The organism is Deinococcus sonorensis KR-87, assembly GCF_040256395.1.
In the GTDB taxonomy this organism is placed as follows: Bacteria; Deinococcota; Deinococci; order Deinococcales; family Deinococcaceae; genus Deinococcus; species Deinococcus sonorensis.
In genome coordinates this window covers 252,501-306,129 of record NZ_CP158299.1, presented here as the reverse complement: position 1 = coordinate 306,129, position 53,629 = coordinate 252,501, and the positions used below count along the sequence as shown (strand labels likewise).

Below are 53,629 nucleotides of genomic sequence, written 5' to 3'. Positions count from 1 at the left end.
TCAAAGCCTGTTAGGCTGCAGCCATCCCAAATTAGCGGCGCGGCTCAACGCTGCGCTCAGGAGGACGTATGCAGAAGCATTTCTGGCTCGCGGCACTGCTCATGACCGGCGGTCTGGGGCTGTCCGGTTGTGGTTCCCGCGCCACGCCGGTGGTGGATAAGCCCGCCGGGACCGTCTGGAACGACGAATTCAGCGGCACGGCGCTCGACACCAGCAAGTGGGGCTTTCAGTTCGGCAACGGTGACGTGGTGAACCTGCCCGGCTGGGGCAACAACGAGCTGGAGTATTACACCGACCGCCCTGAAAACGTTTCAGTCAAGGATGGCCAGCTGATCATCACGGCCCGCCGCGAGAGCTTCAAGGGCGACAAGGCCACCGGCGGCAGCGACCAGACCTACAGCTGGACCTCCGGCCGCATTCGCACCGCCGGCAAGTTCAGCCGGACCTTCGGGCGCGTCGAGATCCGCGCCAAGCTGCCGGCCGGCAAGGGCCTGTGGCCCGCCATCTGGATGCTGCCGGAGGATGTGCCGGACAACACCTACGGCACCTGGGCGGCGAACGGCGAGATCGACATCACCGAGGCCAAGGGCGGCCAGACCAACAAGCTGTGGCAGACCCTGCACTACGGCGGCCAGTGGCCGAACAACACGAGCAGCGGCAACGAGTTCACCTTCCCGGACGCCGGCACCATCGACCAGTGGCACACCTACACCCTGGAGTGGAAGAACGGCGAGATCAAATGGCTGGTGGACGGTCAGGTCACGTCCACCAAGACCGCGTGGTGGAGCAGCAAGGCCGCGCCGCCGAAAGGGGAGGGCGATCTGGCCGCCTGGCCGGCCCCCTTCGACAAGCCGTTCTACCTGCTGCTGAACCTCGCGGTGGGCGGCAACTTCGGCGGCAACCCCGACGCCAGCACGCCGGACGTCAGTCAGATGCAGGTGGACTACGTGCGCTGGTCGGCGTTGCCGGACGAGAAGCGTGACGTCGGGTCCCCGCCCCACCATGACCTACCCCTGGACCCCCAGCACCGATCCGGCCCGTCCCGCCCAGCCGGACGGCAACCTGATCTACAACCCCTCCTTCGAGTGGGACGCCAGCAACGAGTACGTCAAGGCCAACCCTACGGCCACCACGCTGGCAGGTGTCAGCAACTCCAGCTTCTGGACGGTCTATCAGGCCAATCAGGGGGAGCAGTTCACCCTCAGCAACGACGCGGCGGCCGGCCACAGCCTGAAGGTGGACATCACCCAGCCGGGCAGCGTGAACTACGCGGTGCAGGTGCGGCAGGACGGACTCAACGTGGTGCAGCAGAAGCGCTACCAGGTGGATTTCGATGCCTGGGCGTCGGCTCCGCGCCACATGATGGTGAAGGTGGGCGGCGGCGATACGCGCGGATTCGCCGCGTACTCCGGCGAGCAGGACGTGGCCCTCACCACCACCGCCAGCCAGCATCACAGTTTCACCTTCGACATGGCCGCCACCACCGACACCGCCGCCCGCCTGGAATTCAACCTGGGCGCCGCCGGAGCGGGCCAGGTCTGGATTGACAACGTGTCGCTCAAGCAGATCGGAGACGCGCCCGTGGTGCAGGTGCGCCCGCCGCTGCCGGACGGCAACCTGATCTACAACCCGTCGTTCACCCAGAACGATCCGGCGGTCCCGGGCATCGCCGGGGTGGCCGGCACCTCGTACTGGAGCACCTGGGAGGACGGCAGCAGCGGCCTGACCAGCACGGTCAAGAACGGTGAACTGCAGCTGGCGGTGGCGCACGTCAACCCGGCCAACAACTGGCACGTTCAGCTCAACCAGACGGGCGTGCCGCTGGAGCAGGGCAAGAGCTACACCCTGACCTTCAAGGGCCACAGCACCTCGCCGCGCACCGTGGCGGTGGTGATCGGGGAGAACGGGGGCAGCTACGCCCGCTACCTGGACAAGACCGCCGCCCTGACGACCACCGGCCAGACCTACACCTACACCTTCACCTCGCCGGTCACCAACCCCGCGGCCCAGCTGCAGATCCTGGGGGCTGTGGGCCAGCAGGGCGACGCCTACACCCTGGCCTTTACAGACTTCAAGCTGGTCAAGACGGCTCCGTAACACTGGAACTGCAGAACATGGAGCGACCTGGGGCCGATGGTCCCGGGTCGCTCTGCTTTGGCAGGTGAAGCGCTCAACCGGGCTGAAACGTAAGAGGCCCGGTCCGAAATCCTGCTGCTCGTTTCAGGGCCAGATGGAGGCGGGGCACAACCGAGCCGTGGGGCCTGCTACGGCCGGCTCTCGGGGGTCCAGCCGAACACCGAGACGTTCCGGTAGCCCAGCCGGTGCAGATAGTCCAGCTGCTGATGCAGGGCCGGCCGTCCGGCCCCCACCTCGATGCCGGGCCAGACCTGCTCGGACGGCGGGAAGCGGAAGCGGGCCAGCTGGTACAGCCCCAGGACCGGGTAGTACAGCATCGGCATGGCCGCGTCCAGCCCGTGCCAGCCGCGCCAGTTCTGCAGCGGATCGCTGGCCCCGAACACCGCCGCGCTGACCATGCCGTCGCCGCCGGCATCGTGGTACGCCCCGATCAGCCGGTCCGCCAGCCGGGTGATCTGCTGCTGGCGGTAGCTGGTCCAGCGCTGCCACTGGGTGCTCGGCTGCCCGTCGGCCTCGGTGCGGCGCAGGCTCAGGGCGTCCAGGCCAGTGTCACGCTGGAAACCGTCCACCGCTGCCGGCAGGTAGCCAAAGTCAGCCTCGCGCGGGTAGCGCAGATAATCCAGGTGCAGGCCCACATCCGGGTACTGCTGTCCCAGCTCGCGCACCAGCCCTTCCAGCAGCGCGCCCACCTCCGGGCTGGCCGGATCGACAAAGCCCAGCCGGCTGAGCTCCAGGCTCGCCTGGCCTGCCGCAGTGCGGGTGGCGTAGCGATCCTGCCACAGCGGCGTGACCGGAATCCCGAACTGCTCGGCGGGCCTCCAGTACAGCGTCTCGAACCAGACGTTCAGGTGCAGCCCTTCGCGGCGCGCCACTTCGGCGGCGGTGGCCACCGCGTCGTAGGACAGCTTCATCGGCGCCACCTGCGAGGTCCAGGCGGCCCGGCCGTGGTAAAAGCCTTCCAGCAGCACGTCGCTGAAGCCGGCACGTTTGGCCTCCACCAGCGTCCGGGTCAGCGCCTCGGCGGTGGCCGGCGGACGCAACCACAGGGCGGTGTGGCTGCTGCCCGGTTCGCCCGGCATACGGGCGTCGGTGAGGGTTGTGGAGGCGAGCAGGGTCAGGGTCAGCAGCGTACGGAGCACCCCCTCACGGTATGAAAGTCTCCACAACAGTTTTCTGACGTTCTCGGCGCTGTTCTGCTATACTGAAAAGGCCTGGGGGTGACCCGGTTTCGACAGGTTCATCTGAAGGTGATACGGCGTGTCGAGGTGCCGCTGGCCTCGTTAAAAAGCGGCAAACCCTTTAACTGGCAACCGCAACATTGCGTTCCAGAGCAACACCCTCGCCTTCGCTGCTTAAGTGAAGCCAGACCCAGGAAGCCCCGCCTTTGGCGTCCTGGACTCTGCATAAAAGAAGGCTAGCCCCACCGATGTCCGGTAGGTGACGGCGAAAATAAATCGGAATAAGGAACCGGAAGCGTGTCTGCTCGCCCGCCGGTTCCCGACAACCAGAAGGTAGACTACACACGTAGATGTACGCCGGAGGGGAATCTGGACGAGAGTTCGACTCTCTCCACCTCCACCAGCAGAACGGCCCCCGCCCCAAGCGGGGGTCTGTTCATGGCGTCCCCCGCACAGCCCGCTATACTGCTCTCGGCGGGCCGGGATGGCGGAATCGGTAGACGCAACCGACTTAAAATCGGTCGGGGCAACCCGTACGGGTTCAAGTCCCGTTCTCGGCACCAGCCACACGCAAGCGGGGCCACGGAGATGATCCGTGGCCCCGCTTGCATACTGACTTCAGGCAGGAATGGCGTGACGTTCGGCGGTGGCCAGCACCGGCCAGGTGCGCTGCACCACCGGCTCCGGGGCCAGCTCGGCCTGGATCACATAGGTAGGCCGGCCCGCCATCAGCGAGGAGGCGATCACCTGCCGGTTGTTGCTGGCGAACGCCAGTCCCAGCGTGTCGATCAGGCGGACCAGTTCAGCGGTCTTGCACCCTTGAGGCGTGCCGGCCTGGTGATACTGGAAGTAGGCTGTCAGCTCTTCGATTGTAAGCACACCTTAGTATTGTCTTTAGCGTTCATTTTTGTCGTGTGGTTTATCACACTCGGTCTTCATGATGTCCTGTACCGGTAGTCTGCTTTACTTTTTAAAGCGTGCCTGGCTAACGGTGTGATCTGGTGCGCTTTGCTACCCTGGGCACATGACCAGCGTACCCAAGCAGCATGACGTCGTGATTATCGGTGGCGGGCCTGCAGGCCTCACCGCCGCGATCTACACCGGCCGTGCCAACCTGCGCACCCTCATTCTGGAGAAGGGGCTGCCGGGCGGCCAGATCGCCCAGACCGAGGAGGTCGAGAACTACCCCGGCTTCCCCGAGCCTATTGCGGGTGCCGAACTGGCGGCCCGCATGGCCCAGCAGGCCGAGAAATTCGGCGCCAGCATCGAGATGGACGAAGTGCAGCGCATCGAGCACCACGGCGACAGCTTCACGGTGCACGGCTACGGGGGCAGCTATGCGGCGCGTGCCGTCATTCTGGCGACCGGCGCCAACCCCAAGCGGCTGAATATTCCGGGCGAGGAACTGTACTGGGGCAAGGGCGTCAGCACCTGCGCCACCTGTGACGGCTTCTTCTACCGCGGCAAGCACGTGGTGGTGGTGGGCGGCGGCGACGCGGCGGTGGAGGAAGGGCTGTTTCTGACCAAGTTCGCCGAGACGGTCACGCTGATTCACCGCCGTGACTCGCTGCGCGCCAACAAGGTGGCGCAGGCCCGCGCCCTGGCCAACCCTAAGATGCGCTTCATCTGGGACACGGCCGTGGAGGAGATCCTGGGCGAGGACACCGTGCAGGCGGTGCGGCTGCGCCACCTCAAGACCGGCGCCGAGGAGATCAAGCCCACCGACGGCGTGTTCATCTTCATCGGGCACGTGCCGAACACCAGCTTCGTGGAAGGCACCGTGCGCCTGCGCGACGACGGCTACGTGGACGTGACCGACGAGATCTACACCAGCGTGCCGGGCCTGTTCGCGGCCGGCGACGTGTCGGACCACGTCTACCGGCAGCTGGCCACCAGCGTGGGTGCCGGCACGCGCGCGGCCATGAGCGCCGAGCGGATGCTGGCGGCCCTCGAACTGTCCACCCCGCAGGTCTGATTGACCCCAATCCGGGTGCCGTATCATCGCTCTCGATGACGCTGCGCCACAAAGTCCTGGGCCTGCCGGCCAAACTGCGTCGGCTGGCCCGTTCGCTGCACCCCGCCCAGGCACGTCCGGATGATCACTGGGCGTTGGAGCGTTTGCAGGCGGGTGAGCGGCAGGTGTATCTGAGCATGGACCCGCGAGACCGCGAACATGCGGTGCGGGTGGCCCGGGCCGTAGCTCAGCAGCCGGGCACGCCGGAGCTGCTGGCGGCCGCGCTGCTGCACGACTGCGGCAAGGCGGTGCGGCCGTACCGGGTCTGGGAGCGGGTGCTTGTCGGGCTGGTGCCGTACCGCTGGGCTGGGCGAGTGCGGTGGGGAGCGCTGACGGTGCGGGCCGACCATCCAGCGCTGGGCGCTCAGGCGTTGGCGCTGGCCGGAGCCCGGCCCCGGGTGGCCCAGTTGGTGGCCCGCCACCACCGCCCCGGCGACGACCCGGAAGCGGGGCTGCTGCACCGCTACGACGATCTGGAATAAATCAGTGAAACCGGCCCTTTCTGGGCCGGTTTCTCTGTGGTCCTGCGTTCTGCTTTAGCTGTTGCGGGTATCGGTGATCAGCTTCTCGCGGCGGCTGGCGGCCTGATGCCCACCCAGCGTGGCGAAGGCGATGATCAGACCGGCGGTCAGCAGGCTGCCCCAGGCGGCGGTGCTGGCGGTCTTGCGGGCGATGCGCTCGGCGGCGGCGGCCGCGTCGCTGGCCTGCTGCTGGAGCTGCTTGGCCTGCTGCACGATGGCGGTCTGGGTGGCCTGGGCCTGCTGCTGGCTCAGCCCCTGGCGCTGCAGACGCGTCACGAACTCGGGGCCGCTCAGCGCCTTCTGGATGTTGTTGACGCGGTTGGTCACGATGTCGCCCAGGTTGCTGACGTTGCCCAAGTTGCTGCCCAGGTCGTTGCTCGCCCGGGTGATGATGCCGCTGACCACCTTGGCGGCGGCGGTGGACTGCGCCTCGCTCAGGTCGGGGCTGGCGTCACCGATGATCTGGCCGATGCTGTCGGCGTTCAGGCCGCTCAGCAGGCTGGACGCGGCGTCCTGGGTGCCGGGGTTGTTGGCGGCGGCACTGGTGGCGCTGCTCGCCACCGACGCGGCGCCACTGGCCACGCTGCCCACCACGTTGCTGGCCGTGCCCAGCAGGCTGCTGATCACGTTGGACAGGAACAGGGTCAGCAGCGCCGTCATCAGCATGCCGGTGATCAGGCCGGTGAACTGCCCCCGGCTGGCCAGCTGCTGGTTGCCGGCCCGCACAGCGGTCAGTCCGGCCAGATACGCGCTGATGATGACCGAGATGGCCGTCCAGATCAGGGCCCCGGTCGCCAGGTTGCCGAGCGAGTTGGCGTTGGAGGCCCCGACCGCCACACCCAGGGCACTCAGCACCGAGAGGGTGGTGATGCCCGCGACCAGTCCGGCGAAGACGCCAGGCCAGCTGACCCGGTGACGACTGTTGACTTCATTGAGGAGGCGGTCGTCAGAGGTGACGAGATTCAGGTTTTCCTGGGTGGGCGGCTTGGTCATACGTGCATCCTGACCAGCCAACCTCCAGCTGTGGTGTCCGGACGTTTGAACAGCAGCCATCAAATATTGTCGGAAACTTCACGCGCCCGCACGGAATGGCCGGTTCAGCGGCGTTGCGGAGCGGCCCAGAAATAGCGCGCCGCCAGCGTCCGGTACGGCGACCAGCGGGCCACCACCTCCTGCGGCGGCTCGTCTGGAAAGTAGCGTTCCAGCCCCCGGACCAGGCCCAGATCTCCGAAGCTGAACACGTCCGGCCGGGCCAGCGCGAACATCAGGTACATCTCGGCGGTCCAGCGCCCGATGCCGGGGAGTGCGCTGAGCGCGGAGATCACCTGCTCGTCGGTCAGGGTCTCCAGGTGCTGGAAATCGATCCGGCCGCTGAGCGCCGCCTCGGCCGCCGCCTGTACGGTGCGGACCTTGGCCCACGACAGGCCCAGCGCGCGCAAGTCCTCGCCCGGCAGGGCCAGCACCCGGGCCGGATCGGGGCCGGTGGCCGCCTCGAAGCGCCCGGCGATGGTGGCTGCGGCCCGGACGCTCAGCTGCTGCCCGATCACGCTGCGCATCAGGGCGCCGAACGGGTCGGTGGTGGGCGTGAGCGGCGTCAGCGGCCCGACCTGCGCGATCAGGTCGCGCATGGCCGGGTCACGGCTCAGGTGCTGCACGGCGGCGTCAGTGGACATGGACGGCCATTGTAACTACAGGTTCCAGCCGCCGGCCACGTCCACCACCTGCCCGGTGACGTAGTCGCTCGCCTGCACGAAATGCAGCACCTCGGCGCTGACCTCCTCAACGGTGGCGAGCCGCCCGGCCGGAATCTCGCGCAGCGGCTGCGAGACGCTCGTCTCCACCACGCCGGGGCTGACCACGTTGGCGCTGATGCCGCGCCCCGCCTCGGTGCGGGCGATGGCCAGCGTCAGGGCGATGACGCCGCTCTTGGCGATCGCATAGGGCACGATGCCGGGCCGGGCCAGCAGGTGCTGCGCGCCCGCGTACCCGATATTCACGATGCGGCCATAGCCGGCCTCCCGCATCAGCGGCACGGCGACCCGGCAGGTGTAGAAGGTGGCGTGCAGGTTGGTGTCGAACATGTCGTGCCACTCGTGCAGGTCCAGGTCCAGCAGCGGCTTGTGGACGTAGTTGCCCACGTTGTTGACCAGCACGCCCAGGCCGCCCAATTGCTCATGCGCCGCCTGAACCAGCTGCTCCGCCTGCTCCGGGCGCGTCACATCCGCCTGCAGCGTGACGGCGCGCCGGCCCAGGGCCCGTACCAGTCGGGCCGTCTCCTCGGCATCGTCCTGGCTGCCCCGGTAGTGCACCGCCACGTCCAGGCCCGCTCCGGCCAGCCGCAACGCCACGCCGCGCCCGATGCCCCGCGCCGCGCCAGTCACCAGCGCGGTGCGGACCGTCATGTGCCGCTCCGGTGGGCCAGTTCGATCAGGGTGCGGGTGTAGTGGTTGAGCGGGTAACTGAGCGCTTCGGCCAGCGTCACCCAGGCCCACTCCTCGATCTCCTCGTTGGGCTGCACGTCGGTCTGGTCGGTGCGGGCGAAGTAGTCGAACAGCAGCATGTGGGTGGGGGCGTGGAACTCCTCCGGCAGGATCGCCTCCTGCACCTGCGCCTGCCGCAGATCGCGCAGCGTCAGCCCCACCTCCTCCTGAAATTCCCGCAGAGTGGCCTGCTCCAGCGTCTCGCCCCATTCCACCTTGCCGCCCGGCACGCCCCACTGCCCGCGCCACTTGGTGGTCCGCACGATCAGGTGACGGCCCAGCGGGTCCTGCACCAGCGCCCCCACACACACCAGCGGGCGCGGCGGCCGGTGATCGCTCGCATCAGTCATGCGGGCAGGCTATCAGGCGGGCGCGGCGGCCAGCTGTACCGCTTCGCCCGCTTGCAGCTGCCCCTCGCGCCACAGCTGCACCGCCGCCAGCAGCAGCGCCTGCAGCGGCACGCTGGCCGCGTACAGCCGGGGCCGTCCGGCCAGGACGCACAGTCCCAGCAGCAGCAGCTGACTCGACAGCCCCAGGTTGGCGGCGATGGCAGTGATGGCCAGCGGGGTGTAGCGCACCCGGTCATGCGGGGTGGGGGCGCGGCCCAGCCGGCGGCGCAGTCGCCACTCGAACAGGCGGTCCAGCACCCGCTCCTGCGGCTGAAAGTACAGCGCGTAGGCCCGCTCCAGCGCGGCCAGCACCAGCGGATGGTCGTCCTGCTGGGCCGGTGGCGACCGGAAGGTCTGGCCGCGCGCGGCCCGGTGGTCGCGCTCCCAAAGGAAATCCACCGTCAGGATCAGGCTCAGCAGCAGCGTGGCCGGCAGCCCGGCCCGGCCCAGGATGGCCCACAGCAGGCCGGCGTTCACCACCACGTCCATCTCGCTGTCCAGGTAGCGGCCGGTCTGGGTGGTCTGCCCGGTGGCGCGGGCCAGCTGGCCGTCCAGGTTGTCCAGCACGGTCTTGAGTTGCAGCAGCAGGGCGGGGGAGAGCTGCCCGGCCAGGAAGCCCCGGCCGTGCCGCAGCTGCCAGGCGGCCAGCAGGCCCAGCCCGGTGTGCAGCAACACCAGCCGGGTGGGCCGCACGCCCAGGCGGGCGGCCGGGTCCACCAGCGATTGGGCCAGCGGGCGGAAGAGCCGTTCGGAGGCCCATTCCTCGGCGGGCCGGGCCTTGCGGGTCTGCTCAAGGGTGGACATGAGGATGAGTATTGATGAGCGGCGGAGCCAGAAACGCAAGTGTGCCTTCAATCTCGCTGGCAGCTCTTCCGGCCTGCTACACTGGCATGCTTTGGGAGCGACCGCTCCCGTGAACCCGGGTGCCCACGGCAGCGTGCACGGTACCCCTGGAGGCCCTGTGACGGCAGCGAGTACTGTGAATCCGCAATCTGAGGTGTACCCGGCCCCGATCAAGACGGTGGAGCCGGGCAGCCCCGCCGACCGGGCCGGGGTGCGGCCCGGCGACCTGCTGCTGCGGGTGAACGGCGAGCCGGTCACCGATGTGCTGGCCTACCGGCACGCGCTGCAGACGGGTCAGGCGACCCTGCAGATCACCCGGCCCGCCGTGAGTGCGCTGCCCGCCGGCTTTGTGCCGCAGGACCACCACACCACCCGGCTGGACGCCAGCAGCGAGGCGCTGACTTTCAGCTTCCAGGTGGAGTGGGAGGACCCGGGCCTGGAGTTCGAGGAGGTGCTGTTCGACGGCATCCGCAAATGCGCCAACAAGTGCGATTTCTGCTACGTGCATCAGATGCCGCGCGGCTTTCGCAAGAGCCTGTACGTGATGGACGACGACTACCGGCTGTCGTTCCTGTACGGCAGCTTCGTGACGCTCACCAACTTGACCGAACACGACGTGCAGCGCATCCTGCAGGAGAACCTCTCGCCGCTGTACGTCTCGGTGCATGCCAGCAACCAGGAGCTGCGCCAGGACCTGATGAAGTGGTGGAAGCTGAAGGTCAAGGACCCGGCTGTCACCCAGATTCAGGACATGATCGAGCGGCTCTCGAGCATTGACCTGTACACCCAGATCGTGCTGCTGCCGGGGCGCAACGACGGCGACCACCTCGACGAGACGCTGGAGTACCTGACCAGCCGCCCGAACGTGATCAGCGCGGCGGTGGTGCCGATCGGCCTGACCGCCCACCGCACCAACCTGCCGGACGTGCGCACCTTCACGCCGGACGAGGCCAGGGACGTGCTGCGCCGGGTCAACGTATGGCGCGAGCGCATGCTGGCCGAGCGCGGCACCCGCTTCATCTTCCCCAGCGACGAGTTCTACCTGCTGGCCGGCGAGCCGCTGCCGCCGGAGCAGGAGTACGAGGGCTTCCCGATGCTGGAGAACGGCGTGGGCATGATCCGCGACTTCCTGACCGATCCGCTGCCGGAGCTGCCGGCCGCATTGCCGGCGCCCCGCAAGGTGATCCTGGGGACCGGGCGGCTGTTTGCCGAGTCGCTGGACCGGGCTGTGGAGCCGCTGCGGGCCATCGAGGGCCTCACGCTGGAGGTGCGCGCCATCGAGAACCGCACCTTCGGGGCCGTAACCACCGTGGCGGGGCTGCTGACCGGGCGCTGCTTCCGCCACGCCATCCAGCCGGGGGAGGCGGACCTGCTGCTGGTGCCGCCCAGCACGCTGCGCTATGGCACCGAGCTGATGCTCGACAACTTGAGCCTGACCGAGCTGGGCCAGGACCTGCAGATGCCGGTGCGGCCCGGCGGCTCGACCCTGGGCGAACTGGCCCGCGTGATTCTGGACGGTGCGGCCAGCAGTGGCCACCAGTGGGGCATGAGCGCCCACGCCGTCAAGGACGGCCCGCAGGCCTAAGTGGTGCGTGCTCGTCATCTTGCCTTCATGGAAGGCGGGCGGGTACGCTACAGCATGATTAAGGGATTCCGTGATTTCGTCCTGCGTGGCAACGTGGTGGACCTCGCCGTCGGCGTCGTGATCGGCGCTGCCTTTGGAGGCGTGGTCACGGCCTTTACCAACAGCTTCATCAATCCGCTGATCAAGGCCATCACCGGCGGCGGCGCCAAGGTGGGCGGCACCTTCACGGTCAACGGGGCCGTCTTCGACTACGGGGCGTTCATCTCGGCCGTTCTGAACTTCCTGATCATCGCTGCCATCATCTATTTTCTGGTGGTGGTGCCGGTCAACCACATCAATGAGCGCCTCAAGCGCACCGAGAAGCCCCCGGTGGCCGAGCCCAGCAACGAGGAGAAGCTGCTGGCCGAGATCCGGGACGCGCTGCGGGCTGGCCGCTAGGCGACCCTTCAGCGGTGGTAGGGCTCGCCCCGGCTGATGGTGGCCGCCCGGTAGAGCGCCTCCACCAGCACCACCATCGCCAGGTCGTGCGGAAGGGTCAGCTGGCCCAGCGACCATAGGGTATGCGCCTGGGCCCTGAGCGCGTCCGTGTGGCCGTCCGGGCCGCCGATGGCGAAGGCCAGTTCGCCCTCGCCGTGCAGGCCCAGGTGCTCGATGAACTGGCTGAGCCCTTCGCTGGTCAGCTGCCGGCCGCGCGGGTCCAACGCGATCAGCGGGGCGCGGCCGGCCGCCTTCAGGATCGCCTGGGATTCCTGCGCCGGCGTGCTGCCCGGCACCCGCGTTACCTGCAGCCGGTGGTAGCGTTTCAGCCGCCCGGCATATTCGTCCCAGCCGGCGCGCGCGTAGGCCAGCCGGGGCTCGCCGACCGTGATCAGGTGCAGCCGCATGAGGCCAGCATAGAGAAAGTCTGCAGCCAGTGGGCGGTGCTGCCGTTCATGAGGTGCAGCCGCTACACTGTAGACATGCGCCGTCGTCTGCCACCAGTACCCAAGCCAGGAGGGCCGTTTTGAATTACGCGGCCAGTCTGGCGGTGGTGGTGATCCTGACGTTCTTCTTCCCGCTGACCGTTCGGATCGGCGTGGCGTATGGCCTGCCGCGCACGCTGGCCACCGTGGCGCTGGCCGCCGTGCTGACCTTCGTGGCCGCCACCCTGCTGATCCGCTGGCAGGTGGCGCGCTACCGGCAGGCGGCCGAATCGGTGGAGGAGGCGCGGCGTCAGGTGAACCTGGACCCGCAGAATCCGCGCGCCTACTTCGTGGGCGGCGAGCATCTGGCGAGCCTGCTGCTGCGGCTCGGCCGGCGCCGCGAGGCCGCCGAGATGATCGACCGCTACGCCCGGCTGGGCGGCGCGCGGGAGTCGGAGATTGTGGCGCTGCAAACGGCGCTGTCGCAGGCCGAACGGCGTCAGCGCCGCGGCACTCACTTGGGGAGGGGGAACTGAATGCGCGCCTACAGAGGCATTGTGGAAAATGGCGTGGTGGTGCTGGTGGACGCGCGGTTGCCGGAAGGCACCATCGTGACCGTGACGGTGGGAGAGGCCGAGCTGCTGCGGGCCAGGATCGCCAGCGCCCTGAAACGGCCCGGCCGGGTCAAGGTGCGGCTCAAGCCGACGCTGGTGGCCTCCCGGCTGCCGGAGCCGGGCCAGCCTGAACCGACCGGATGACCCAGCCGTCGCAGCTGCACCTGTGGCTGGTGCCGACCCCGGTGGGCAACCTCTCGGACATCACGCTGCGGGCCATTGAGGTGCTGCGCGGCGCAGACGCGGTGGCCTGCGAGGACACCCGGCACAGTGGCGTGCTGATGAACCACCTGGGCCTCAGCCGCCCGCTGGTGCGGCTGGACGCCCACACCATGCAGCGGGCCGCCGGCGTGCTGGAACAGTACCCCCGGCTGGCCTACATCTCGGACGCCGGCACCCCTGGCATCAGCGATCCGGGCGCAGAACTGCTGCGGCTGGTGGTGGAGCAGGGTGGTCAGGTGGAGGTGCTGCCCGGCCCGACCGCTTTCGTGCCGGCGCTGGTGCTGTCGGGGCTGGACACCGCCCGCTTCACCTTCGAGGGCTTTCTGCCGCGCAGCGGACGCGAGCGCCGCGAACGGCTGCAGGCGGTGGCGGAGCGGCGCGAGACCACCCTGATCTATGAGAGCCCGCACCGGCTGCACGCCACCCTGCTGGACCTGGCGGCCAGCTGTGGCCCGGAGCGGCCCGCCAGCGTGACGCGCGAGCTGAGCAAGCGCTTTGAGGAGACCCGGCGCGGCCCGCTGCAGGAACTGGCCGCCCACTTCGAGGCGGGCGTACGCGGCGAGATCGTGGTGGTGGTGTCGGGCCGCAGCGAGGCGCCGGCCGCACTTGCCCAGACAGACTTTCTGGCGCTGGCCACGGCCTGGAGCGCGGAAGGCCGCCCGGTGCGTGAAGTGCGGGAGTTGTTGCAGGCCCAGGGTTTGCGTAAGAATGACGCTTATGAGCTGGCATTGCGGGCCGCCCAGCGCGGGCCCGAGTAGAGCGTGCCCGACGGGAGCAGCATGACCACACAGAATCCGACTGGAAGCACTTCCACCTCCACCCCCTCCATGAAGCGCATCGCGGTCCTGACCAGCGGCGGTGACGCGCCGGGCATGAATGCGGCCATCCGCGCCGTGGTGCGGTCTGCCACCTATCACGGCGTGGAGGTGGTGGGCGTGCGGCGCGGCTTCCAGGGCCTGCACGAGGGCGACATGCGGCTGCTGGGCGCCCGCGACGTGGCCAACATCATCCAGCGCGGCGGCACCATCCTGCTGACCGCCCGCAGCCGCACCTGGCGCAGCCCCGAAGGCCGGGCGCTGGGCGCGGACTATCTGCGCCAGTGGGGCGTAGAGGGCTTGGTGGTGATCGGCGGCGACGGCAGTTTCCACGGCGCCCACTACCTGCAGGAGGAGCACGGCATCAAGGTCATCGGGGTGCCCGGCACCATCGACAACGACCTGTACGGCACCGACCACACCATCGGCTACTTCACGGCGGTCGAGACGGCGCTGGACGCGGTGGACAAGCTGCGCGACACCGCCGCCTCGCACGAGCGCATCTTCGTGGTGGAGGTGATGGGCCGGCACGCCGGACACATCGCGCTGGACGTGGCAGTGGCGGGCGGCGCCGAGGAGGTGTTCCTGCCGGAAGACGAGCACCCCGACCAGCACATCGCGGAGGTGGTGCGCAGCAGCGTGTCCAAGGGCAAGGCCAGCAGCATCATCATCGTGGCGGAGGGCTACCCCGGCGGCGGCATGGCCGTGACCAAGGCCATCGAGGAGCAGACCGGCCTGGAGGTGCGCCTGAGCATCCTGGGGCACATCCAGCGCGGCGGCAGCCCGGTCAGCAGCGACCGGGTGCTGGCCTCCCGGCTGGGCGAGGCGGCGGTGGAAGCGCTGCTGGCCGGACGCAGCAACGTGATGGTGGGGCGCGGCTATGGCGGCACCACCTACACGCCGCTGCCGGAGACCTGGGAGAAGCGCAAGGACGTGAGCCGCGACCTGTACCGCTGTGCCAAGGTGCTGAGCATCTGAAAAAGGGCGGCTTCGCGCGGCTTTGAAGAAATGCTGCAGGAGGCTGAACCGGCCTCCTGCCTTCAGGGGTGGCCCTTCCGATGTCCGCAGGGCCCACGGCGCCTGCCCTACACTGCCGGGTATGTTGTATGACCGTGAAGCGCTGGACGCCCGGGAAGCCGCCACGCTGGCGCCCTACGCCACCCTGAGTGGCCACAGCCGGGGCCGGGTGTACCCCGAGCCGGAATCGCAGCGACGCACCACCTTCCAGAAGGACCGTGACCGTATCCTGCACACCACCGCCTTCCGGCGACTGGAGTACAAGACGCAGGTGTTCCTGAACAGTACCGGTGACCATTACCGCACCCGGCTGACGCACACGCTGGAGGTGGCCCAGGTGGCCCGGTCGGTGGCGCTGAGTCTGGGCCTGAACGAGACGCTCTCCGAGAGCATCGCCCTGGCCCATGACCTGGGCCATCCACCGTTCGGCCACGCTGGCGAGCGCATCCTGAACGGGCTGATGGAGCGGCACGGCGGCTTTGACCACAACCGCCAGACGCTGCGCATCGTGACCGAGCTGGAAGACCGCTACCCGGACTTTCCAGGTCTGAACCTGAGCCTGGAGACGCTGGAAGGCATTGCCAAGCACGAACCGCTGGCCTCGCAGACAGGGATGCCCAGCCTGGAAGCTCAGCTGGTCAACATCGCCGACGGGCTGGCCTACAGTGCCCACGACCTGGACGACGGGCTCCGGAGCGGCCTGATCACGCCCGCAGACCTGCGCGGGCTGCCGCTCTGGGAACATCTGCTGGCGCGGCTGAACCTTTCGCCGGAGCATCTGAGCGAGAAGGACCGCCGCGTGCTCCAGCGGGAACTGCTCGGTTGGCTCATCACCGATCTCTCGGAGGCCAGTCACGCCCGGCTGGTGCAGCACCGCATCGAGAGCCCGCAGCAGGTCCAGCAGCACCCGGAGTTGCTGATGGGCTTCAGTGAGACGATGCGGCCGCTGCTGTCCGAGCTGAACCGTTTCCTGCGGGCGCAGCTGTATCACCACTGGCAGGTGGAGCGGCAGGTGGCCCAGGCCGAGCACGCGCTTGGGGGCCTGTTCCGGGCGTACCTGCGCCGCCCGGCCATGCTGCCGCCCGCAGCCCGCGCACGCACGGCGCAGGAGGGGCTGGAACGGGTGGTCTGCGACTACCTGGCCGGCATGACAGACCGGTACGCGGCCGATGAGTACCGGCGGTTGCATGGGGGCGCGGGGCCTGAAGCTTGACACCACCGCACCCCCTTGCTAACATTTCTTCCGCTTGCCAAGCGGCCAGCGGGTGTAGCTCAGTTGGTTAGAGCGCACGCCTGATAAGCGTGAGGTCCCCAGTTCAAGTCTGGGCATCCGCACCACCAAGCGAGAGCCCCGTTTAGAACGGGGCTCTTCTTTTGCTTGTTGTCGGGTGCGCACTGATTGTGGCTCCAAAATTGGCTCTGGAACAGCTTCTGCGTGTCCATGAGCAGGCCTTACAGTCCCCCGGCCCATTGCTGCAGGGCTGCTGGGCCTTTAGGCCAAGTTGCGGTGTTCCTGCTCGCCTTGTTCAGTCTTCCGCCATGGCCTGCATCCGCTCCGCTGCCTGCTGGAGCTTTCGGCGCCAGATGAAGTTGTAGCCGGAGTCGCCCATACCCGGGTCGCGCTCCTGTTCCTGAGGGGTCCGGGTACCGCGTGTGGCGCGGCCCAGCATCTGCAGGTCAGCCTTGGGCGTGCGGTCCTCATACAGCAGGCCATTCTTTTCCTGGTAGGTGTCGGTCAGCTGGGTGTAGCAGAAGCCCACCAGCCCGTCGCAGCGGTGGACGGCGGTCAGCAGCCGGGTATAGCTGTCCTGGAGCTCCTGAGCACTGGTCATGCGGCTGTAGCCCCAGCCCGGGTCCTCTGTGGTGTAGGCCAGACCACCGAACTCCGTGAGCATAGCCGGCTGCGGCCTGGCGGCGCCTTCCAGGGCCAGCAGGCGCTTGTGTGGCCGCACGTGGTTGAGGCTGCGCTCGACGGCCTCACGGGTGCCGTAGCGCTCGATCAGCTGTTCCGGCAGGTGGGTGTAGTCGTGGATGGCCAGGATGTCGGTGACCACCTGTTCCCAACCGTCGTTTCCGATGACCGGGCGGCTCGGGTCGAGGGTCCGGGTCAGGTGATACAGCGTCCGCACCAGTTCGCGCTGTTCCGGTACCAACGGCAAGTCGGGCACGCCCCACGATTCGTTGATCGGCACCCACGCCACGATGCACGGATGCGAACGGTCCCGCTCAATGGCCTCGGTCCACTCCCGCACGAGGCGCTGCGCTGACGTGGTGCTGAAGACGTACGCGCTGGGCAGCTCTTCCCAGACCAGCAGGCCCAGCACGTCACACCAGTACAGGTACAGCGGATCCTCGATCTTCTGGTGCTTGCGCGCGCCATTGAAACCCAGCCGGCGGGTCAGCTCCACGTCCTGCCGCAGTTCCTCGGAACTGGCGGTCATCAGGCCGCGTGGCCAGTACCCCTGATCCAGCACCAACCGCAGGGGATAGGGTCGCCCGTTGAGGATGAAGTGCTGCTGGTCCACCGCCACCGATCGGAGCGCCGTATAGCTCTGGACCCGGTCCAGCACCTGACCGCCTTCCAGCAGTTCCAGCACGGCGTCGATCAGCTGCGGGTGCTCCGGACTCCACATCAGCTCGTGGCGGGCCGCGTCAATGCCCGGGTCCCGGAGCGTGATGGTGCGGGTCACCTCCGGGTGGGTGAGCCGGTACTCGTCCTCGGCCAGCAGCTGCTCGCCGGCCCGCAGCGTCACCCGCAGCCGCAGCCCGTCACTGAGGGGGCCGTCCAGTCGTGTCTGCAGCTGAACAGCCCAGCGCTCCACGTTGGAGGTCCAGGTGAGCGCGGCAAGATGAGTTTCCGGACGCAGTTCCAGCCACACCGTCTGCCAGATGCCGGTGGTGCGCGGATACCAGATCTCGTGCGGTTCAGCCTTCCAGGTCTGCTTGCCACGCGGTTTGGCCAGATCGAAGGGATCGTCCACCGCTCGCACCACGATGTCGAGCGTGTCTCCGGGTGTCCAGAGCCCACTCAGGTCCGCGCTGAAGGGTGTGTGGCCGCCCTCGTGCCGCGCCACCTGCTGACCATTTACCCAGACGGTCGCCTGATAGTCCACCGCTCCGAAATGCAGGTAGAGCCGCTGACGCTCTCCACTCAGCCCTGGGTCAAGCGCCGGAGTGACGTCGGCGCCGGTACCACAGGGTGGAGTGAAACCCGGTGTCGTGAATGCCGCTGGCTGGGCTTTCCGGCGCGTACGGCACCAGAATCTGCCGGTCGAACGTCACCTCCTGCGGGGTCCGCCACTGCTGCTGATCGTCATATGCGAAGTCCCAGTGGCCGTTGAGGTGCTGCCAGTGCATCCGTTCGAGCTGGGGGCGGGGAAAGGGGACGTGGTCCATGCATCTCCTGGATCAGTTCAGGCCTGGGTCCTGAGGGCAGGACGCAGCGGGGAAGGTGGGCCAGACGACACGAGCGGTGGAACAACAGTTCGCAGCTTACCGAATGGAGGCGCCCCGGGTGCTGATTTCCGCAACGTTTGGTGGAGGCATGTGGCTTCGTGCCCAGAGGCGCCTGACATAGCTGGGGAATCTGCCAGTCCCTGACCTGCTGGATGCACTCGCTGTGCCCTGGCAATGACAGTCGAAGGACCCGCTCCTCCTGCACTGTTCGCCAGGCAATCCTGGCCATCAGCAGGACACCCTCAACCTCTTGAGCCGAGCAGCGCGGAACCGGGGCCCCAGCATCCATCCGAGGCTGGATGGAGAGATACGGCCCGTCAGTCACCACGGTCTGGCCCCGGTTGGTAGAGGAGAGGACCGAATTGCCTGGAGTCTCCGCGCGAACAGCGTGGGCGAGGCAAGCCGCTGCCCGAACGTGCCACCAACGGAAGCAGACGGGGCCAGAGAGAGGTCACGATCCCTAGGCCAGGACGGCCTGGGGACCAGCACACGAATACCTAGTCTCAGGGTAGCTGGCTCGCTGCGCCGACGCTGACCATCCGCTCAGTCGGCACGATAGGACTGTGGCGTGGCAGCCGGCCACCGAGCAGCGAAAAACAAGCCAGGAAGAGCCACCTCGCAGACCACCTGACGGTGCTGGCCAAAATGAATAGGACAGCTTCGGTGACCAACAGAGTGGTGATCTGGATGGTCAGCGTCCGGAAGTTCATTTTCAAGCGTTCCTCGTGGAACGCCACCCTTCGGCAGCCGTCAAGCGGCCAGGATGACCTGGACCAGCTGTCAAATAGCTCTAATTCCCTTCAGCCGTCCATAGCTTGACAATCTGGCCCCGGCGACCGAGCAGTTATCGTCTGCCTTTGCATAGAGGACGGCCATAGTAATTCCTGTCCACCTGATTCCGTCCTACACTTCGGTATGGACATCCCGAGCTACTGGCTCAGACGGCCCGCCCTGGCGGCGGAACCTCCACTGACCCGCTGGGAACAGGAACTGAAAGCGGCCCTCCTCTCCGGGACGGCGACCCCCGAGCAGCCGGTCTGGGCGTTTCTGAGCTGGTTATGCGATGAACACGGCTATATCACCCACGGCACCGGCCAGGAGGACCTGACCGCGTTAGTCCCACGGCAGTCGAACGACATTGGCTGGTTCGGAAACCGTCAGGCCGTGTATGGGTCCTCGGACGCCATCTGGGCCATGTTCTTTGCGGTGATGGACCGCCCCCGGGTGCCAATGAGGGTCGTCAACGCTGCGATCACGCTGGAGCGTGCCGGAACACTGGAGCCGCTCTACTTCTTTGGCGCGGGTGGCCAGGCGCTGGCCCAGCGGCCCTTCCGGTCTGGCTGGGTGTACGTCCTGCCTCCGGAAACCTTTGAACGCGATCCAGGTGGCACCTTCAATGGGTGGCCGTATCTCAGTCACCATTGTGCCAGCCTGGAGACGGTTCGGCCGCTCTTCAAGGTGAGGGTCCGGCCCGAGGACTTCCCCTTTCTGGAGGCCATCCACGCCTATGACGATGAATTGCTGGAACAGCAGATCATCCAGCACCCTAATGGGTTTCCCTGGCTGGCAGACCAGGAAGGGTCCAAACAGACATCCGGCTGAGCAACGTATCCAGAGCCATTTTGCCGCTGGCCGTCCCGATGACTGGCCAGCGGTGGAGTGGCGTTTCCGGACCTGGCAACAAAAAGCCCCGCCTGGGGCGGGGTTTTTCTTGGTGGGACGTGTAGGACTCGAACCTACAACCCGCTGATTAAAAGTTACCTATGGACTATACGGTATGATTCTGGCTCAGCCTGAAAAATGCGTTCAGAAGCGGGTTTTAGCAAGTGTATAAACACCTGTATCCGGCCTTATCCGATATTTTCCGGGAACCGTTGTGACGCCGTTGTGACGATTTGAGCTCTCTGCCTTCGGCCTTTGAGGGTCGAGGCCACTAGAAGCCATCCCAAAAAGGGTTAGGATCAGCGGCTCGGCCTGCTCTCATCGCTTGAGCGCAGCATCAGCGCGTGGAATTGACCAACCAGCACTGGGCCATCATTGCGCCTTGCTTCCCCCTCTCCTCTGGGCGTCCGGGTGGGCGAGGGCGTCCTCGCCAAGCGGACCGACCGATTCTCAATGCCGTTCTCTGGATTTTACGGACGGGCGCGCCTTGGCGGGATCTGCCTGACCGCTTCCCACCCCGCTCCACATGCCACCGCCGTTTCCAGGAGTGGGTTCGGACCGGCGTCCTCGATCACATCCTGCAAACCCTGTACGAACACCTCCTTGACGCCGGGCAGATCGACCTCAGCGAATGCTTTATCGACGCCACCTTTGCGAGCGCCAAAAAAGGGGCTTGGACGTCGGCAAGACCAAGCGTGGCAAGGGCACGAAGATCATGGCCATCACGGATGCCAGCGGCCTCCCCATCGCCGCTTATGTCGCCAGCGCCAGCCCGCACGAGGTCACACTCGTGCACGACACGCTGGACGCCACGTTCGGTTTCGACCACCCAAAGCGGCTGATCGGTGACCGAGCCTACGACAGCGATGCCCTTGACGCAGAACTTGCCAGGGTAGGCATCGGCCTGATCGCGCCGAACCGCCGCAACCGTTCGAAGACGCAAGATGGGCGCCCTCTAGGCCGCTACCGACGCCGTTGGCATGTGGAACGTTTATTCGCCTGGCTCCACAATTTTCGCCGCCTTGTGGTGCGTTGGGAGCGGCAGATCGCAAACTTTCTGGGCATGGTGCACCTGGGGATGATCCTGGTACTCCTGCGGAGGGTACGTCGGTAGCATGGATGGATGATGCTCACTGTCCAGGAGGCATATGCAGCGATGTTCCGGCACCTTGAACAGTACTACGGGCGCACCCAGGCAGATGATGTGGGCGCGCTGCTTGGTGATTTGCAACTTGCTGAGAACGGGGAGCCGTTCGATCCCGCAGCCTGGCATGACTGGATGGAGGCCGTCATGTGGGTCAAGCAGCACTCAGAGATGCCGTAACAACCATTTTTGAGATGCTTTCTACCCTGCGTATAACTTTACAATTTGTCTAAAAGTTGATTGCCTACCCTAGCCGACGCGCTTGCGTTTTCTTCCTCTCTCTGTAAGCTGCCTGTTTGCAGCTATTGCTACACAACTGCCTGTCTTTGTGACTCCCGAATCCAGAAACTGCAAACTCCTTATTGCAGTGCACGCACTGTTTAAACATGACTCTTCTTGCAATGGCTTGTGAGAACTGTATCCATATAGCGGCACAGAGATCGAGAGGCTTTATTCTCATACTCAGCTTATTATGTGAGTCGTCGATAATCATCGATAAATGACTATGCCTGACCCTTGTGTTTGTTATTTCCGAAAGCATACACCATAGCTCGCGCTCTTCTACCTCTTGGATGGCAGCTTCAAAGTCTCTGTTCCAACGCGGTCTATCCTCTTCCGAGCGGCAATATTCAATTGGTCTCAGCTCGTGAGTGTAAGTATACCACCATAAATGCTTCCTGTCAGGACGCGGTAAGAACGTTTTTGCTTTATATATATCCCCCTCAATAAGGCAAAAGTATATGTTCTTCGCAATAAATAGAAGGCCGGTCTCTACAATCCAATCGTAATATCTTTCTCCTGATATTTCTTCCCAAAGAGAAAACCTTTCAGATTGGTCAAACCCATTGAATAAAAATCCGTAGCGCCTACAGAGGTCAATTACTGCATCTTTACTTGCGTTATCGATAGCGAACTTTAGCCAAAGATTTTTATCCTGTAGAGGATATATGTCTTCTATGCTGCCTCCAGGCACCAGTACATCAGCGCTCACAATTTTTTCAATTTTATTTACATCTCGAAATTGAGCACTGTAGTCGTGGCGTGTGGATGGCCACATATCAACTCCTATAGGCGAGGGCCATTTTGGAGACGATCCATGCCAATGGACCTCAGTGGCTCGAACCCACCGAAATGAAATCAGATCATCCTGTTCTTGGGTAACGGGTGAGTCTCTCATAGCTTGTTACCGAAATGATACCCATTTCGGTCTTGCCCGTCCATGGCCGTCCCCTTACGCTGGTATCAGAGCGGTGCAGGGTGCATACGCAAAGAAGCGATTTGAGGAGGAATCATGTTGGACGGCAAGCGGGCGCTGGCAGTATTAGAGGCGGTTCAGTATCAGAAGGAGAAGTATGGCTGTGGCGTTCGGGCGTAATGCCCTCTATGCCCTGGCCCGTTCCGGGCGTGTTCCGGTCATTCGCAACGGAACACGAAAGCTCCTTTTCCCAGCATCCACGATTGACCGGCTGATGCAGGGCAGCACCGAAGAGGTGGCATAACAATGCCCCGTCCGAGCGGGAACGGGGCAGGGTCTGACGCCCATAGCTTAGCGCGTTCCAAATTGGCCAGTCTTCGGGCCTTCCTGATCCTCGAAGCGATCAAGGGCCATCCCCACGCCCTGAAGGTTCTGGGAGAACTGCCGCTGGCCTCTGGGAAGGTGAGCGCGTGAGGCTCGCTGAACTCCTGCCCTGTGTCAGCCTGCCCGATCTGGTTGCCCAGGAGTGGGGACCGGAGGCTGTGCGCGGCCTGACCCGTGAGCGGGGCGGCGTCATCTGTGACCGGAGAGCCGGGCAAGTCGAGGCTCACCCCAGCTTCAGCGTGTACCGGCATGGAGATATCTGGCGCTGGAAGCGGCACGGGGGAGACGGGGCGAGCGGGAACGCTTACGGCTTCCTGCTTGAATGTGGCTACTCAGAGGCCCAGGCGCGGGAGGAGCTGCACCGGCTGGCCGGAGTCCCTTCCGAGGGCCGCGGGCAGCCTGACTCACGGCCTCAGAGGGTCTACACCCCCCTTCGGCGCTGGACCTGGTACGCGGGGCGCTGAGCCGCTGTACTCCGCTGGCACCGGACGATCTGGAACGGGTGGCCCGGCTCATGGCACCCCTCATGGAGGGAAGCCGAGCCGCCCTGGACCTGCAGGCGCGGGGCCTGCTGGGCTGGCACGGCCTGCAGGCCGGAACACTCCGTCAGGACTTCAGGAGCCGAGCAGGAAAACTGCTGGCTCATGCAGGGGCGCTGTGTCTCGTGCTGACCGGGCCAGACGGTATCCCCTGGGGCCTCAAGGTCAGGAACCTGGGCACCCCCTCCGACCTGCAGACGGCCGGGCTGGATCGGTACGTGTACCGCTTGGCCGCTCACGGTGCGCCGGCCTGGTGTAGCCCTGAGTACGGGCATGGGAATGCTCTGTTGATCGTCGAGGGCGAGCTGAACGGCGCAGCGGCCTCACGGGCGCTGCTGGCTTCCGGGCTGGCCCTGGATGTGCAAGGGCTGGCCGGAGCGGGCGGCGTGCCGCACCTTAAAGGCATGGCCGGACGGGTGGTCTACCTGTACGCCGATCCGGACCCGGCCGGGCTTAGCTGCATCGAGCGGGTGGGCCAGCTGGCCCAGGCGGCAGGCGCGGCAGAGGTCCGGGTGCTGACCTCCCTAGAAGCAGGAGACTTCTGTGACCTGCTAGGCCGTCGGGGCGCAGCCGCCTCTGGCTACTGTCTGCGGGACCTGCTGAACCGCTCCGAACTGTGGCAGTCCTGCAACACTGGCAAAACAGGACTGCCACAAATAAAAGCCGCGCCCAGCGAAGAAAAAACCGAACTGTGGCAGTGTGGCACTACATCCCAGGGATGGACTGCCACCGATGGCGGCTGGGGGATCAATAGGGGCGGGTGGTAAGGCGTGGCCCTCAAGCACATTGACCTGCACGCGCCCTTGAACCGGATTGAGTTCCTTGTGCCCCAGTTGATCCCCTGCGGTTACATCACCTTTCTGGGGGCGCGGGAAGGCGTGGGCAAAACCACGCTGCTGACTGGGCTCGCGTGGCAGATGACGCGGCCCGCCTGTGGGGAGTTCATCGGGCGGCCTGTGCCGCGTGGCCCGGTCATCTACCTGAACACAGACGCGGCAGACGGGCAGAGCCGCCCCGTGCGCTTCTGGCTGGAACAGCACCGGGCTACCTTCCCAGATGGCGACATGAACGGCGTGACAGTGCTAGAAAACACAGGGGCGGGCCTGACGCCCGTTGAATTCAAAGAGCTGCTGACGTTGGCAGAGGCGAAGCAGGCGCGTTGCATCATCATTGACAGCTTCATGGGCACGTTTCCAGGCATTGATGGAAACAAGCTGGATGCGGTCATGCTGCCCATGCTGGCCCTCCGGGACTTCGCGGCCCGGACCGGCGCGGCCGTCATCGTGACGGATCACCTGCCCAAGAAAGCAGCGGGGGAGAAGGAAGGTGACCGGGGCATCATGGGCAGCACTGGCAAGACGGCCCAGGCGCGGGCGGTGCATCTCCTGACCCGCGTTCCCCCTAAGGAAGTGGACGGCCGGGACGTGCTGCGCTGGGAAGTCCGAAAGGCCAGCTTCTCCAAGAGCGGCTACACCCTGGGCCTGGAGATTGAACGGACCTTCGACGAGCAGGATGCGGCGGTGAGTGTCCAACTGAAGCCCTACGATCTTCCGGAAGAAGAGGGGCAGGATAAGCGGGGCAGCCGGGCGACAGCGGCAGTCCTGGCCCACCTGGAGCGCAGCAGCGGGGCCACAGTGCCGTATGCGGAGCTGGTGGGGCTGGCCATCCAGTGCAGCAACTTGCGAGACCGAGCGGCGCGTGAAGCGGTGAGCCGGGCGTTGGGCCTGATCTGGGACCGCATCGAGGAAGTGAAGCAGCCGGGACGCGGTGCGCCGAAAGCCTACCGGCTCAAGGTGACCCCAGGCGCTGACCTGTTCACAGTTGGCCAGGACCCGGATCAGGACACCCTGTTGCCGAGTCTGCCGGACTTGCCCGGCCTGGAGCTGGTGGGCGCGTCCGAAGAGGTGGAGGTGCTGACGTGGTAGCGCTGGACCTGCTGGCCGAACTGGGCGCGCGGGGCGTGACGCTGGCCGTTCAGGACGGCAAGCTCACGGCCCGCGGCCCAAAGGGAGCGGTGACCCAGGAACTCGCGGCGGCCATCCAGGCAGAGAAAGCTGCCCTGATGCAGCGTCTCCAGGGTCAGCCACAGGCGGCAGCCCTGGCCCCGCTGCCTGAGCCGCTGGTGCGCCTGATCCGAGCAGCGGCGGTGAACAGCCTGGGCGGTCCGGCCAAGCTGCCGACTGGGCATGTGTCGAACCTCGGGGACTACGTGTTGGCGGCAGCGGCGCTCTACGCGGCCGGACTGGAACCGGAGCGGCAACTGTCGGACCTATGGGCCGCCCGTGGAGCGTGGGTCTCGTGAAGCTCGATCCATTGGACGCGGCCCCCCTGACGCCCGCTGAACGCCGGGCCTGCTCCGTGGTGGGGATCAGTGCCGCCCTCTACCGGATGGGTAAGGCCATTCAGGATCGCGCCCCGCTGGGGGTGCGGTCTGCCTGGGTAGCCGGCGACCTCGCTACGGGTGAGGCATACCGCCTGACCCTGCACCACGGGCGCGGTGAGCCGGGCCTCTTCGCTATAGACCCCCCCGGTTCTATAGCTGGCCCCCTGACGGACCAGAGAGACGGTGACGCATGAGCAACCCCAACCCTATGGAAGCCCGGCAGGCCAAGCGCCGGAAGCGACAGGCCCAGCCGGGCACCCTCGAAGATGCCCGCGCCCTGCTCTGGAAGGCCCTGCAGCGGGCCGGAGACATTCTCGACAGTGATGACGACACCCTCAGCCTCAAGGCCATTCACGCGGTCTCGCAAGGGGCAGCGGCCTATGCCCGGATCGTGGAAGTGGGCGAGCTGGAAGCCCGTCTGACGGCCCTGGAAGCGCAGGCAGAGGGCGCGGGCCAGCTGAGCAGCCGGGGCGCGGCATGAGCGGCCAGCGTTCCCGCCTGCGCCGTCTTGAAGCCGAGCGCGGCCCATCCGTGAGTCTGTGGGCCTCCCTGCCGTCTGACCTGCAGGCCCAGGTGACGCCGGAAGCCCTGGACCGGGCCGCACAAGGCGCACCGGAAAGCCTCCACAGCGACCGGCCCGCCCTGGCCCTGTGGGCGTTCCTGGCGAGGCAGTCATGAGCGGGCGGCGTCTCCGGGTGGATCGTCTGGAAGCAGTGCGGGCTGCCTGGGCCGCTGAGCATGTGCCGCTGGCTGATCTGCTGGCCCTATTGCGTGAGGTGCTGGCCGTGGTCGAACAGGAAGCCGGACCGGGCGCAGCCGGACAGGTTGCGGGGCGGATGGTCGCGGCCAAACTGCAGCAGGTGAACCGCCTGAGCGGTGGGCAGCCATGACGGGCGGGCGGTCGGCCCTGCTGCGCCGGGTGTTGCAGCTGGAAGGACGGCAGACCGTCCGGCAGGACAGCGAGGGCCAGCCGGAGCGCCGGGCACTGATGGCTGAGGTTGAGGCGGTCCTGTCTGCTCTGCCGGACGTGTTGCGCCGGGACGTGGAAGCACGCGGGGCGCGGGGGGTGGCGGCATTGATTGAGGCCACATGGGAGGCGGGACACACGGGCGAAGTCTCGCCAGAACTGACCCTGAGCGCCTACCGAGCCGCCTTCGGGACGGTGGCGGAATGACGCTGGAGCAGCGAGTAGAAGCGCTGGAAGGCCGGGTAGCGCGGATGATGGACAGAGGCTCAGCGGCACCCTTGGCTCTGGACCTGCAGCCCGACCTGAGCGCCTTCCGGCACACGCTGGCCGCCCTGACGGACGCGGAAGTGCTCACCATGGCCCAGGAGTGCAGAACACAGGATGGGGCCAGGCCATGAGCGCCGGGCGCGGTACGGTGGCCCGGCTGGCGGCCCTGGAACAGCGGGAGCGGGAACGGGTGGCCCAGGTCGAGACCCGCAAAGAACAACAGTCCACCCAGGCCGTTCAGCGCTTGGCCCCGGCAGACCGTGCGGCCGTTTTTGAGCTGATGGACGCTGACCCGGCGTGGGTGGCCAGGATCAAGCGGGTGTGGGAGGTTGTGCAGGCTGACCCACTGCCGGATGGGGACGCGGTACGCGCCTGGTGGGATGCCGTGGAAGACTCACCGGAAGGGGCGCCCTATCCGGCTGCACCGGCTGGAGCGGTGCAGTATTGCGAAGCGGAGGCTGCCCGCTGTGACGCAGCGAAGCGGGAGGCCCTGGAGCCGGGCGCAATCTTGCCGGATGGGGTGAGCCTCCCGGCCTTCGAAGCCTGCGCCCGCTGGGCTGCTGGCCTATGGCGGTACAGCGGGCCACGGCCCAGGTAATCGGCGAACAGGCATGAGTGGGAGCCGCCGCTGGCATGCCCGGCTGGCGGTCCCGACCGGCCGGCGCTCACACCTGGGCTTCGACACGATCGGCCCCACGCCTTACGCGGCCCGGATCACCCTCAGAGAAGCCTGCGAGACGCGGGGCCTGAGTGTGTATCAGGTCGCCATGAGCGGCACGGCTCAGGGGACGTTGGATGCTGGGACGGTGTATCGGCTGGCCCGTGGCGAGACCTCCCGCATAGACCTGCAGACGCTGGCAGCGGTGGCGGGCATCTTGCACACCCTGACGGGGCAGCCGGTCAGCGTGGCTGAGCTGCTGAGCCTAAAGGCGACTGGGGCGGCCGTCCCTTACGCGTACCGGGGCTGAGACCAACTTTTATTAGGCAGCACAAGTGCCTACCATACGCCTGAAGCAATATCAGGCCGTTGTAGACAACAGCTCCGGTTCGTATGAACAGGCTGATCCTGCGCTGGCCCCAACGTGGTCATTCCGTCCTGATAATGCTCACATCGGGCTCCGCCCGCTCGCTCAATGCCAGTCGGTCAGGCTGGCGACAGGGGCTGCCGCCCAGTCGTCGAATCGCAGACTGGTGTCCCCGGTGGAGCCGCTTGCGCCACTCAGGGTGTAGGTGAGGGCATTCCAGCCACGCTCCAGCTTCACATTGATCCGGGTGTTGTATTGGCCCACGTACAGGTCTGATCCCTCCAGGCAGCGCGTCTCACCTTGGGCGGTGAATGGTTCCGGGCTCCACAGCAGCAGGGTGTCAACGGTGGAGCCGGGGGCATAGCTGGTGGATGCCGGGACCAGCTGGCGGTAGTTGGGAGGCGGGGGTGACGACTGGGGCGTCATTCCTTGTCCGGTGGCCGCCCGAATGTCCGTGTTCATCACCCGGAGCCTGGCCCACAACAAACGCACCTGCACGTTTTTGCTGAGGCGCAGCGTGTTCATGGGGCAGTAGGCCGGAAAGTATCCCAATATTTTTCGGAAGTCGCTGGTCGGCTCAGCTAGGTCAAACAGGCGCCTGGAGAAGCTGATCTGCCCACTGGCGCTGAGTTGCCCATCCGCCGTGCTTGGGGGCGTCTCGCCCGAGAACGGGGCATACAGGTTGATGGTCCGGCTGGCCTGCCAGTTTCGGACGGTCCCACTGTAGGTGAAGTCCTCCCCCAGCGGCGTCGTGCTCTGCGGGATCGCTTCCGGCGGTGTGTTGACGTAGTACGGCTGCAATTCTGCAGGACTATACATGTGGCGGTATCCGCTGCCGCAACTACTCAGGGCTAAGAGCGGCGTGAGCAGCGCCAGCACCCACCGTCGGGCGATAGGGCGTCTGAAGTCTGCATTTGGGCTGATTGTCGTCATGACCCAGTTAAACATGCACTGTAGAGCTTGGCGCCGCACATGTGGTGGAGTAGATCATAGACAAAGTGGTGAAGCAGAGGACGGTGTGGGTGCTGATAAAACTCACCTGCTCGGGAGAGGCGGAGCGCTACTTCCGACCGGAGATGTCGCATTGCGGTCAGAACGGTGAAACGTATATGGCGCCAATGCACTCTGAGCCGGTTCAAATCACACTGTCCGCGCTGCCGTGATCCATACCAATATGGAGGAATGACGTTGACACTCGACGTGTACGCAAAGGCTCTCGAAGTCCTGATCGAGAAGAAACGAACTGACCTGCTGCTCCTGCGACGCAATGATCCACCCCGCCAGGACGCCATTTTGATGACACTAGGCGAATTGCAGGGACTAGAGACGGCAGCTGCGACACTGGCCCAGGTGAAGCGTTTAGGAGAAGGGGCCTATTAATACCGGCACTGTTATGTATTGACATGCCCCCTGTGAATAATTAGACCTTCATGCTTGGCTGTTTCAGAGTGGGTCGAAGGTTCACTGAATCACCACCGGGGCTCATCACGCCAACGCCACACATTTTGGTGAGGTGAACCCTGACGCGGGCTAGAGTGCCCCTGATGAAAAAACGTCTTTATGTCCTGAGCGCCGTCGCGCTGCCGCTCGTGTTGACCGCCTGCCCCGGCCCCGCCGTCCCCACCGTCACGCCTATCACGGAGATGAACGGACGGATTCAGGGCCAGGATGCTTTGACTTCGGGGGGCACCGCCAGCGTTCAGCTCGTGAGCTCAATCTATGACCTGGTGTTCGGCGTACCGCCGATGAAGACAGCACCTGTGGCCGCAGATGGCTCGTTCACGCTGACGCTCCCCACAGCCGCTGAAGTGGCACCCCGTCTGCAGCAGGTCCCCAGTCAGGAAGTTGACAGCGCCTGTAGCGGAAGGGCCGTCGTGACCCCGGCGACCGCCAACTTTTTTGAATTTGGATCGCTGTTCTTATTTCATGATGGCCAACCTCAGGCCGAGCTGACGTCCCAGGACAGCAAGACGACCCAGAACAGTGACGGTTCCACCACGAAGGCCACCACACTTCATAGCTGGCTTTATGTTGACGTGCCAACGCACATGTCCGTCGACCTGACGTGCCCGCAAAATCAGGGTTCAACGACAGCAGTCACTGTCACCACCCAGATTGAATTGACCCTGCAGTCGGGCTGGAATGCCCTGACGGTCGCAGATACCAATGTCACCTTCCCGGATGGGCATCAGACGATGACAGAGAAGGTTAGCAAGGCCGCAAATGCGCCGACTGTCTGGACCGCTGAAGGGATCAACGCTATGGCCTTGGCCCAGAGTGGGGGTGCCGCAACGAGCGGCGTTTCCAAGGGGATGCAGTCACACAGCACGTTCTTTCACCGCGAGTGAATGAGGGCTGAAAATGGAACTTACCGTTTTGGTGCAGAAAGCCCCTTAATGCACACATTCTGCTTAGGTCAGTCATAACGCGGGCTGGAGTGATCCGATGAAAAAACATCTTTATGTCCTGAGCGCCGTTGCGCTGCCGATCGTGCTGATCGCCTGCTCCAGTCCCCCCCTCCCCAGCCCCTCCGTCTCCACTCCATCCGTCCCTGTTCCCAGCATCGCGCCTCTGACGGTTCTAAACGGACGAGTGGAGGGTCAGGAACGCTGGACGGCCGACGGCACAGCCACTGTGCAGCTTATGGACGCCAGATTGAGGGACATCGCCTCAGCTTCAGCACCTGTGGCGGCAGATGGGACGTTCAACATGACCCCTCCAGACGCCGCCGCTGTTGCTCCCTTACTGCAGGGGTTACCGATTGATCCGACGGACCCCTGGTGCAAGGGCACGCTGACCATGACCCCCGTCGCCGGCCTATTAGAAGTGGATGCGGCGGGCTTGTTTCACGCTGGCTATTTCATGGGTGTCTTGAAGACGTCGCGTACTAACCCAACCATCCACGACACTGACGGGTCCGTGATTTATGGGACCACGGCCCGTCACTGGATGTATGCGGATCAAGCGACCCGCATCTCGGGTGCTGATATTTGTGGGCCCGCCTCAGTTTCCAGGACCTTCCAGATGGACCTGAACCTGCAGAAGGGGTGGAACGCCATAGAGTTCACCTACATCACCAAACAGTCGCTGGACTCGCAACATACCGAAACACTGACGTACACAAACAGCACGAATGCGGAGCTGGTGTGGTTCGACAATGCCTGGTTACCCCTCGCGACAGCGCCAGCTACGATGACAGGCGCCCGTGACCTGAAGAATAGTGTGCCCAATGGCTTCTAGAAGGCCCATCTCCTCATTCATATGAACTGAATCAGCGCTGTTAGGGTGGCCTTTCTGATATGGAGAGGCCACCTTAGTATTCATGTGTTGGTCAAGTCAAATGTTTGTCACGACCATAACGCCCCCTATGAGCCAGCAGAACGTTGAAGGGCTGACAGCGACTAGGTCAATGCAAAGCAGCGCCTGGGTTAATACACACCAGGTGTGGCGTCCGGCCAGTTCCCCAGCGCCTCGCGCACCTGATCCAAGAAGGGGGCACGCACCCGGAAGGCCCGTGGCGTGAACGGGTCTGAGGGGCCAGTCTGCCCATCGATGCCGAGATAGAACAGCACCGCGTCGCCCGCTGACGCGTTCAGAAATAATGCCGCATCCCGCCCACGCGACAGCAGGCCGGGCGCGGGGCTGAGGGTGGTGCCGTCCGGGTGGTGCGCCGTGAAATGCAGGTGCTGGTACGGGCGGCCCCTGGGGTACGTGCCCGTGTGGACCGTCACGCCGTCCACGGTGGGCAGGTTCTCCACATCGAGCAGCACCCTGTCCGGTCCAGCCGGGCTGTAACTGGGCACGTCATGGGCGGCCAGAGCTTCACTGAGCAGCTGGGCCGCACCGTCCGTCTGATCTTCCTGGGTGAAGCCGCCCAGCAGGGCCGCCAGGTGGTCCTGCGGCAGACCGACCGCGCCCCAGTGGTGTGCCCAGCTGGCCAGCACCGGCAGGGCCAGCGCTTCGAGGTGTGCAGCGGCGGCGGAAAGGGTGTGAATCTGAGTGCAGGGGCTGCAAAAGTAGTCATCCCGGCTCGGGTCGAACAGGGCCGGGGTCGCGCCGCAGTCCCGGCAGACGCCGTATTGGGCGGGCAGCTCGCGGTCAGTGAGGGTGGGGGCGGGCAGATGGGGGAGGTTCGTCATAGGTAGCCTTTCGGTAGCGTGTGCAGGGGTGTGGACTGAAGAGGGGCACTCTGCCCCTCTTGGTTCAGGCGGCGGTGAGGTTGTACGTCATGCGGAGCTGTCGAGCGTGGTTCCAGACCTTCCGGGCCTCCTGCTCCGTCAGGGCGGCCAGACTGTCCACCAGACGGCCTAGTGAAGCCGATGCCAGGCGGTAGTGGTCAGAGTGGCCAAGTCCCAGGCGGGACAGGGTGCGGTGCAGGCGGCAGGCGCGGGCTTTGCCGAACGGCTGGGCGGCCGGAGTGAAGGTGAAGGGGCAGCGGGCCAAATCGGCGGCCACCACGCCGGGCCAGAAGTTGCCGGTCATCGCTTCGCCGTTCAGGGTGCCCAGGGTGGGCCGTCCGCCGGTCACCTGGACGGTGACGGTGTGCGCCTGCCCCCACATCGCCGGGCGGGTGTAGCTGTAAATGCCGTCTGCGAGGGTGCTAGTGTTCATGGAACTTCTTTTCTTGGAGAAGGGGAGTCAGTCGGGGCGCGGAATCTTGGCGGAGGAAGCGCCCTCTCTGCTAAAAATATGTTAACAGTTACCCGCAACCTATGCAAGCAGTAACTGTTCATTGCGGGTAAGTGTTAAGCTATGTCCATGAATGACGAATTGAGGTCCGTAGTCTCAGCTCGGCTCGAAGAGCGACACATGAGCCGGGCCGATTTGGCCCGCGCTACAGGCAAGACCCCCCAGGCCATCACCCGCGCCCTAAATGGTGGTAAGGACAGCGGTAGCCCTCCTCCGGTATGGGCGGCCATCTTGGATGCTCTGGACCTGCAACTGACGGCCCAGCCGAGAACAGGTGAAGAGACGCCCTGACCCTTGATATGTAGTGCCACACTGCCACAAATCAACTTTTACCGCGCTGGGAGGGCATATCTTTTGTGGTAGTCACGTTTTGCCAGGATTGCCGACTGCCACAGTTCACAGGTACCTCGGAGGGCTCAAGATGGCAAAGCGGGCAAATGGAGAAGGCACCCTCAGTCGGCGCAAAGACAAGTCTGGGAAGACGATCGGGTGGCGGGCTGGGGTGGTCGTCGGCTACAAGCCGGACGGCACGGCGGATCGGCGCTGGGTCAGTGGGAAGACACAGGCAGAGGTGCAGGAGAAGCTGCGGGGCCTGCAGGCGGACCTGCATACCGGCATGGTGGCGGATACCGAAGGGCTGACCGTTTCTGCCTTCCTGGATCGCTGGCTGGAGCACAAGGAACGTACCACGCCTAAGCAGAACACCCTGAGGAGCTACCGGGACACGGCCCGGCTCTACCTCAAGCCCACCCTGGGCCAGAAGAAGCTGGAGAAGCTGCGGCCCCTAGATGTGGAACACATGCTGACCCAGCTCCGCAAGGACGGTAAGAGCCCGGCCATGTGTGCCTACGCCCTGAGGGTGCTGAAGATGGCACTCCGGCAGGGGGTGCTGTGGCAGATGGTGCCGCGCAACGTGGCCGACGCGATCCGCGCCCCGAAGGTCGAGCGCAAAGAGATGCAGTATGGACGGCGGCTCAGGTCGCAGCATTTCTGGCGGCTTCAGAGGCGCACCGGCTGCACGCGGCCTTCTATCTGGCCCTAATGACCGGCATGCGGCGCGGGGAGCTGCTGGGCTTGCACTGGGCCGATTTGGATTGGGAGCGGTCCCGCCTGCGTGTGCGGCATAACCTGATCGAAGTCCGGGCGGAAGGGACGGCAGGCAAGCAGCACGCGGGCAAAGACACTGTGTCGTCAGTCCGGGTGATGTTGCAGACTCCCAAGACGCAGGCATCACGCCGGACCGTGGTCCTGTCGCCGGGCACTGTCTCAAAGCTGCGGGAGCATCAGGCGCGGCAGAAGGTAGAGCGGGAAAATGCCGGGTCAGCCTGGCAGGATCAGGGGTTGATCTTCTCCAATGAGCTGGGCGGGCTGACGAATCCTCACGCCCTCTATGACTGGTTCAAGGCCATTACAGAGACGGCTGGGCTGCCCCCAATCCGTTTTCATGACCTCCGGCACACGGCGGCCTCGCTGATGATTCACCGTGGCGTATCGCCCAAAACGGTCAGCGACCGTCTGGGCCACTCGGATGTGGCGTTCACCCTTCGGACGTATGCCCACCTCTATGACGAGCAACGAGAAGAGGCCGCCTTCGACCTGACTGACCTGTTTCCAGTGGCTGTAGGAGGGGCGAACTAAAGCATATTTTGGCCGGATATGGTCCCTGGCGTCCCACGATCCCCACTCGACCCAAGCGGAGCAACCGCACTACGGGTCACCTCCACTCCAGTTGCGTTTTGATCACGGCAGGAGCCTCCCCCAGCCCGGTTTAGGCGCCACAACCGTTCAGACGACGCATGACGAGTAGCACCGGGGCTGGTGGTTCAGCACGATACATTGAGGTATGACGCAGGTGACCGCCGATTTTGTCCGTGGGCTTGAACGCAGTCGCATCCGGGCGCTGGTCCGGGCCGATATGTCGACCGCTCACCTCATGCATACCCGTGATTTCCAACTGATCACCCCGGGAGGCACCCTGGTGACCAGGGAAGAGTATCTCGGTGATCTGACCGTCGGCCGATTGCGGTACGTGAGTTGGGAGCCTGGGACCGAGATGACGATACGCGTGTACCGTGACGCGGCCGTCCTCCAGTACAGGGCGCGAGTGGAGATTCGCGCCACGTCTCAGACGGCGTGGCAGGGCCTCGGGGACAGCGGGATGCCCTTCGACTGCTGGTTTATGAATGTCTACGAGCAGCGCGATGATCGGTGGCAGGCCGCCCAGTCACAGGCGACCGAGATTCGTTACGTGTAGTGGCAGGTCGTGTCCATCCTAGACGCGCACAGGCACTAGTGGTCTGAGTCAGAAGAACGCTGGGAATTTTTGGGTGAGAGGTAAGGCTCACAGAAGCGCTTGATGTTGGCCAGGATGTCATCGGCCGAACGGGTCCACACAAACGGCGTTGGCGCCTCGTTGGTCGAAGCGATGAAGGCGTCAATCGCCTGCTCGAGCGCGTTCTGGGACGTGAAGTTGCCGCGCCTCAAGCGCTTCCGGCTCAACAACGAGAACCACGACTCGACCAGGTTCAGCCACGAACCACTGGTGGGCGTGAAGTGGAAGTGCACGTTCGGATGGGCCAGCAGCCACGTCTGGATCGTCTTCGTCTTGAGCGTCACGTAGTTATCCAGGACGATGTGCACCGCGAGCTCCGCAGGGACCTGGGCGTATACGACATCGAGAAACGCCCGGAATTCTTCAGCCCGGTGGTGCGAGTAGCACTGCCCAATGACACTGCCAACCTTGGCATCCAACGCCGCGATCAGCGTGGTGATGCCATGCCGGACGTATGTGTGTCCGGTCGCCTCCGGTTGCCCTGGCCGCATCGGGAACGTCATGCTGCCGCGCTCCAGCGCCTGGATCTGCGGCTTCTCGTCGACGCACAGCACCAGGGCCCGATCTGGTGGGTTGAGGTACAGCCCGACAATGTCGCGTACCTTCTCGATCAAGAGTGGGTCCTTCGACAGGGTGAAGGACGACACCAGGTGAGGCCGCAGCCCGAACGCCTGCCAGATGCGATGCACGGCGCTCTGCGTCAGGCCACTGGCCTTGGCCATGCTGCGGGTACTCCACTCCGTCGCGTCTGCAGGGAGGGTATCCAGGGTCAAGCGGACGACCCGCTCCACCGCGTCGTCCTGGATGGTTCGTGGCGCGCCCGACTTGGGGGCGTCGCTCAGCCCTCAAGACGATGAACTGCAAAGCGGTTGCGCCAGGTGCCGACGGTATCGTCACACAGCCCGACCTGGGCACCGATCTCAGTGAGCGTCCATTCCGGATGATCCGCGCTCAGCAAAATCACCTTCGCGCGGGTCGCCAATCCGCGAGGGGTTTGACGTCGTCGAACCAAGCTGCTCAACACCTGCCGCTCGGTGTCGCTAAGGATGAGGGTGGGAGCGTGCCGGCCACGATGCATACGCCACCTCCACCCGCATCGTACGCCCGCCATTCCCAGCGTTCTTCTGCTTCAAACCACTAGTGGATTGTCAACAAAGGTCAGGGGCATCGGGTAGGCTAGGCCATGAAGCTGAGATACGCGGTGTATCTGGATGACGAGCAACGCGACGCCCTCAAGCGCCTGCTGAGCGCGGGCAAGACCCATGCTCGTCGCCTCACCCACGCTCGCATTCTCCTGGCGGCCGATAAGAACGGCCCTGCTCACTCCGATCAGGAGATCGTTGAGTTTCTGCACGTCAGTGACAACACCGCGTTCCGTGTTCGAAAGCGCTTCGTCGAAGGCGGCCTGGAGCACGCGCTCAACCACATGCACCCTCAGCACCTCAAGCCGCACACCCTGTCACCAGAAGCTGAAGCGCACCTCATCGCGCTCGCGTGCACGCCCGAGAAGGGTCAGTCCAGGATGTCGCTGCGTCTCCTTGCCGACAAGATGGTCGAGCTCGGGCACGTGGAGACAGTCAGTCACGAGACCGTGCGCAAAGCGCTGAAAAAAACGCGCTCAAACCGCATCTGAAGGAGCAGTGGGTCATCCCACCCCTCCAGAACGCTGCGTTCGTGGCCGCGATGGAGGATGTGCTGGATCTATACGCCAGACCCTACAACGCGTTCTTCCCGGTGGTGTGCTTCGATGAACGGCCCTGCCAGCTGATTGACGACGTCATGACGCCGTTGCCCCTGAAGCCAGGTCAACCGGAACGGTTTGACGACGAGTACGTCCGAAACGGGACTGCGAACGTGTTCGGGATGCTTGAACCCCTGACCGGGAGACGCTGGCTCAGGGTGACCGAGCAGCGCACGAAGCGTGACTTCGCTCACGCGATCAAGCACGTCGTCAACGTGCTTTACCCTGAGGCCGTGCTGATTCGGGTCGTACTGGACAACCTCAACACGCATTCGCTGGCGGCGTTGTACGAGACGTTTCCGGCGGCGGAGGCCCGATGCCTGGCGAAGAAGCTGGAGTTCCACTTCACACCGAAGCGCGGCAGTTGGCTGAACGCCGTGGAGATTGAGTTTGCGGCACTTTCGAAACAGTGTCTGGATCGGCGCATTGGGAGGATCGAGCGGTTGCGGGAGGAGGTAGAGGCGTGGTGTGAGCGTCGGAACGCACGGGGCGTGAAGGTGGAGTGGCGGTTTACCACGGAGGTGGCCCGTACGAAACTGGACCACCTCTACCCCTCAAATCAAAATTGACAATCCACTAGTGGTCTGAGTCAGAAGAACGCTGGGAATAACATTCCGACGAAAATCAGGCCGAACGCTTTACCGATCTGAACCCGAAGGACGGATTTGAAGAGCCTCCCCAAAAGACATCTGAATCAGTTCACTGGTCGCCGAGGTCAGTGCTACGGAATCCTCACCGTAAACGCCGTCATCTCGTCATCCAGCAACATCCGGTCGTTTCCGACCCACTCCAGCGTGACGGATATGGCGCTCCCATCGAACCACCAGACGGTCCGAGTCATCGGGCCAGCTGGCAAAAAATGCGTGACGCGAACACAGTCCGAATTGGCCATCTTGCCACATGGCCCCTCCCCATAGGTGGCCAGCGACGTGCTGTCCGGTGACCAGGACAAGTGAGACACATGGTCCGAGAGAGGGGTTGCTTTCGCGACCGGTCGCGCCGTGCGAGCGTCAAACACGACGACCGCTCCATCTCCATACCCGACGGCCACCCGGGCCCCATCTGGGCTGAGCGCCGCTGAGACCGGGACGCGGTCCCCAGCGCGTCGAACGAACCGGGCGCCGATGTGCTGTCCAGCCTTGTCGGCCAGCCAGGCACCCGCCGCCTTGAAGTCGTGCCCTGCCGTGGCGAGCTGTCCGTCGGCAAGCCGAGCGTACCGCTCTGGCGAGCAGAACGCCCGCCGACAGAACGTCACGGTGTTGTCCACCTGTTCCAGCACGTTGCCCGTTCGTGTATCTAGGACAACTCCACTTGGTTGATCTTGGCTGGTGACGAGGAGGCGGCCCTGCTCCTGAAGCCACACGGGCACTGGATGAGGCAAGGGCAACGCTGTCTGCCAGGCGGGTGTTCGTGATCCCGTGCGGACGAGGGTGACCCGCGAACCACCACCCAGGTTCTCAGCGATGACGATGGATGCTCGGTCTGGGGAGCGTTGGGCGAGTTCAATCGATGCGGTGTCACCCGTGAAGCGTGCCCAAATGTTTTGTACTGAATAGCCCCCGTAGATGGTCTGTTTCCCTGCGGTGAGGTGTTCCAGTCCATCCTGGAGGGCAGGTGCGATGAACTGGCTGGCGACGACATAGGCGACGACATAGACCCACTGAGGGAGCTTCGGAAACTGGACGTGCCGGCGTGGCTCCTGCGCATGGACTGTTCGAGGCTTGGTGGCGTCTGGTGGCTGGCTCAGGAGCCAGGACAACGCGGTTCCAATGGCGAGGGCACATAGTGCGACCGCCAGTGGAGAACCGAAGCTCACGTTCCTGGGCAGTAGCTGCTCGAACACCTGCACCGCGAAGGCGAAGGTCAGGTAATACAGCCACAGCGGAGGGAGGGACCAGACAATCAGATACGGCCGGTGGACTTTTAATGGGCGGGTAATCAGCCCTGCGGTAATGATCAGGCTGACCGCCACGGAGGCGAGCACCCCAAGCAGCACCATCGGGAAATTGGAACCGGGTCCGCGCATTCCCCCATCGAAAAAGACGCGACTGAATGCCCAGAACGAACCCCACATCCCAAGTCCAAACAGGATCCAGGAGGCATTGAGGAGCCCAAAGACGATCCAGCGAGAACGCGGCACGGGAGCAGTGTAGCGGTGGAACGTCCCCGTACCGGTCGCATTTGTGGCACGGGCGAACGACGCGCCACCGGGGCGCGTTACCCAGCCCACACGAGGCTTTAAGGGGAGTTGGTGATTTGATTGAGATGTGCTTTGAGTATTTTCTTCATGTCAGGCCTTGGTTTCGGATCGCTGAAGAGTTGGTCCTGCTCTTCGTCAGCGTGTTATCCCCAGCGTTCTTCTGACTCAGACCACTAGGAGCGGTGCAGCATGTGAACAGGGCGACTGTTGTTCATGGCCGCCTGGGCTGCTCCATTTTGGGCCAGTTGTGACGCCGTTGTGACAATCCAGGAATTGTGACGCTTCCAGATCAGGCATAGAGAAGCAAAAAACCCCGTTTAGGACGGGGTTTTTCTGTGGTGGGACGTGTAGGACTCGAACCTACAACCCGCTGATTAAAAGTCAGCTGCTCTACCATTGAGCTAACGTCCCACAGAATGGGCAGCGTCAGGCAGTATAGGCAGCCTCGGCAGGCGAGTCAAGGCGTTATTTTCGGCCGGGGAAGCTACCCAGCCCCGGCGGCAGCTTGGGCATCTTGGCGCCCGGCTTGCCTCCCTGCATACCCTGCAGCAGTTTCATCATGCCTTTCATCTGCTCGTGCATCTTGATCAGACGGTTGACCTCCTGCACGCTGCTGCCGGAGCCGCTGGCGATGCGGCGGCGACGCGAGGCGTTCAGGATGCCCGGATTGCGCCGCTCCTTGAGCGTCATGCTGGAGATCAACGCGTCGATCTTCTGGATCTGCTTCTCATCGACGTTGAAGCCCTCCGGCAGCGCGCGGCTCATCCCGGGAATCAGCTTCATCAGTTCGCCCAGCGGCCCCATCTTGCGGATCTGGCGCAGCTGTGTAAGTAGATCCTCCAGATCGAACTCACCGGCCTTCTTCATCTCCATCTGGGCCAGGTCGGCCTGCTGCGCCCGCTCAATTAGGCCCAGCACGTCGCCCATGCCCAGGATGCGCCCGGCCACCCGGTCCGGGTAGAACGGTTCCAGGCCATTCAGTTTCTCGCTGGTGCCAGCGAAGTAGATCGGCTTGCCGGTCTGGAAGCGGGCGGAGAGGGCCGCACCGCCGCGGGCGTCGCCGTCCATCTTGGTGATGATCAGACCGCTCAGCGACACCCGCTCATCGAAGGCTTTGGCCACGTTCAGCGCTTCCTGACCGGTCATGGCGTCCACCACCAGCAGCGTCTCGGTTGGCTGCATGGCCCCGCTCAGGTCAGCTAGCTGATCCATCAGCGCCTCATCAATCTGCAGGCGGCCCGCCGTGTCCACGATGACCAGGTCGCGGAAGTCAGTCTTCAGGAAGTCCTGTACGCGCTGGCGGGTCTGAGCCGGCGTCTCACCGTTGGCCACCTCCAGCACTGGCACGCCCACCTGCTGCCCGAGGGTCCGCAGCTGCTCACGGGCGGCCGGGCGCTGGGTGTCGGCGGCCACCAGCAGCACCCGGCGCCCCTTGCTCTTGTAGAACTGGGCCAGCTTGCCGCTGCTGGTGGTTTTGCCGGCACCCTGCAGCCCCACCATGAAAAACACATTGCCCTCGTTCTTGAGGGTCGGCTGGTGGGCCGTGCCGCCGAGCGTCTCGATCAGCTCGTCGTGCACCACCTTCACCACCTGCTGGCCGGCGGTCAGGCTGCCCAGCACCTCGGTGCCCACCGCCTTCTCGCTGACGCGGGCCACAAAGTCACGGGCCACGCCGAAGTTCACGTCCGCTTCCAGCAGCGCCATCCGGATTTCGCGCATGGCCGCCTTGACCTGAGTTTCGGTCAGGGTACTTTCGCGGCGCAGGCGTTCCAGAATGTCCTGGAGCTTGTTTCCGAGGGTCTCGAACATAACGGTCAGGCTAGCACGCAGGCCACACAGAGAAGGTTACGCAGCTCGCCACATGACAAAGTCCCCGCCACGGGGGACGGGGACTTCTTTGGTTGCAGGGACAGGATTTGAACCTGCGACCTCCGGGTTATGAGCCCGACGAGCTACCAGACTGCTCTACCCTGCGATACCTTCGGCCTGCTGCCCGGGAGGGCGGTTTCAGGCGCTCAAAAATACTAGCGCTGCATCGGCAGGCTGTCAAGGGGCCACGGCGAGGGCCATGGCCTTCAGGTATCCTGCCGGCGTGAATCCCGCCCCGACCCTGGCTCAGCTGCGCTCTGCGGCCCTGGGTCACACCTTATGGCCCCGCACCGGTCTGCAGGCGGCCATCACGCGGCTGGGCTTCGTGCAGGCCGACCCGATCCGCGCGCCGGCCCGCGCCCAGGACCTGATCCTGATGCAACGGGTGCGCGGGTACCGGGCCGGCGACCTGGAACGCCGCTACGCCCAGCTGGACGTGGAGGAGGACGTGCTGCCCAACTACGGGTTCGTGACGCGCGAGGTGCAGCGGCTGCTTCATCCGCGCCAGCACCGCCCGCTGCGGATCGAAACCGAGGCGCCGGGGCTGCTCGAGCAGGTGCTGGCGCTGGCCCAGCCGGGTGCGTCGCTGCATCCCCGCGAGGTGGAGGCGGCGCTGGGGCGGCAGGCGGTCAGCAACGCCTGGGGTGGCCAGAGCAGCGCCAGCACCCGCGCGCTGGATGCCCTGCACTACCGGGGCCATCTGCGGGTGGTGAGGCGGGACAGTGGCGTGCGGGTGTACGGACCGGCCACGCATCTGCAGGCGGCCGAGCCGCTGACGGTGGAGCAGCGGACGCGCGGCGTGGTGCTGTTGCTGGCCCGGCTGTACGGCCCGCTGCCGCAGGCGAGCCTCGGGTACCTGCTGTCGCTGTGCGGCTATGGCCTGCCGGGCCTGAAGGCCGACCTGAGGGCCGCCCTGAAGGCGGCGGTGGGCGAGACGCTGGCCCACGCCCGGCTGGATGGGGTGACCTATCTGTGGCCGGCGGATGCCTCCCTGGACGCGACCGCGTCGCCGGGGGTGCGGCTGGTGGCCCCTTTCGACCCGCTGGTGTGGGACCGCCGCCGCTTTGCCCTGCTGCACGGCTGGACCTACCGCTTCGAGGCCTACACTCCGCCGGCAAAGCGGGTGATGGGCTATTACGCCCTGCCGGTGTTTCACCATGAGCGGGCGGTGGGCTGGGCCAACCTGAAGGTGGTGGCCGGCGAGCTGACTAGCGAGGTGCAGTTGATCCCCGGGGTGAGGCACACGGCGGCCTTCACCCGGGGTCTGGACGCCGAACTTGCGCGTTACCGGGCGTTCCTGGGCCTCAGCTCCTGAGGGCGGCCACGTCCGGGTAGCCGCCCACAAAGAGGGCGGTCTGCAGCTCGTCCAGCAGCTGCCGCAGCTGCGCCTCCACCGCCTCGCTGCTGTCCAGGGCGGCCGGCAGCAGGGGCCGGGCCAGCGCCACCACATCGGCCCCCAGCCGCAGGGCGCGCGCGGCGTCCAGTCCGCTGCGGACGCCCCCGGAGGCGATCAGCGGCATGGTGGGCAGGCCGGCCCGCACCTCGCGCAGCGCCTGGGCAGTGGGAATGCCCAGTTCGCACAGGTCCGGGCTGCGCACCCGGCCCAGCTCCACCAGCTGTTCCACCCGCGCCCAGCTGGTGCCGCCGGCTCCGGCCACATCCAGCGCCGCGAAACCCACGTCCGCCACCTGCCGGGCCACCTCCGCGCCCAGGCCATGCCCGACCTCCTTGAGCAGCACCGGAAACGGCACCTCCGGCACCACCCGGCGCAGCTGCTCCAGCACCCCGGCCCAGCGGGTGTCGCCGCCCGTCTGCAGCGCCTCTTGCAGCGGATTGAGGTGGATGGCCAGCGCGTCGGCCCCCACGGTCCGGATGGCCCGTTCCAGGCTGGCGGCCCCGTGCCCGCGCAGCAGCTGCGCCGCGCCCAGGTTCCCGATCAGCAGAATGTCCGGTGCGACCTCGCGCACCTGGAAGCTGGCCGCCGCCTCGGGGCGTTCCAGCATCACCCGCTGGCTGCCCAGCATCATGCCCAGCCCCAGCCGCTGGGCGGCGGCCGCCAGGTTGCGGTTGATCAGCGCGGCGCGCTCGGCCCCGCCGGTCATCGCCCCGATCAGGACCGGCGCGCGCAGCGGGCGGCCCAGAAACCGGGTGTCCAGCCGCACCTCGTCGCGGTTCAGCTCCGGCAGGGCGCGGTAGGACCACGGCACCTCGCGCAGGCCGGTGGTCACGGTCTGGTACTGCGAGTCGTCCAGCAGGCAGGCGTCCAGATGGCGCAGTTTGCGCGTCTCGATGTCGGTCACCGGATGCCGCTTCCCAGCGCGACCGTCACGGCGGTGAGCAGCGGAATCAGGGCCGCCAGCAGCCAGACGGTGAGGGCGCGGGCCGGCCCCGGGCGCAGCAGCAGGGCCAGCAGTCCCAGGACGGCCAGCACGGTCAGCGCGAGGTACACAGCATTCATCTGAGGCATTGTAGCGGGGAGCGGGCTACGGCTGGGTGGCCCGGCGCTGCGCGTCCTGCAGGGCCGCCTCGGCACTCTGGCGGCCACTCAGGGCGCTGCTGATGGCCGCCTCCAGCAGCGGCTGCCAGCGGCTGTACTGCGGCGCGGTGGGGCGCGGCTGGGCCATCAGCAGCTGATCGGCCGCCGCCCGGCGCGCCGAGCCCGGCGCCTCGGCGCTGCTCAGGCGGGCCTGGACGCTGCGGCGCGGCGACAGGTAGCCGGTGGCCTTGACCCAGCTGTTCAGGCGGGCCGGGTCCATCAGGTAGCGCCAGAAGGCCAGCGCTCCGGCCTGCTCCGCGGCCGGCGTGCCCCGGGGCACCACCAGATTGGCGCCGCCCAGCGGGGGCGCGCAGCGTTTCTCGCAGGGAAACGGCGCCACGCCCAGCTGAATGAACGGCAGCCGGGCAAAGTCGTTCTGGTTGGCGATGCTGGCCACGGCCATCACGTTCTGTCCGCGCGTGAAGTCCAGCGCCGCGCCCACCACCTGATCCAGCGTGCGCGGCTGGGCCGTGCCGGCACGCACCATGCGTGTCAGCTGCTCCAGCGCCGCCACCGCTTCCGGCGAGTCGAAGGCCGGACGGTTCCCCTGCACCAGCTGACCGCCCCGAACCGCCACCAGCCCCTCGAAGGTCCAGGCGTCGGCCACCGCCACCAGCGGCCGGCGCCCGCCCGTCTTCAGCCGCTGCGCCGCCGTCTCCAGCTCGCTCCAGGTGGCCGGGGCACTCACGCCCGCCTTGCGGAACGCGCCCGCGTTGTAGTACAGCACCGGCACGCTGACGTTCCAGGGCAGGCCGTAGCGGTGGCCCTCCACCTCACCGGCCCGCCAGACAGCCGGATAGAGGTCCTGCGTCAGTGCTGGTGGCAGGTCGTCGGCGGCGCGGTCCAGCGGCTCCAGCTGGCCCTGCGCGGCCAGCGCCGTGAAGGTGGTGAACTCGGCCTGGAACAGCGCTGGGGCGGTGCCGGCCTGCAGCGCGTCCTGCAGCCGGGCGGCGGCCTCCCGGTAGTTGCCCACCGCCTTGGCCGTCACCACGTACTGCGTCTGCGAGCGGTTGAAGTCGCTGGCATAGCCCTCGATCAGGCTGGAGACGCCCTGCATGCTGTGCCAGAAGACAACGGGAGTGGGCGCGGCCCCGGCGGTGCCGAGCAGCAGGGTCAGGGTGAGCAGCGGTTTCACCCGTTCAGTCTAGAAGCGCCGGATGATCGGCGCTTGATGGCCGTTACTCGGCCGGCGCGGTGATGGCGTCCGGCACCGGCATGTCCGTCTCCAGCCGGCCGCGCAGCAGCAGCCGCATCCGCTGGCCCAGCCGCTTGTAGATCGGCGGGGCATGGTGCTTGCTGAAGTCCACCGTGGCCAGCTCGCTGCCCACGTCGAAGCCGTAGCGCTGCGTCAGGAAGTAGCGGTGGTCCATCATCCACAGGTACAGGTCGGCCTCGGTGCGGCCCGGGAAGCGCGCCAGCACCTCGTGCTTGTGCATCTGTTCCACCATGCGCGCGTACAGGCGCACGTACCAGCTGCACACCGCTTCCTCCCACGCCACGTCGCGGCCGTGCTTGCGGTCCAGGTAGTACTTGCGGGTCTGGATGTGCTCCACCACCTTCTGGTAGCGGCCCGGCGTGGTGAACAGGATCTCCAGGTGGTCCGGCATCAGCTCGTTCAGGCGCGTGAACTTCAGGAAGTCGGCGTACTCGCCCTTGATGATCAGGTCCTTGAGCGTGTCGCCCGGCTCCGGCGGCACCGTCACGTGCAGTTCGATCACCTGCGCGTCGATGTAGGCCTGCCCCTGGCGGCGCGCCACCGAGACCCGGTGGTTGCCGTCCTTGACGAAGTACAGCTCACCCACCTTGTACACCTGGATCGGCGGCAGTTCCTTGCCGTTCAGCTGCGCCGAGCGCACCCCGATCCAGCGCTCGTCCAGGTGCTGTTCGCGCGGCAGGTAGTAGCGGTCGAACTCGCGGTACCGGTCCACCGACCCCACGATCTTCTCGGTGGGGATCGCCTGGGTGCCCAGCTGATACTCCGCGTCCGGGTGCAGGTGGCGCACCCAGTCGAAGGGAATCAGACCGGTGCTGGGGGTCCGGCGCAGCACGTCCAGGAAGTCGTGGATATCGGCGGTCAGCCGTGCCCGTTCGACCTCGCTTCTGGCCCGCTGTCTGTTGAACCGTTCGTTGCCTGACATGTGGTGCTCCCTGCGGGGCGCTTCCCCGACTTGGTGTCCATTGTACACCTGCTCCCTGACAGCCTTCTGTCCCGTGGTCATGTGGGGGTCAATGGGCTTTAGAAAGTGTTTAGAGTGTGCTTTCCGTCCCCAGGTGAAGCAGGGTGGACGGTCAAATGAAGCATGCTTGGACGCTTTTTCAAGAAGCCTGCCGACGACATGGACGGCCGGGTGCCGCCCGGACAGACGCTCACGGCCCGCTTTCCGGTGCTGACGTATGGCCCGGTGCCGCGCTACGCCCTGGAGGACGTGACGGTGCGCATCTTCGGACTGGCCGAGGAGCAGACCTTCCGCTGGAGCGACCTGCAGGCGATGGAGCAGACCACCCTCACCTACGATATCCACTGCGTGACCCACTGGAGCAAGCTGGATACCACCTGGACCGGCGTGAGCGTGCCGGAGCTGATGCGGCACGTGCAGCTGAAGCCGGGCGCCACCCACGTGATGGTGCACAGCGTGGGCGGCTACACCACCAACCTCTCGCTGGACGACTTCGTGCGTGACCTGAACCTGCTGGCCTACCGCTTCGGCGAGACGCCCGACACGGTGGCGCCGCTGGAGACGGAGCACGGCGGGCCGATGCGGCTGGTGGTGCCGCACCTGTACTTCTGGAAGAGCGCCAAGTGGATCAACGGCCTGGAGTTCATCAGCGCCGACGCGCCCGGGTTCTGGGAGCGCAACGGGTACCACATGCGCGGGGACCCCTTCAAGGATGAGCGCTACGGCGACGGACTCTGACCCGGGCGGGTTGCCGGACACGTCCGGCTACTTAGTCCCGGATCTGCTGCAGCCGGGCCTGACGCTGATAATCGTGGGGTCTGCGCCCAGCACCATCAGCGCGCGGGCCCGGGCGTACTACGCCAACCCACAGAACAAGTTCTGGCGCACGCTGCACGCGGCGGGCCTGACGCCCCGGCTGTTCTCGCCACAGGACTACCCTCAGCTGCTGCCGCTGGGCATCGGCCTGACCGACCTGGCCAAGCGCCACGCCGGCATCGACTCGGCGCTGCCCAAGGAGGCGTGGAGCCGCCAAGAGCTGCACGCCAAGCTGAGTCACTACCGTCCCCGCATGGTGGCCTTCACCAGCAAGCGGGCGGCCTCGGAGGGGCTGGGGGTGCCCACCGGGCGGCTGCCGTATGGCCTTCAGGCGCAGCCGTTTCTGGGCGTGGAGGTGTGGGTGATGCCGTCCACCAGCCCGCTCGCCGACACGCATTTCCAGCTGGAGCCGTGGCTGCGGCTGGGCGAGCGCTTCCGGGAGCTGAGCCGCACGCCGCCCGGCTGAGGCGCGCTCAGCCTGCGGCTTCCTCGGCCGCCCAGATCGCTTCCAGCGGCTCGCGCTGCCGGATCAGGGTCCAGGTCTGGCCGTCCCACAGCGCCTCGGCCGGCCGGGGGCGGGTCAGGTAGGTGCTGCTCATGGCGGCTCCGTAGGCGCCCGCCTCGAGAATCGCCAGCAGGTCGCCGCGCTGGGCGCCCGCCGGCAGCGTGACGTCGCGGCCCAGCAGGTCGCCGCTCTCGCAGGCGGGACCGGCCAGATCCGAGACGCCGGGCGCACCCTCCCACAGCGCGCGCACCGGATGCTCGGCGCCGTACAGCATCGGGCGCAGCAGCTCGGTCATGCCGGCGTCCAGCAGCGTGAAGTCGCGGCCAGTGGCCTTGGTGCCCATCACGCGGGTGAGCAGCACGCCGCTGCGGGCCACCAGGTAACGCCCCGGTTCGACCCACAGCTGCGCCCCGAACGCGGCTGCAGCCTGCCGCGCCTCGGCCGCGATGCCGCCCAGGTCGGCGTCCAGGCCCCAGCCGCCGCCCACGTCCAGCACCTCCAGCGGACCGGTCACCCGGCTCAGCTCTGCCACCCGCCCAAACGCCGCCCGGAAATCGGCGGCGTCCCGGATGGCGCTGCCGATGTGCAGGTGCAGGCCGCGCAGCCGGTGGCCGCCCGAGGCCAGGGCGGCCAGCAGGTCCGGGAGCTGGTCTGGCCGCACCCCGAACTTGCTGTGTGCCGCCCCGGTGGCGAGGTGGTCGTGGGTACTGACGCTCAGCGCCGGATTGACCCGCACCAGCACGCTGGAGGCGGGCGGCAGCAGCGCGACCTCACCAGGCCGGTCCACGATGAAGGTGGCGCCCAGCTCACCACCCAGCCGGTACTCCTCGTCGCTCTTGGCCGGGCCGTTGACCAGCACCCGGTCGCCGCTGGCCCCGATGTGCGCCGCGCGGCCCAGTTCCCCCAGGCTCACGCACTCGAAGCCCACCCCGGCCCCGTACAGCCGCCGCAGCAGCGTCAGGTTGGGATTGGCCTTCATCGCGTAGTAGATGCGGGCGCCAGGAAAGGCGGCCTGCACCCGGGCCAGGGCGGCGTCCAGCTCCTGTGCATCGTAGGTGTAGAGCGGGGTCCCGTAGGTGTCGGCGGCCTGACGCAGCTGTTGATCGGAGAGCATGGGCTCCATGGTAGGCACCCAGAGGGCTGTGGGGAAGCGGGCGGGCTTCTGGGCACATGCTGCAATGTGCTGCCGGGCCAGCCCCTATCATCCGGCCATGACCGCCCAGGCCCTGATCGTGCTGCATGCCCAGCGTCACCGGCTGGACGACCGCCCCATCACCGACCCGCTGCTGCAGCAGGCGCGGCGGCAGATCGCGCAGGCCCGGCAGCAGGGCATCCTGGTGGTGTACCTGCAGCACGACGGGCAGGAGGGTGACCCGGACCAGCCGTTTACCCGCGGCTGGACGCTGCACCCGGAGTTCCGGGCCGAGGCCGGCGACCTGCTGCTGCGCGTCACCGACGACGACGCCTTCCAGGGCAGCCGCCTGGACGCCGAACTGCGCCACCTGGGCGTGCAGACGCTGACGCTGCTGGCGCTGGACGCGGGCGGCGCGGCGCGGGCCGCCACCGCCCGGACCGCTGAGGCGCTGGGCTACGTGCTGGCGCAGGCCGAGCCCATTCTCTCGGCTGACTGAAGGCCAGCCCACACGGCTCACAGCATCCGGCGAATCTGGCGGGTAATGTAGGCGAATGACCGTCACCACACAGACCACCCAGTCCGAGCGGCTGTTCGAGCGCGCCCGCCGCGTCACGCCGGGCGGTGTCAACAGTCCGGTGCGGGCCTTCAAGTCGGTGGGGGGCGTGCCGCGCTTCATCGATCACGCGGACGGGGCCTACCTGACCGACGTGGACGGCGCCCGTTACATTGACCACATCGGGAGCTGGGGGCCGATGATCCTGGGCCACAACCATCCGGCGGTCCGCGAGGCCATTCTGGAGGCGGCGCAGGGTGGCACCAGCTTCGGCGCGCCCAGCGTGCGCGAGGTGGAGCTGGCCGAGCTGGTGACGCGCCTGACCGGCGCCGAGAAGGTGCGCTTCGTGAACAGCGGCACCGAGGCCACCATGAGCGCCCTGCGGCTGGCGCGCGGTTACACCGGGCGCAAGTACACGGTCAAGTTCCGCGGCAACTATCACGGCCACTTCGATGGCCTGCTGGTGGAGGCTGGGAGCGGCCTGATGACCAACGCCGACCGGCTCGGGACAGCGGCCCCCAGCAGCGCGGGCGTGCCGGAGGAGTACGCCGGCCTGACCCTGGTGGCCGACTACAACGACCCGGACGCGCTGGACCAGCTGATGCGCGAACGCGGCGCCGAGATCGCCGCCGTGATCTTCGAGCCGGTGGTGGGCAACGCGGGCGTGTTGATCCCCACGCCCGACTTTGTGGACGCCCTGCAGCGGGTGCAGCAGGTGGGCGCGCTGCTGATCGCCGACGAGGTGATGACCGGCTTCCGGCTGGGCCTGCAGGGCGCCTGCGGGCTGCTGGGCCTGCAGCCGGACCTGATCTGCTGGGGCAAGATCATCGGCGGCGGGCTGCCGGTGGGCGCTTACGGCGGCCGCGCGGACGTGATGGATTTCGTGTCCCCGCAGGGGCCGGTGTATCAGGCCGGCACCCTGAGCGGCAATCCGCTGGCGATGGCGGCGGGCCTGGCCACCTTGAGGCTGCTGGAGGCCGACCCGGACGTGTACGCGCGGCTGGATGGGTACACCCTGCGCCTCGCTGAAGGGTTGCAGGCGGCGGCCCAGGCGGCCGGCGTGATCATCAGCATCAACCGCATCGGCAGCATGCTGACGGTGTTCTTCCACCCCGGCCCGGTGCGGTCCTACACCGACGCTGCCCAGGCCGACACCGCCGCCTTTGCCGCGTGGTTCCAGGGCCTGCTGGCGCGCGGGGTGTACTGGGCGCCCAGCCAGTTCGAGAGCATCTTCATCAGCTCGGCCCACGGCGACGCCGAGCTGGAGGCCACACTCACGGCGGCGCGGGCCGCCTTTGGAGAACTGCGATGACGGTTCTGACAAGCGTACCGGATGTGGTGGAGGTGCTGCGCTCCAGCCATGTGGTGGCGGTGGTGGGCTTTCACCGCGACCCGATGAAGCCGGCGTACTACGTGCCGGAGTACCTGTACCGCCAGGGCTACACGGTGCTCCCGGTCAATCCGGCGCTCAGCGCGCGTGGCGAGCAGTACTTCGGGCACCCGGCGGTGGCGACCCTGGCGCAGCTGCAGACGCCGGTGGACGTGGTGGAAATCTTCCGCCGCTCCGACAAGGTGCATGAGCACCTCGACGACATCCTGAGCATGCAGCCGCTCCCGAAGGTGGTCTGGATGCAACAGGGCATCCGTGACGATCAGGTGGCGCGGGCGCTGACCGAGCACGGCATCGCGGTGATCCAGGACCGCTGCATGCTGGCCGACCACCGGCAGTACCTGTAGCGGCCAGCGGGCGTCAGAACGGCTGGCTCAGCCGCTCGATCTCGCTGCCGATGCGGGCGGTCAGGTCCTTCACGCCGCCGCTCGGCAGGATCGGCGGCCCGAAGCGCACCACCCAGGTCTTGCCCGACAGGTGCAAGCCGGTCGGCGTGATGGGCGCCTTGCTCTTCAGCGCCAGCAGCGCGGCGCCGCCCTGCAGCTCCTTGCCGCCACGGGTGCCCTCCGGGAAGATGCCCAGGGTGCCCTCGGCCTGCAGGATTCTCAGCGCGTTGCGGATGGCCCCCAGGTCGTTGGTGGTGCGGTCCACCGGGAAGCTGCCGCCGCCCAGGATGATGCGCCCGATGACGCCCCGGAACAGTTCCTTCTTGGCCATGAACTGCACGTAGCGGCCGCGCGGCAGCGACTGGGCGATCAGGAACGGGTCCAGGGTGCTGACGTGGTTGCCGGCAATGATCAGCCGGCCGCTCTCCGGAATCAGGTCGCGGCCGTGCACATGTACGTGCTGGCCGCGCAACAGGGTAGGAATCCGGGTGGCCTGCACCACCAGGTGATACATCAGCGGGTGGACCACCGGCCCGGTCTGTTCGGACGGCGCGTGGCGCGGCGCCTGGGGAGTGCTCTGGGTCATGCCCACAGGATAGATGGTGGGCCAGCGCTCAGGATCAAGGTTGTGCCGGTAGCCGCTCCCACGCGGCCGCTCTACAGTCCGGGTATGGATCAGCAACAGGACAGGGAAGTGCAGGACCGCCAGTTTCTGCAGGAGGCGCTGCGGCTGGCCCGTGAGGGGCAGGCGGCGGGCAGTTCGCCGGTCGGGGCGGTGCTGGTGGACGCCCAGGGGCAGGTGGTGGCGCGTGGCCGCAACCGCACCGGCGAACCGTTCGGCCCGGACCACGTGGGCCACGCCTCGGTGTCGCATGCCGAGATGGACGTCTTTTTTCAGGCGGGCAAGCTCAAGGACCCCGAGACGCTGACGCTCTACACCAGCCTGGAGCCGTGCCTGATGTGCGGCGGCGCCAGCGCCCTGCTGCAGCTGGGCCGGCTGGTGTGGGCCACCGACGACCCGTGGGGTGGGTCGGGGCGGCTGATCCGCTGGGAAGACCATCCGGCCATGCAGACCACCCGCGTCACGCCCACCCCCTACCCGGACCTGGAACACGAGGGCGCCGCGCTGTTTGCCACAGAAGCAAAACGAGCCTTCCCGGAGGAAGGCTGGTCGTTGTGGCGGAAGCGGTATCCGCAGGAGACAGAGGGCGTCTAGGGCTCAGCCCTGACGTGGGCCGCCGCGGCCCCGGCCACCGCGGCCACGCTGGCCGCCAGAACGGTTGCCGCCCGCCTCACCCGGCTGCGACGCCACGGTACTGTAGCGCGCGTTCTCGGCGGCGGGGGCGCGCTGGCCACCGCTGCGGTTGCCCTGAGCGCTGCCAGAAGCGGCCCCCTGAGGACGTCCGCCCTGACCCTGCCCCCGGCCCGGCTGACCCTGACCGCGGCCCTGGCCGTTGCGCTGGGCGCGGTGGGCCGCCAGGCGCTGCGAGAGCGGCACCTCCAGCTTCTCGTCGCTGCGGGCGCTGTAATCGAAGCCTTCCAGCCGGGCGCGCTCGATGCCCTTGCCGGTGAAGCGCTCGATGGCGCGCAGCTCGTTCTCTTCCTGCGGGCTGAACAGCGTAATCGCCGTGCCGCTCTTGCCGGCGCGGGCGGTGCGGCCCGCACGGTGCACGTAGTCCTCGGCGCTCACCGGCACGTCGAAGTTGATCACGTGGCCCAGCGAGTCCACGTCAATGCCGCGCGCCGCGATGTCGGTGGCGACCATCACGCGGTACTTGCCGCTCTTGAAGCCGCCCAGCGCCTCGGTGCGGGCACTCTGCGAGCGGTTGCCGTGGATGCGCGTGACCGAGATGCCGGCGCGTTCCAGCTTCTCGGCCACCCGGTTGGCGCGATGCTTGGTGCGGGTGAACACCAGCGCCTGCTCCACGTCGCTGCCGGCCAGCAGCTGCGCGGTCAGGTCCACCTTCAGCTCGCTGCTGACCGGGTAGGCCAGCTCACGGATGCGCTCGGCGGGCTTGCCCTGGTGCTGCACGCCCACCCGCAGCGGCGAGCGCTGGAAGTCGCGGGCCAGCTTCTCGATATCGCTCGGCATGGTCGCGCTGAACAGCATCGTCTGGCGCTCTGAAGGCAGCGTCTTCAAGATGCGGCGGATGTCCGGCAGGAAGCCCAGGTCCAGCATCCGGTCGGCCTCGTCCAGCACCAGCACCTCGATGCGGCCCAGGTCGGCGTTGCCCTGGTTGATGTGGTCCAGCAGCCGCCCCGGGGTGGCGATCACCAGTTCGGTGCCAGCCCGCAGCGCCGTGGCCTGCGGATTCTGGCCCACCCCACCGAAGATGCTGACCACCTTGAGCGGCAGCTCGGCCGTCAGGGCGCGGGCCACCTCCTCAATCTGGGCGGCCAGTTCGCGGGTGGGAGCCAGCACCAGCGCGCGGGTGTGGCGCTTGCCGGTGGAGGGGGTGCTCATCAGGCGTTCCAGCAGCGGCAGCAGGAAGGCGACCGTCTTGCCGGAGCCGGTGGCGGCGGTGCCCAGCACGTCGCGGCCCTGGCGGGCCGGCGGCAGGCTCAGGGCCTGGATCTCGGTGGGCTGGGTGTAGCCGAGCTTGGTGATGGCGCGGTCCAGGGCCGCCGGAAGCTGCAGGTCCTGAAAAGTAAAGGTGGGGGTCAGGGTTTCGGGCATGGGCATCCTTCAGTGACCGCAGGGGTCACAGGGGTGGTGAATGGCGCGTCCATACCGCCCTGCGGACCCGGCCGCCTGAACAGAAGTGTTCGGCAGTGCCGGATTGCGGCATGGTGCAGCCCCGAATTTCTGGCCCGACAAGGAGACAGCGGGCCGCTCCTCTCTATAGTGACAGGTTGCGGCCCGCCGTGCACGGTGACAGGTTGCAGTTGGGCGCTTCAGCGGTTCAGGTCGGCCAGGGCGATGCGGGCCGCCGGGTAGCCGGAACGCAGCTGCAGCGCGGCCTGAAGATCGGTGTGCGCCTGCGCCTTCCGGCCGAGTGCGGCGTAGGCCCGGCCGCGCCAGTACAGCGCCTCCTCGTGGTCGGGGGCGTCCCGCAGCACCCGGGTGGCCAGCCGCACCACATCCGCGTACTGCCCGGTGCGCAGGTACGCCTCGTAGATCTCGAAGCGGTACCACAGAAAGCGCCACGGCAGACCGCCTTGTACGCGGCCGGGCCGGGTGGGGTCCAGCTGCGGGTCCGGCGGCGCCGCCTCGGCCGCCTGGAAGTCGCGGGTGGCCCCGGCTGCGTCGCCCAGCCGCAGCCGTATGGCCGCGCGGTTGTACAGCGTGACCGCGTCGTGCGGCCGGTTATCCAGCGCCAGCCCGGCCCGCTTCAGGGCATAGGGGCCTAAGAGTTCCGGGTCAGCGTGAAAGTTCAGCGTTCGCTGTAGCGTGTCCCGCTGGTCGGGCGGGTACACCACCAGATAGCTGCCCAGATAGGCGCGCCAGTCGTTGAAGAAGCGGGTGTAATCCATCCGCACCTTGGGGCCGTAATAACTGTCCAGGGCGCTGAAGCTGCGGGCTGCGTCGTCATAGCCGGTCAGCAGGCGGTAGTGACCCATG

59 protein-coding genes, 4 tRNA genes, 1 other RNA gene and 2 pseudogenes (1 of these 66 running past the window's edge) are annotated in these 53,629 nt (G+C 66.3%); 39 read left to right on the top strand and 27 right to left on the bottom strand.

Annotated features, from left to right (window positions below):
- Positions 1-68 precede the first annotated feature (68 nt).
- Positions 69-716, top strand: a pseudogene (locus ABOD76_RS06820) (glycoside hydrolase family 16 protein); the annotation flags it as partial.
- A gap of 262 nt (positions 717-978) precedes the next feature.
- Positions 979-2,097: a carbohydrate binding domain-containing protein gene (locus tag ABOD76_RS06815; RefSeq protein ID WP_350244051.1), complete on the top strand. Its 1,119-nt coding sequence runs from the start codon at positions 979-981 to the stop codon at positions 2,095-2,097.
- Positions 2,098-2,264: 167 nt separating this feature from the next.
- On the opposite strand, the gene ABOD76_RS06810 is transcribed toward ABOD76_RS06815, so the two are convergent.
- On the bottom strand, positions 2,265-3,275 hold the full coding sequence (locus tag ABOD76_RS06810; protein ID WP_350244050.1) for a family 10 glycosylhydrolase: 1,011 nt from the start codon (positions 3,273-3,275) through the stop codon (positions 2,265-2,267).
- Positions 3,276-3,349: 74 nt separating this feature from the next.
- Here ABOD76_RS06810 and ssrA point away from each other — a divergent pair.
- Positions 3,350-3,717, top strand: a transfer-messenger RNA (tmRNA) gene (ssrA, locus tag ABOD76_RS06805).
- A gap of 75 nt (positions 3,718-3,792) precedes the next feature.
- Positions 3,793-3,877, top strand: a tRNA-Leu gene (locus ABOD76_RS06800).
- 55 nt (positions 3,878-3,932) lie between these two features.
- Here the strand turns inward: ABOD76_RS06800 and ABOD76_RS06795 are convergent.
- Positions 3,933-4,193 carry a hypothetical protein gene (locus tag ABOD76_RS06795; protein ID WP_350244049.1) on the bottom strand — a complete coding sequence of 87 codons (261 nt, stop codon included), beginning with the start codon at positions 4,191-4,193 and terminating at the stop codon, positions 3,933-3,935.
- Positions 4,194-4,338: 145 nt separating this feature from the next.
- On the opposite strand from ABOD76_RS06795, the gene trxB reads away from it, so the two are divergent.
- Together trxB and ABOD76_RS06785 are read left to right on the top strand one after the other, a co-directional pair.
- On the top strand, positions 4,339-5,289 hold the full coding sequence (trxB, locus tag ABOD76_RS06790; protein ID WP_350244048.1) for a thioredoxin-disulfide reductase: 951 nt from the start codon (positions 4,339-4,341) through the stop codon (positions 5,287-5,289).
- Between the two features lie 35 nt (positions 5,290-5,324).
- Complete coding sequence (locus ABOD76_RS06785; RefSeq protein WP_350244047.1) at positions 5,325-5,810, top strand: HD domain-containing protein; 486 nt, start codon at positions 5,325-5,327, stop codon at positions 5,808-5,810.
- Positions 5,811-5,864: 54 nt separating this feature from the next.
- Here the strand turns inward: ABOD76_RS06785 and ABOD76_RS06780 are convergent, their stop codons facing one another.
- The 5 genes from ABOD76_RS06780 to ABOD76_RS06760 all read right to left on the bottom strand — a co-directional run bounded on the left by ABOD76_RS06780 (position 5,865) and on the right by ABOD76_RS06760 (position 9,522).
- Entirely contained in the window at positions 5,865-6,842 is a 978-nt protein-coding gene (locus ABOD76_RS06780) for a hypothetical protein (RefSeq protein WP_350244046.1), read from the bottom strand.
- 104 nt (positions 6,843-6,946) lie between these two features.
- The gene (locus ABOD76_RS06775) at positions 6,947-7,522 is read right to left on the bottom strand and encodes a DNA-3-methyladenine glycosylase family protein (protein ID WP_350244045.1); all 576 of its coding nucleotides are present in this window, start codon (positions 7,520-7,522) and stop codon (positions 6,947-6,949) included.
- Between the two features lie 15 nt (positions 7,523-7,537).
- Complete coding sequence (gene tmpR / locus ABOD76_RS06770) at positions 7,538-8,251, bottom strand: bifunctional dihydropteridine reductase/dihydrofolate reductase TmpR (RefSeq protein WP_350244044.1); 714 nt, start codon at positions 8,249-8,251, stop codon at positions 7,538-7,540.
- Positions 8,248-8,679: an NUDIX domain-containing protein gene (locus ABOD76_RS06765; protein ID WP_350244043.1), complete on the bottom strand. Its 432-nt coding sequence runs from the start codon at positions 8,677-8,679 to the stop codon at positions 8,248-8,250. The genes tmpR and ABOD76_RS06765 overlap by 4 nt, the downstream gene beginning before the upstream one ends.
- A gap of 12 nt (positions 8,680-8,691) precedes the next feature.
- Entirely contained in the window at positions 8,692-9,522 is an 831-nt protein-coding gene (locus tag ABOD76_RS06760; protein WP_350244042.1) for a CDP-alcohol phosphatidyltransferase family protein, read from the bottom strand.
- Positions 9,523-9,697: 175 nt separating this feature from the next.
- Between ABOD76_RS06760 and ABOD76_RS06755 the strand changes: the two genes are divergently transcribed.
- Positions 9,698-11,146 (top strand): DUF512 domain-containing protein, encoded by a 1,449-nt coding sequence (locus ABOD76_RS06755; protein ID WP_380130092.1) that lies wholly within the window; start codon positions 9,698-9,700, stop codon positions 11,144-11,146.
- 54 nt (positions 11,147-11,200) lie between these two features.
- Positions 11,201-11,584: a large conductance mechanosensitive channel protein MscL gene (gene mscL / locus ABOD76_RS06750; protein WP_350244040.1), complete on the top strand. Its 384-nt coding sequence runs from the start codon at positions 11,201-11,203 to the stop codon at positions 11,582-11,584.
- A gap of 8 nt (positions 11,585-11,592) precedes the next feature.
- Here the strand turns inward: mscL and ABOD76_RS06745 are convergent, their stop codons facing one another.
- Positions 11,593-12,030, bottom strand: a complete 438-nt coding sequence (locus tag ABOD76_RS06745; protein WP_350244039.1) for a 23S rRNA (pseudouridine(1915)-N(3))-methyltransferase RlmH — start codon at positions 12,028-12,030, stop codon at positions 11,593-11,595.
- Between the two features lie 119 nt (positions 12,031-12,149).
- On the opposite strand from ABOD76_RS06745, the gene ABOD76_RS06740 reads away from it, so the two are divergent.
- The 6 genes from ABOD76_RS06740 to ABOD76_RS06715 all read left to right on the top strand — a co-directional run bounded on the left by ABOD76_RS06740 (position 12,150) and on the right by ABOD76_RS06715 (position 16,054).
- Complete coding sequence (locus tag ABOD76_RS06740; RefSeq protein WP_350244038.1) at positions 12,150-12,584, top strand: hypothetical protein; 435 nt, start codon at positions 12,150-12,152, stop codon at positions 12,582-12,584.
- Complete coding sequence (locus ABOD76_RS06735) at positions 12,585-12,806, top strand: hypothetical protein (protein ID WP_350244037.1); 222 nt, start codon at positions 12,585-12,587, stop codon at positions 12,804-12,806.
- Positions 12,803-13,642 carry a 16S rRNA (cytidine(1402)-2'-O)-methyltransferase gene (rsmI, locus tag ABOD76_RS06730; RefSeq protein ID WP_350244036.1) on the top strand — a complete coding sequence of 280 codons (840 nt, stop codon included), beginning with the start codon at positions 12,803-12,805 and terminating at the stop codon, positions 13,640-13,642. The genes ABOD76_RS06735 and rsmI overlap by 4 nt, the downstream gene beginning before the upstream one ends.
- A 21-nt stretch (positions 13,643-13,663) precedes the next feature.
- Positions 13,664-14,677, top strand: a complete 1,014-nt coding sequence (gene pfkA, locus ABOD76_RS06725) for a 6-phosphofructokinase (RefSeq protein WP_350244035.1) — start codon at positions 13,664-13,666, stop codon at positions 14,675-14,677.
- A 124-nt stretch (positions 14,678-14,801) separates the two neighbouring features.
- On the top strand, positions 14,802-15,929 hold the full coding sequence (locus ABOD76_RS06720) for a deoxyguanosinetriphosphate triphosphohydrolase (protein ID WP_380130099.1): 1,128 nt from the start codon (positions 14,802-14,804) through the stop codon (positions 15,927-15,929).
- Between the two features lie 48 nt (positions 15,930-15,977).
- A tRNA-Ile gene (locus ABOD76_RS06715) sits at positions 15,978-16,054 on the top strand.
- Positions 16,055-16,242: 188 nt separating this feature from the next.
- Here ABOD76_RS06715 and ABOD76_RS06710 read toward each other — a convergent pair.
- The gene (locus ABOD76_RS06710) at positions 16,243-17,829 is read right to left on the bottom strand and encodes a glycoside hydrolase family 2 protein (RefSeq protein WP_350244033.1); all 1,587 of its coding nucleotides are present in this window, start codon (positions 17,827-17,829) and stop codon (positions 16,243-16,245) included.
- A gap of 49 nt (positions 17,830-17,878) precedes the next feature.
- A complete protein-coding gene (locus ABOD76_RS06705; RefSeq protein ID WP_350244032.1) occupies positions 17,879-18,112 on the bottom strand; it encodes a hypothetical protein in 234 nt (77 codons plus the stop codon).
- Positions 18,113-19,087: 975 nt separating this feature from the next.
- Here ABOD76_RS06705 and ABOD76_RS06700 point away from each other — a divergent pair.
- The 3 genes from ABOD76_RS06700 to ABOD76_RS06690 all read left to right on the top strand — a co-directional run bounded on the left by ABOD76_RS06700 (position 19,088) and on the right by ABOD76_RS06690 (position 21,158).
- Entirely contained in the window at positions 19,088-19,774 is a 687-nt protein-coding gene (locus ABOD76_RS06700; RefSeq protein WP_350244031.1) for a hypothetical protein, read from the top strand.
- Between the two features lie 404 nt (positions 19,775-20,178).
- A protein-coding gene (locus ABOD76_RS06695) for an IS5 family transposase (protein WP_350244030.1) occupies positions 20,179-20,948 on the top strand; the annotation gives its coding sequence in 2 pieces (ribosomal slippage) (positions 20,179-20,515 and positions 20,515-20,948; 771 coding nt in all).
- A gap of 9 nt (positions 20,949-20,957) precedes the next feature.
- On the top strand, positions 20,958-21,158 hold the full coding sequence (locus ABOD76_RS06690) for a hypothetical protein (protein ID WP_350244029.1): 201 nt from the start codon (positions 20,958-20,960) through the stop codon (positions 21,156-21,158).
- A 64-nt stretch (positions 21,159-21,222) separates the two neighbouring features.
- On the opposite strand, the gene ABOD76_RS06685 is transcribed toward ABOD76_RS06690, so the two are convergent.
- The gene (locus ABOD76_RS06685; RefSeq protein ID WP_350244028.1) at positions 21,223-21,969 is read right to left on the bottom strand and encodes a hypothetical protein; all 747 of its coding nucleotides are present in this window, start codon (positions 21,967-21,969) and stop codon (positions 21,223-21,225) included.
- Positions 21,970-23,221: 1,252 nt separating this feature from the next.
- On the opposite strand from ABOD76_RS06685, the gene ABOD76_RS06680 reads away from it, so the two are divergent.
- The 7 genes from ABOD76_RS06680 (at position 23,222) to ABOD76_RS06650 (ending at position 27,681) form a co-directional block, all read left to right on the top strand.
- Entirely contained in the window at positions 23,222-23,863 is a 642-nt protein-coding gene (locus ABOD76_RS06680; protein WP_350244027.1) for a hypothetical protein, read from the top strand.
- A gap of 57 nt (positions 23,864-23,920) precedes the next feature.
- Positions 23,921-25,021 carry an AAA family ATPase gene (locus tag ABOD76_RS06675; RefSeq protein WP_350244026.1) on the top strand — a complete coding sequence of 367 codons (1,101 nt, stop codon included), beginning with the start codon at positions 23,921-23,923 and terminating at the stop codon, positions 25,019-25,021.
- Complete coding sequence (locus ABOD76_RS06670; RefSeq protein ID WP_350244025.1) at positions 25,015-25,398, top strand: hypothetical protein; 384 nt, start codon at positions 25,015-25,017, stop codon at positions 25,396-25,398. Before ABOD76_RS06675 ends, ABOD76_RS06670 begins: the two co-directional genes overlap by 7 nt.
- Positions 25,399-25,669: 271 nt before the next feature.
- Entirely contained in the window at positions 25,670-25,960 is a 291-nt protein-coding gene (locus ABOD76_RS06665; protein ID WP_350244023.1) for a hypothetical protein, read from the top strand.
- A 193-nt stretch (positions 25,961-26,153) separates the two neighbouring features.
- Positions 26,154-26,369, top strand: a complete 216-nt coding sequence (locus ABOD76_RS06660; protein WP_350244022.1) for a hypothetical protein — start codon at positions 26,154-26,156, stop codon at positions 26,367-26,369.
- Complete coding sequence (locus ABOD76_RS06655; RefSeq protein WP_350244021.1) at positions 26,366-26,653, top strand: hypothetical protein; 288 nt, start codon at positions 26,366-26,368, stop codon at positions 26,651-26,653. Before ABOD76_RS06660 ends, ABOD76_RS06655 begins: the two co-directional genes overlap by 4 nt.
- Before the next feature lie 671 nt (positions 26,654-27,324).
- Complete coding sequence (locus ABOD76_RS06650; protein WP_350244020.1) at positions 27,325-27,681, top strand: helix-turn-helix domain-containing protein; 357 nt, start codon at positions 27,325-27,327, stop codon at positions 27,679-27,681.
- Between the two features lie 162 nt (positions 27,682-27,843).
- Here ABOD76_RS06650 and ABOD76_RS06645 read toward each other — a convergent pair whose 3' ends face one another.
- A complete protein-coding gene (locus tag ABOD76_RS06645) occupies positions 27,844-28,557 on the bottom strand; it encodes a hypothetical protein (RefSeq protein ID WP_350244019.1) in 714 nt (237 codons plus the stop codon).
- 363 nt (positions 28,558-28,920) lie between these two features.
- On the opposite strand from ABOD76_RS06645, the gene ABOD76_RS06640 reads away from it, so the two are divergent.
- The 3 genes from ABOD76_RS06640 to ABOD76_RS06630 all read left to right on the top strand — a co-directional run bounded on the left by ABOD76_RS06640 (position 28,921) and on the right by ABOD76_RS06630 (position 30,978).
- Positions 28,921-29,118, top strand: coding sequence for a hypothetical protein (locus ABOD76_RS06640; protein ID WP_350244018.1), 198 nt, complete (start codon positions 28,921-28,923; stop codon positions 29,116-29,118).
- Between the two features lie 164 nt (positions 29,119-29,282).
- Positions 29,283-30,086 carry a hypothetical protein gene (locus ABOD76_RS06635; protein WP_350244017.1) on the top strand — a complete coding sequence of 268 codons (804 nt, stop codon included), beginning with the start codon at positions 29,283-29,285 and terminating at the stop codon, positions 30,084-30,086.
- 97 nt (positions 30,087-30,183) lie between these two features.
- Complete coding sequence (locus tag ABOD76_RS06630) at positions 30,184-30,978, top strand: hypothetical protein (RefSeq protein WP_350244016.1); 795 nt, start codon at positions 30,184-30,186, stop codon at positions 30,976-30,978.
- A 188-nt stretch (positions 30,979-31,166) separates the two neighbouring features.
- Here ABOD76_RS06630 and ABOD76_RS06625 read toward each other — a convergent pair whose 3' ends face one another.
- Complete coding sequence (locus tag ABOD76_RS06625; protein WP_350244015.1) at positions 31,167-31,877, bottom strand: hypothetical protein; 711 nt, start codon at positions 31,875-31,877, stop codon at positions 31,167-31,169.
- A 64-nt stretch (positions 31,878-31,941) separates the two neighbouring features.
- Positions 31,942-32,349, bottom strand: a complete 408-nt coding sequence (locus tag ABOD76_RS06620) for a hypothetical protein (RefSeq protein WP_350244014.1) — start codon at positions 32,347-32,349, stop codon at positions 31,942-31,944.
- 141 nt (positions 32,350-32,490) lie between these two features.
- On the opposite strand from ABOD76_RS06620, the gene ABOD76_RS06615 reads away from it, so the two are divergent.
- The 4 genes from ABOD76_RS06615 (at position 32,491) to ABOD76_RS06600 (ending at position 34,681) form a co-directional block, all read left to right on the top strand.
- Entirely contained in the window at positions 32,491-32,718 is a 228-nt protein-coding gene (locus tag ABOD76_RS06615; protein WP_350244013.1) for a helix-turn-helix domain-containing protein, read from the top strand.
- A 130-nt stretch (positions 32,719-32,848) separates the two neighbouring features.
- On the top strand, positions 32,849-33,469 hold the full coding sequence (locus tag ABOD76_RS06610; protein ID WP_350244012.1) for a hypothetical protein: 621 nt from the start codon (positions 32,849-32,851) through the stop codon (positions 33,467-33,469).
- Positions 33,418-34,065, top strand: coding sequence for a site-specific integrase (locus ABOD76_RS06605; RefSeq protein ID WP_350245230.1), 648 nt, complete (start codon positions 33,418-33,420; stop codon positions 34,063-34,065). Before ABOD76_RS06610 ends, ABOD76_RS06605 begins: the two co-directional genes overlap by 52 nt.
- Positions 34,066-34,270: 205 nt before the next feature.
- Positions 34,271-34,681, top strand: coding sequence for a nuclear transport factor 2 family protein (locus ABOD76_RS06600; protein ID WP_350244011.1), 411 nt, complete (start codon positions 34,271-34,273; stop codon positions 34,679-34,681).
- A gap of 35 nt (positions 34,682-34,716) precedes the next feature.
- Here ABOD76_RS06600 and ABOD76_RS06595 read toward each other — a convergent pair.
- Positions 34,717-35,837: pseudogene (locus ABOD76_RS06595) on the bottom strand (IS630 family transposase).
- A gap of 105 nt (positions 35,838-35,942) precedes the next feature.
- Between ABOD76_RS06595 and ABOD76_RS06590 the strand changes: the two are divergent.
- A protein-coding gene (locus ABOD76_RS06590) for an IS630 family transposase (protein ID WP_433961775.1) occupies positions 35,943-37,069 on the top strand; the annotation gives its coding sequence in 2 pieces (ribosomal slippage) (positions 35,943-36,363 and positions 36,363-37,069; 1,128 coding nt in all).
- A 152-nt stretch (positions 37,070-37,221) separates the two neighbouring features.
- On the opposite strand, the gene ABOD76_RS06585 is transcribed toward ABOD76_RS06590, so the two are convergent.
- The 4 genes from ABOD76_RS06585 to ABOD76_RS06570 all read right to left on the bottom strand — a co-directional run bounded on the left by ABOD76_RS06585 (position 37,222) and on the right by ABOD76_RS06570 (position 40,675).
- Positions 37,222-38,640 carry a WD40 repeat domain-containing protein gene (locus ABOD76_RS06585; protein WP_350244009.1) on the bottom strand — a complete coding sequence of 473 codons (1,419 nt, stop codon included), beginning with the start codon at positions 38,638-38,640 and terminating at the stop codon, positions 37,222-37,224.
- Positions 38,641-39,036: 396 nt separating this feature from the next.
- Positions 39,037-39,111: transfer RNA gene (locus tag ABOD76_RS06580), tRNA-Lys, on the bottom strand.
- A gap of 54 nt (positions 39,112-39,165) precedes the next feature.
- Positions 39,166-40,509, bottom strand: a complete 1,344-nt coding sequence (gene ffh / locus ABOD76_RS06575) for a signal recognition particle protein (RefSeq protein WP_350244008.1) — start codon at positions 40,507-40,509, stop codon at positions 39,166-39,168.
- A gap of 89 nt (positions 40,510-40,598) precedes the next feature.
- Positions 40,599-40,675: transfer RNA gene (locus ABOD76_RS06570), tRNA-Met, on the bottom strand.
- Between the two features lie 117 nt (positions 40,676-40,792).
- On the opposite strand from ABOD76_RS06570, the gene ABOD76_RS06565 reads away from it, so the two are divergent.
- Positions 40,793-41,884, top strand: a complete 1,092-nt coding sequence (locus ABOD76_RS06565) for a DNA glycosylase AlkZ-like family protein (protein ID WP_350244007.1) — start codon at positions 40,793-40,795, stop codon at positions 41,882-41,884.
- Here ABOD76_RS06565 and fni read toward each other — a convergent pair.
- Genes fni through ABOD76_RS06545 form a run of 4 tightly spaced genes read right to left on the bottom strand, consistent with a single transcriptional unit; the run spans position 41,874 to position 45,243 of the window.
- Positions 41,874-42,869: a type 2 isopentenyl-diphosphate Delta-isomerase gene (gene fni, locus ABOD76_RS06560; protein ID WP_350244006.1), complete on the bottom strand. Its 996-nt coding sequence runs from the start codon at positions 42,867-42,869 to the stop codon at positions 41,874-41,876. The two genes, ABOD76_RS06565 and fni, sit on opposite strands and share 11 nt — an antisense overlap.
- A complete protein-coding gene (locus ABOD76_RS06555; RefSeq protein WP_350244005.1) occupies positions 42,866-43,027 on the bottom strand; it encodes a hypothetical protein in 162 nt (53 codons plus the stop codon). The genes fni and ABOD76_RS06555 overlap by 4 nt, the downstream gene beginning before the upstream one ends.
- A gap of 25 nt (positions 43,028-43,052) precedes the next feature.
- Positions 43,053-44,240 (bottom strand): ABC transporter substrate-binding protein, encoded by a 1,188-nt coding sequence (locus tag ABOD76_RS06550; RefSeq protein WP_350244004.1) that lies wholly within the window; start codon positions 44,238-44,240, stop codon positions 43,053-43,055.
- Between the two features lie 43 nt (positions 44,241-44,283).
- On the bottom strand, positions 44,284-45,243 hold the full coding sequence (locus ABOD76_RS06545; protein ID WP_350244003.1) for a transcriptional regulator: 960 nt from the start codon (positions 45,241-45,243) through the stop codon (positions 44,284-44,286).
- 162 nt (positions 45,244-45,405) lie between these two features.
- Between ABOD76_RS06545 and ABOD76_RS06540 the strand changes: the two genes are divergently transcribed.
- Both ABOD76_RS06540 and ABOD76_RS06535 read left to right on the top strand, forming a co-directional pair.
- A complete protein-coding gene (locus ABOD76_RS06540; RefSeq protein WP_350244002.1) occupies positions 45,406-46,020 on the top strand; it encodes a sulfite oxidase-like oxidoreductase in 615 nt (204 codons plus the stop codon).
- Positions 45,995-46,564 (top strand): mismatch-specific DNA-glycosylase, encoded by a 570-nt coding sequence (locus tag ABOD76_RS06535; protein ID WP_350244000.1) that lies wholly within the window; start codon positions 45,995-45,997, stop codon positions 46,562-46,564. The genes ABOD76_RS06540 and ABOD76_RS06535 overlap by 26 nt, the downstream gene beginning before the upstream one ends.
- Positions 46,565-46,571: 7 nt before the next feature.
- On the opposite strand, the gene lysA is transcribed toward ABOD76_RS06535, so the two are convergent.
- A complete protein-coding gene (gene lysA, locus ABOD76_RS06530; protein WP_350243999.1) occupies positions 46,572-47,717 on the bottom strand; it encodes a diaminopimelate decarboxylase in 1,146 nt (381 codons plus the stop codon).
- Between the two features lie 97 nt (positions 47,718-47,814).
- On the opposite strand from lysA, the gene ABOD76_RS06525 reads away from it, so the two are divergent.
- The 3 genes from ABOD76_RS06525 to ABOD76_RS06515 are packed head-to-tail and all read left to right on the top strand — an operon-like array spanning position 47,815 to position 50,028.
- Positions 47,815-48,234, top strand: a complete 420-nt coding sequence (locus ABOD76_RS06525) for an isochorismatase family protein (protein WP_350243998.1) — start codon at positions 47,815-47,817, stop codon at positions 48,232-48,234.
- 55 nt (positions 48,235-48,289) lie between these two features.
- The gene (gene hemL, locus ABOD76_RS06520) at positions 48,290-49,603 is read left to right on the top strand and encodes a glutamate-1-semialdehyde 2,1-aminomutase (protein WP_350243996.1); all 1,314 of its coding nucleotides are present in this window, start codon (positions 48,290-48,292) and stop codon (positions 49,601-49,603) included.
- On the top strand, positions 49,600-50,028 hold the full coding sequence (locus ABOD76_RS06515; protein WP_350243995.1) for a CoA-binding protein: 429 nt from the start codon (positions 49,600-49,602) through the stop codon (positions 50,026-50,028). The genes hemL and ABOD76_RS06515 overlap by 4 nt, the downstream gene beginning before the upstream one ends.
- A gap of 13 nt (positions 50,029-50,041) precedes the next feature.
- Here ABOD76_RS06515 and ABOD76_RS06510 read toward each other — a convergent pair whose 3' ends face one another.
- Complete coding sequence (locus ABOD76_RS06510; protein ID WP_350243994.1) at positions 50,042-50,653, bottom strand: lysophospholipid acyltransferase family protein; 612 nt, start codon at positions 50,651-50,653, stop codon at positions 50,042-50,044.
- Between the two features lie 84 nt (positions 50,654-50,737).
- Here ABOD76_RS06510 and ABOD76_RS06505 point away from each other — a divergent pair, with 84 nt between their 5' ends.
- Positions 50,738-51,283, top strand: coding sequence for a nucleoside deaminase (locus tag ABOD76_RS06505; RefSeq protein ID WP_350243993.1), 546 nt, complete (start codon positions 50,738-50,740; stop codon positions 51,281-51,283).
- 3 nt (positions 51,284-51,286) lie between these two features.
- Here the strand turns inward: ABOD76_RS06505 and ABOD76_RS06500 are convergent, their stop codons facing one another.
- A complete protein-coding gene (locus ABOD76_RS06500) occupies positions 51,287-52,744 on the bottom strand; it encodes a DEAD/DEAH box helicase (protein ID WP_350243992.1) in 1,458 nt (485 codons plus the stop codon).
- 218 nt (positions 52,745-52,962) lie between these two features.
- Positions 52,963-53,629, bottom strand: the 3' portion of a protein-coding gene (locus ABOD76_RS06495) for a C39 family peptidase (RefSeq protein ID WP_350243991.1). 302 nt of this gene lie beyond the right edge of the window; only the last 667 of its 969 coding nucleotides appear in the window; its start codon lies off the right edge, out of view; the stop codon is at positions 52,963-52,965.

What these genes read in the sequence shown, in the direction of transcription:
- ABOD76_RS06555 (WP_350244005.1), bottom strand. Translation starts at nt 43,027, where the DNA reads ATGAATGCTGTGTACCTCGCGCTGACCGTGCTGGCCGTCCTGGGACTG.
- ABOD76_RS06700 (WP_350244031.1), top strand. Translation starts at nt 19,088, where the DNA reads ATGGACATCCCGAGCTACTGGCTCAGACGGCCCGCCCTGGCGGCGGAA.
- ABOD76_RS06705 (WP_350244032.1), bottom strand. Translation starts at nt 18,112, where the DNA reads ATGGACCACGTCCCCTTTCCCCGCCCCCAGCTCGAACGGATGCACTGG.
- ABOD76_RS06665 (WP_350244023.1), top strand. Translation starts at nt 25,670, where the DNA reads ATGAGCAACCCCAACCCTATGGAAGCCCGGCAGGCCAAGCGCCGGAAG.
- rsmI (WP_350244036.1), top strand. Translation starts at nt 12,803, where the DNA reads ATGACCCAGCCGTCGCAGCTGCACCTGTGGCTGGTGCCGACCCCGGTG.
- ABOD76_RS06780 (WP_350244046.1), bottom strand. Translation starts at nt 6,842, where the DNA reads ATGACCAAGCCGCCCACCCAGGAAAACCTGAATCTCGTCACCTCTGAC.
- ABOD76_RS06620 (WP_350244014.1), bottom strand. Translation starts at nt 32,349, where the DNA reads ATGAACACTAGCACCCTCGCAGACGGCATTTACAGCTACACCCGCCCG.
- ABOD76_RS06645 (WP_350244019.1), bottom strand. Translation starts at nt 28,557, where the DNA reads ATGTATAGTCCTGCAGAATTGCAGCCGTACTACGTCAACACACCGCCG.
- trxB (WP_350244048.1), top strand. Translation starts at nt 4,339, where the DNA reads ATGACCAGCGTACCCAAGCAGCATGACGTCGTGATTATCGGTGGCGGG.
- ABOD76_RS06535 (WP_350244000.1), top strand. Translation starts at nt 45,995, where the DNA reads ATGAGCGCTACGGCGACGGACTCTGACCCGGGCGGGTTGCCGGACACG.
- ABOD76_RS06660 (WP_350244022.1), top strand. Translation starts at nt 26,154, where the DNA reads ATGAGCGGGCGGCGTCTCCGGGTGGATCGTCTGGAAGCAGTGCGGGCT.
- lysA (WP_350243999.1), bottom strand. Translation starts at nt 47,717, where the DNA reads ATGCTCTCCGATCAACAGCTGCGTCAGGCCGCCGACACCTACGGGACC.
- ABOD76_RS06505 (WP_350243993.1), top strand. Translation starts at nt 50,738, where the DNA reads ATGGATCAGCAACAGGACAGGGAAGTGCAGGACCGCCAGTTTCTGCAG.
- hemL (WP_350243996.1), top strand. Translation starts at nt 48,290, where the DNA reads ATGACCGTCACCACACAGACCACCCAGTCCGAGCGGCTGTTCGAGCGC.
- ABOD76_RS06635 (WP_350244017.1), top strand. Translation starts at nt 29,283, where the DNA reads ATGAAAAAACGTCTTTATGTCCTGAGCGCCGTCGCGCTGCCGCTCGTG.
- mscL (WP_350244040.1), top strand. Translation starts at nt 11,201, where the DNA reads ATGATTAAGGGATTCCGTGATTTCGTCCTGCGTGGCAACGTGGTGGAC.
- pfkA (WP_350244035.1), top strand. Translation starts at nt 13,664, where the DNA reads ATGACCACACAGAATCCGACTGGAAGCACTTCCACCTCCACCCCCTCC.
- ABOD76_RS06785 (WP_350244047.1), top strand. Translation starts at nt 5,325, where the DNA reads ATGACGCTGCGCCACAAAGTCCTGGGCCTGCCGGCCAAACTGCGTCGG.
- ABOD76_RS06745 (WP_350244039.1), bottom strand. Translation starts at nt 12,030, where the DNA reads ATGCGGCTGCACCTGATCACGGTCGGCGAGCCCCGGCTGGCCTACGCG.
- ABOD76_RS06630 (WP_350244016.1), top strand. Translation starts at nt 30,184, where the DNA reads ATGAAAAAACATCTTTATGTCCTGAGCGCCGTTGCGCTGCCGATCGTG.
- ABOD76_RS06540 (WP_350244002.1), top strand. Translation starts at nt 45,406, where the DNA reads ATGCTTGGACGCTTTTTCAAGAAGCCTGCCGACGACATGGACGGCCGG.
- ABOD76_RS06515 (WP_350243995.1), top strand. Translation starts at nt 49,600, where the DNA reads ATGACGGTTCTGACAAGCGTACCGGATGTGGTGGAGGTGCTGCGCTCC.
- ABOD76_RS06760 (WP_350244042.1), bottom strand. Translation starts at nt 9,522, where the DNA reads ATGTCCACCCTTGAGCAGACCCGCAAGGCCCGGCCCGCCGAGGAATGG.
- ABOD76_RS06640 (WP_350244018.1), top strand. Translation starts at nt 28,921, where the DNA reads ATGACGTTGACACTCGACGTGTACGCAAAGGCTCTCGAAGTCCTGATC.
- ABOD76_RS06650 (WP_350244020.1), top strand. Translation starts at nt 27,325, where the DNA reads ATGAGTGGGAGCCGCCGCTGGCATGCCCGGCTGGCGGTCCCGACCGGC.
- ABOD76_RS06735 (WP_350244037.1), top strand. Translation starts at nt 12,585, where the DNA reads ATGCGCGCCTACAGAGGCATTGTGGAAAATGGCGTGGTGGTGCTGGTG.
- ABOD76_RS06690 (WP_350244029.1), top strand. Translation starts at nt 20,958, where the DNA reads ATGATGCTCACTGTCCAGGAGGCATATGCAGCGATGTTCCGGCACCTT.
- ABOD76_RS06625 (WP_350244015.1), bottom strand. Translation starts at nt 31,877, where the DNA reads ATGACGAACCTCCCCCATCTGCCCGCCCCCACCCTCACTGACCGCGAG.
- ABOD76_RS06610 (WP_350244012.1), top strand. Translation starts at nt 32,849, where the DNA reads ATGGCAAAGCGGGCAAATGGAGAAGGCACCCTCAGTCGGCGCAAAGAC.
- ABOD76_RS06615 (WP_350244013.1), top strand. Translation starts at nt 32,491, where the DNA reads ATGTCCATGAATGACGAATTGAGGTCCGTAGTCTCAGCTCGGCTCGAA.
- ABOD76_RS06500 (WP_350243992.1), bottom strand. Translation starts at nt 52,744, where the DNA reads ATGCCCGAAACCCTGACCCCCACCTTTACTTTTCAGGACCTGCAGCTT.
- ABOD76_RS06525 (WP_350243998.1), top strand. Translation starts at nt 47,815, where the DNA reads ATGACCGCCCAGGCCCTGATCGTGCTGCATGCCCAGCGTCACCGGCTG.
- ABOD76_RS06655 (WP_350244021.1), top strand. Translation starts at nt 26,366, where the DNA reads ATGACGGGCGGGCGGTCGGCCCTGCTGCGCCGGGTGTTGCAGCTGGAA.
- ffh (WP_350244008.1), bottom strand. Translation starts at nt 40,509, where the DNA reads ATGTTCGAGACCCTCGGAAACAAGCTCCAGGACATTCTGGAACGCCTG.
- ABOD76_RS06510 (WP_350243994.1), bottom strand. Translation starts at nt 50,653, where the DNA reads ATGACCCAGAGCACTCCCCAGGCGCCGCGCCACGCGCCGTCCGAACAG.
- ABOD76_RS06765 (WP_350244043.1), bottom strand. Translation starts at nt 8,679, where the DNA reads ATGACTGATGCGAGCGATCACCGGCCGCCGCGCCCGCTGGTGTGTGTG.
- ABOD76_RS06775 (WP_350244045.1), bottom strand. Translation starts at nt 7,522, where the DNA reads ATGTCCACTGACGCCGCCGTGCAGCACCTGAGCCGTGACCCGGCCATG.
- tmpR (WP_350244044.1), bottom strand. Translation starts at nt 8,251, where the DNA reads ATGACGGTCCGCACCGCGCTGGTGACTGGCGCGGCGCGGGGCATCGGG.
- ABOD76_RS06545 (WP_350244003.1), bottom strand. Translation starts at nt 45,243, where the DNA reads ATGTCAGGCAACGAACGGTTCAACAGACAGCGGGCCAGAAGCGAGGTC.
- ABOD76_RS06600 (WP_350244011.1), top strand. Translation starts at nt 34,271, where the DNA reads ATGACGCAGGTGACCGCCGATTTTGTCCGTGGGCTTGAACGCAGTCGC.